At 71.5% G+C, this 56,089-nt stretch carries 57 protein-coding genes (2 of these 57 only partly in view); 17 read left to right on the top strand and 40 right to left on the bottom strand.

Annotated features, from left to right (window positions below; translation table 11 throughout):
* A protein-coding gene (locus ITJ60_RS06335; protein ID WP_111083519.1) for a methylated-DNA--[protein]-cysteine S-methyltransferase crosses the window boundary here: on the bottom strand, positions 1–489 show its 5' portion. It extends 24 nt beyond the left edge of the window; the window shows 489 of its 513 coding nt (coding positions 1–489); it begins with the start codon at positions 487–489; its stop codon lies off the left edge, out of view.
* The gene (locus tag ITJ60_RS06330) at positions 486–2,084 is read right to left on the bottom strand and encodes an AlkA N-terminal domain-containing protein (RefSeq protein WP_323749115.1); all 1,599 of its coding nucleotides are present in this window, start codon (positions 2,082–2,084) and stop codon (positions 486–488) included. Before ITJ60_RS06330 ends, ITJ60_RS06335 begins: the two co-directional genes overlap by 4 nt.
* 333 nt (positions 2,085–2,417) lie before the next feature.
* Between ITJ60_RS06330 and ITJ60_RS06325 the strand changes: the two genes are divergently transcribed.
* Positions 2,418–2,954 carry a molybdenum cofactor biosysynthesis protein gene (locus ITJ60_RS06325; RefSeq protein WP_194647609.1) on the top strand — a complete coding sequence of 179 codons (537 nt, stop codon included), beginning with the start codon at positions 2,418–2,420 and terminating at the stop codon, positions 2,952–2,954.
* Positions 2,955–3,000: 46 nt separating this feature from the next.
* On the opposite strand, the gene ITJ60_RS06320 is transcribed toward ITJ60_RS06325, so the two are convergent.
* The 5 genes from ITJ60_RS06320 to folE all read right to left on the bottom strand — a co-directional run bounded on the left by ITJ60_RS06320 (position 3,001) and on the right by folE (position 6,658).
* Complete coding sequence (locus ITJ60_RS06320; RefSeq protein ID WP_111083520.1) at positions 3,001–3,543, bottom strand: type 1 glutamine amidotransferase domain-containing protein; 543 nt, start codon at positions 3,541–3,543, stop codon at positions 3,001–3,003.
* Between the two features lie 116 nt (positions 3,544–3,659).
* Complete coding sequence (locus tag ITJ60_RS06315) at positions 3,660–4,313, bottom strand: HAD-IA family hydrolase (RefSeq protein WP_194647337.1); 654 nt, start codon at positions 4,311–4,313, stop codon at positions 3,660–3,662.
* 10 nt (positions 4,314–4,323) lie between these two features.
* The gene (locus tag ITJ60_RS06310) at positions 4,324–5,133 is read right to left on the bottom strand and encodes a pyrimidine reductase family protein (protein WP_194647336.1); all 810 of its coding nucleotides are present in this window, start codon (positions 5,131–5,133) and stop codon (positions 4,324–4,326) included.
* Positions 5,130–6,068: a dihydropteroate synthase gene (gene folP, locus ITJ60_RS06305; protein ID WP_194647335.1), complete on the bottom strand. Its 939-nt coding sequence runs from the start codon at positions 6,066–6,068 to the stop codon at positions 5,130–5,132. Before folP ends, ITJ60_RS06310 begins: the two co-directional genes overlap by 4 nt.
* Positions 6,065–6,658, bottom strand: a complete 594-nt coding sequence (folE, locus tag ITJ60_RS06300; RefSeq protein WP_194647608.1) for a GTP cyclohydrolase I — start codon at positions 6,656–6,658, stop codon at positions 6,065–6,067. Before folE ends, folP begins: the two co-directional genes overlap by 4 nt.
* Positions 6,659–6,834: 176 nt before the next feature.
* Between folE and ITJ60_RS06295 the strand changes: the two genes are divergently transcribed.
* Positions 6,835–8,307 (top strand): NCS2 family permease, encoded by a 1,473-nt coding sequence (locus tag ITJ60_RS06295; protein ID WP_123339432.1) that lies wholly within the window; start codon positions 6,835–6,837, stop codon positions 8,305–8,307.
* Positions 8,308–8,452: 145 nt separating this feature from the next.
* Here ITJ60_RS06295 and ITJ60_RS06290 read toward each other — a convergent pair whose 3' ends face one another.
* Complete coding sequence (locus ITJ60_RS06290) at positions 8,453–8,905, bottom strand: hypothetical protein (RefSeq protein ID WP_194647334.1); 453 nt, start codon at positions 8,903–8,905, stop codon at positions 8,453–8,455.
* Between the two features lie 388 nt (positions 8,906–9,293).
* Positions 9,294–9,869: a prevent-host-death protein gene (locus ITJ60_RS06285; RefSeq protein ID WP_194647333.1), complete on the bottom strand. Its 576-nt coding sequence runs from the start codon at positions 9,867–9,869 to the stop codon at positions 9,294–9,296.
* On the opposite strand from ITJ60_RS06285, the gene ITJ60_RS06280 reads away from it, so the two are divergent.
* Entirely contained in the window at positions 9,862–10,122 is a 261-nt protein-coding gene (locus tag ITJ60_RS06280; RefSeq protein ID WP_133937394.1) for a hypothetical protein, read from the top strand. The genes ITJ60_RS06285 and ITJ60_RS06280 overlap by 8 nt on opposite strands.
* 19 nt (positions 10,123–10,141) lie before the next feature.
* Here ITJ60_RS06280 and ITJ60_RS06275 read toward each other — a convergent pair whose 3' ends face one another.
* Both ITJ60_RS06275 and ITJ60_RS06270 read right to left on the bottom strand, forming a co-directional pair.
* Positions 10,142–11,401, bottom strand: coding sequence for an MFS transporter (locus tag ITJ60_RS06275; RefSeq protein WP_194647332.1), 1,260 nt, complete (start codon positions 11,399–11,401; stop codon positions 10,142–10,144).
* Positions 11,398–11,970: an ArsR/SmtB family transcription factor gene (locus tag ITJ60_RS06270; protein WP_123671389.1), complete on the bottom strand. Its 573-nt coding sequence runs from the start codon at positions 11,968–11,970 to the stop codon at positions 11,398–11,400. Before ITJ60_RS06270 ends, ITJ60_RS06275 begins: the two co-directional genes overlap by 4 nt.
* 90 nt (positions 11,971–12,060) lie before the next feature.
* Here ITJ60_RS06270 and ITJ60_RS06265 point away from each other — a divergent pair, with 90 nt between their 5' ends.
* Together ITJ60_RS06265 and ITJ60_RS06260 are read left to right on the top strand one after the other, a co-directional pair.
* The gene (locus tag ITJ60_RS06265) at positions 12,061–12,576 is read left to right on the top strand and encodes a DUF1697 domain-containing protein (protein WP_194647331.1); all 516 of its coding nucleotides are present in this window, start codon (positions 12,061–12,063) and stop codon (positions 12,574–12,576) included.
* Positions 12,573–12,959 carry a VOC family protein gene (locus ITJ60_RS06260; protein WP_194647330.1) on the top strand — a complete coding sequence of 129 codons (387 nt, stop codon included), beginning with the start codon at positions 12,573–12,575 and terminating at the stop codon, positions 12,957–12,959. Before ITJ60_RS06265 ends, ITJ60_RS06260 begins: the two co-directional genes overlap by 4 nt.
* A 39-nt stretch (positions 12,960–12,998) precedes the next feature.
* Here ITJ60_RS06260 and ITJ60_RS06255 read toward each other — a convergent pair whose 3' ends face one another.
* Both ITJ60_RS06255 and ITJ60_RS06250 read right to left on the bottom strand, forming a co-directional pair.
* Positions 12,999–15,509: a glycoside hydrolase family 65 protein gene (locus tag ITJ60_RS06255; RefSeq protein ID WP_194647329.1), complete on the bottom strand. Its 2,511-nt coding sequence runs from the start codon at positions 15,507–15,509 to the stop codon at positions 12,999–13,001.
* 76 nt (positions 15,510–15,585) lie between these two features.
* Positions 15,586–16,353: an HAD family hydrolase gene (locus tag ITJ60_RS06250; RefSeq protein ID WP_194647328.1), complete on the bottom strand. Its 768-nt coding sequence runs from the start codon at positions 16,351–16,353 to the stop codon at positions 15,586–15,588.
* A gap of 145 nt (positions 16,354–16,498) precedes the next feature.
* On the opposite strand from ITJ60_RS06250, the gene ITJ60_RS06245 reads away from it, so the two are divergent.
* The gene (locus ITJ60_RS06245) at positions 16,499–17,854 is read left to right on the top strand and encodes an APC family permease (protein ID WP_194647327.1); all 1,356 of its coding nucleotides are present in this window, start codon (positions 16,499–16,501) and stop codon (positions 17,852–17,854) included.
* A gap of 24 nt (positions 17,855–17,878) precedes the next feature.
* On the opposite strand, the gene ITJ60_RS06240 is transcribed toward ITJ60_RS06245, so the two are convergent.
* From ITJ60_RS06240 to hxlB, 3 genes are all read right to left on the bottom strand, one after another.
* The gene (locus ITJ60_RS06240; RefSeq protein ID WP_194647326.1) at positions 17,879–18,619 is read right to left on the bottom strand and encodes an alpha/beta hydrolase; all 741 of its coding nucleotides are present in this window, start codon (positions 18,617–18,619) and stop codon (positions 17,879–17,881) included.
* A 172-nt stretch (positions 18,620–18,791) separates the two neighbouring features.
* Positions 18,792–19,415, bottom strand: coding sequence for a 3-hexulose-6-phosphate synthase (hxlA, locus tag ITJ60_RS06235; protein ID WP_027466791.1), 624 nt, complete (start codon positions 19,413–19,415; stop codon positions 18,792–18,794).
* A gap of 11 nt (positions 19,416–19,426) precedes the next feature.
* Complete coding sequence (gene hxlB / locus ITJ60_RS06230) at positions 19,427–19,990, bottom strand: 6-phospho-3-hexuloisomerase (protein WP_123339553.1); 564 nt, start codon at positions 19,988–19,990, stop codon at positions 19,427–19,429.
* 111 nt (positions 19,991–20,101) lie between these two features.
* On the opposite strand from hxlB, the gene ITJ60_RS06225 reads away from it, so the two are divergent.
* Positions 20,102–20,947, top strand: a complete 846-nt coding sequence (locus ITJ60_RS06225) for a helix-turn-helix transcriptional regulator (RefSeq protein WP_111083538.1) — start codon at positions 20,102–20,104, stop codon at positions 20,945–20,947.
* On the opposite strand, the gene ITJ60_RS06220 is transcribed toward ITJ60_RS06225, so the two are convergent.
* The 8 genes from ITJ60_RS06220 to ITJ60_RS06185 all read right to left on the bottom strand — a co-directional run bounded on the left by ITJ60_RS06220 (position 20,931) and on the right by ITJ60_RS06185 (position 29,902).
* Positions 20,931–21,632 (bottom strand): response regulator, encoded by a 702-nt coding sequence (locus tag ITJ60_RS06220; RefSeq protein WP_123937009.1) that lies wholly within the window; start codon positions 21,630–21,632, stop codon positions 20,931–20,933. The genes ITJ60_RS06225 and ITJ60_RS06220 overlap by 17 nt on opposite strands.
* Positions 21,629–24,121 carry an ATP-binding protein gene (locus ITJ60_RS06215; protein ID WP_323749114.1) on the bottom strand — a complete coding sequence of 831 codons (2,493 nt, stop codon included), beginning with the start codon at positions 24,119–24,121 and terminating at the stop codon, positions 21,629–21,631. The genes ITJ60_RS06220 and ITJ60_RS06215 overlap by 4 nt, the downstream gene beginning before the upstream one ends.
* 126 nt (positions 24,122–24,247) lie before the next feature.
* Positions 24,248–24,853: a potassium-transporting ATPase subunit KdpC gene (gene kdpC / locus ITJ60_RS06210; protein WP_194647325.1), complete on the bottom strand. Its 606-nt coding sequence runs from the start codon at positions 24,851–24,853 to the stop codon at positions 24,248–24,250.
* Between the two features lie 2 nt (positions 24,854–24,855).
* The gene (kdpB, locus tag ITJ60_RS06205; protein WP_194647324.1) at positions 24,856–26,952 is read right to left on the bottom strand and encodes a potassium-transporting ATPase subunit KdpB; all 2,097 of its coding nucleotides are present in this window, start codon (positions 26,950–26,952) and stop codon (positions 24,856–24,858) included.
* The gene (gene kdpA, locus ITJ60_RS06200) at positions 26,949–28,637 is read right to left on the bottom strand and encodes a potassium-transporting ATPase subunit KdpA (protein WP_194647323.1); all 1,689 of its coding nucleotides are present in this window, start codon (positions 28,635–28,637) and stop codon (positions 26,949–26,951) included. Before kdpA ends, kdpB begins: the two co-directional genes overlap by 4 nt.
* Positions 28,637–28,726 carry a potassium-transporting ATPase subunit F gene (locus ITJ60_RS06195; protein WP_017887940.1) on the bottom strand — a complete coding sequence of 30 codons (90 nt, stop codon included), beginning with the start codon at positions 28,724–28,726 and terminating at the stop codon, positions 28,637–28,639. Before ITJ60_RS06195 ends, kdpA begins: the two co-directional genes overlap by 1 nt.
* On the bottom strand, positions 28,723–28,875 hold the full coding sequence (locus ITJ60_RS06190; protein WP_185040724.1) for a hypothetical protein: 153 nt from the start codon (positions 28,873–28,875) through the stop codon (positions 28,723–28,725). Before ITJ60_RS06190 ends, ITJ60_RS06195 begins: the two co-directional genes overlap by 4 nt.
* A 79-nt stretch (positions 28,876–28,954) precedes the next feature.
* A complete protein-coding gene (locus tag ITJ60_RS06185) occupies positions 28,955–29,902 on the bottom strand; it encodes a helix-turn-helix transcriptional regulator (protein ID WP_194647322.1) in 948 nt (315 codons plus the stop codon).
* A gap of 62 nt (positions 29,903–29,964) precedes the next feature.
* On the opposite strand from ITJ60_RS06185, the gene ITJ60_RS06180 reads away from it, so the two are divergent.
* A complete protein-coding gene (locus ITJ60_RS06180; protein ID WP_194647321.1) occupies positions 29,965–30,384 on the top strand; it encodes a VOC family protein in 420 nt (139 codons plus the stop codon).
* A gap of 19 nt (positions 30,385–30,403) precedes the next feature.
* On the opposite strand, the gene ITJ60_RS06175 is transcribed toward ITJ60_RS06180, so the two are convergent.
* On the bottom strand, positions 30,404–31,234 hold the full coding sequence (locus ITJ60_RS06175; RefSeq protein WP_194647320.1) for a putative RNA methyltransferase: 831 nt from the start codon (positions 31,232–31,234) through the stop codon (positions 30,404–30,406).
* Between the two features lie 35 nt (positions 31,235–31,269).
* Between ITJ60_RS06175 and ITJ60_RS06170 the strand changes: the two genes are divergently transcribed.
* From ITJ60_RS06170 to ITJ60_RS06155, 4 genes are all read left to right on the top strand, one after another.
* Positions 31,270–32,025, top strand: coding sequence for an SDR family NAD(P)-dependent oxidoreductase (locus tag ITJ60_RS06170; protein WP_194647319.1), 756 nt, complete (start codon positions 31,270–31,272; stop codon positions 32,023–32,025).
* Positions 32,026–32,101: 76 nt separating this feature from the next.
* Positions 32,102–33,040: an aldo/keto reductase gene (locus ITJ60_RS06165; protein WP_123339551.1), complete on the top strand. Its 939-nt coding sequence runs from the start codon at positions 32,102–32,104 to the stop codon at positions 33,038–33,040.
* A gap of 22 nt (positions 33,041–33,062) precedes the next feature.
* The gene (locus tag ITJ60_RS06160; RefSeq protein ID WP_194647318.1) at positions 33,063–33,599 is read left to right on the top strand and encodes a GNAT family N-acetyltransferase; all 537 of its coding nucleotides are present in this window, start codon (positions 33,063–33,065) and stop codon (positions 33,597–33,599) included.
* Between the two features lie 117 nt (positions 33,600–33,716).
* Positions 33,717–34,241, top strand: a complete 525-nt coding sequence (locus ITJ60_RS06155) for a hypothetical protein (protein ID WP_194647317.1) — start codon at positions 33,717–33,719, stop codon at positions 34,239–34,241.
* A gap of 118 nt (positions 34,242–34,359) precedes the next feature.
* Here the strand turns inward: ITJ60_RS06155 and ITJ60_RS06150 are convergent, their stop codons facing one another.
* The 13 genes from ITJ60_RS06150 to ITJ60_RS06090 form a co-directional block, all read right to left on the bottom strand.
* On the bottom strand, positions 34,360–34,578 hold the full coding sequence (locus ITJ60_RS06150) for a hypothetical protein (protein WP_194647316.1): 219 nt from the start codon (positions 34,576–34,578) through the stop codon (positions 34,360–34,362).
* A 60-nt stretch (positions 34,579–34,638) separates the two neighbouring features.
* Positions 34,639–37,791 (bottom strand): GH92 family glycosyl hydrolase, encoded by a 3,153-nt coding sequence (locus ITJ60_RS06145; protein WP_323749113.1) that lies wholly within the window; start codon positions 37,789–37,791, stop codon positions 34,639–34,641.
* A gap of 47 nt (positions 37,792–37,838) precedes the next feature.
* The gene (locus tag ITJ60_RS06140) at positions 37,839–39,443 is read right to left on the bottom strand and encodes a serine/threonine-protein kinase (RefSeq protein ID WP_194647315.1); all 1,605 of its coding nucleotides are present in this window, start codon (positions 39,441–39,443) and stop codon (positions 37,839–37,841) included.
* A gap of 57 nt (positions 39,444–39,500) precedes the next feature.
* Positions 39,501–40,301: a phosphatase PAP2 family protein gene (locus tag ITJ60_RS06135; protein WP_194647314.1), complete on the bottom strand. Its 801-nt coding sequence runs from the start codon at positions 40,299–40,301 to the stop codon at positions 39,501–39,503.
* Positions 40,302–40,341: 40 nt separating this feature from the next.
* Complete coding sequence (locus ITJ60_RS06130) at positions 40,342–40,593, bottom strand: hypothetical protein (protein ID WP_131877760.1); 252 nt, start codon at positions 40,591–40,593, stop codon at positions 40,342–40,344.
* A 23-nt stretch (positions 40,594–40,616) separates the two neighbouring features.
* Entirely contained in the window at positions 40,617–42,302 is a 1,686-nt protein-coding gene (locus tag ITJ60_RS06125) for a bifunctional 3'-5' exonuclease/DNA polymerase (RefSeq protein WP_194647313.1), read from the bottom strand.
* 48 nt (positions 42,303–42,350) lie between these two features.
* Complete coding sequence (locus tag ITJ60_RS06120; protein WP_111083557.1) at positions 42,351–42,557, bottom strand: hypothetical protein; 207 nt, start codon at positions 42,555–42,557, stop codon at positions 42,351–42,353.
* Between the two features lie 34 nt (positions 42,558–42,591).
* Complete coding sequence (locus ITJ60_RS19265; protein ID WP_194647312.1) at positions 42,592–43,365, bottom strand: hypothetical protein; 774 nt, start codon at positions 43,363–43,365, stop codon at positions 42,592–42,594.
* Positions 43,362–44,222, bottom strand: a complete 861-nt coding sequence (locus ITJ60_RS06110; protein ID WP_165901014.1) for a carbohydrate ABC transporter permease — start codon at positions 44,220–44,222, stop codon at positions 43,362–43,364. The genes ITJ60_RS19265 and ITJ60_RS06110 overlap by 4 nt, the downstream gene beginning before the upstream one ends.
* On the bottom strand, positions 44,219–45,196 hold the full coding sequence (locus tag ITJ60_RS06105) for a carbohydrate ABC transporter permease (RefSeq protein ID WP_194647311.1): 978 nt from the start codon (positions 45,194–45,196) through the stop codon (positions 44,219–44,221). Before ITJ60_RS06105 ends, ITJ60_RS06110 begins: the two co-directional genes overlap by 4 nt.
* A gap of 11 nt (positions 45,197–45,207) precedes the next feature.
* On the bottom strand, positions 45,208–46,533 hold the full coding sequence (locus ITJ60_RS06100) for an ABC transporter substrate-binding protein (RefSeq protein ID WP_123339407.1): 1,326 nt from the start codon (positions 46,531–46,533) through the stop codon (positions 45,208–45,210).
* A 23-nt stretch (positions 46,534–46,556) separates the two neighbouring features.
* Positions 46,557–47,807 (bottom strand): Gfo/Idh/MocA family protein, encoded by a 1,251-nt coding sequence (locus ITJ60_RS06095; RefSeq protein ID WP_194647310.1) that lies wholly within the window; start codon positions 47,805–47,807, stop codon positions 46,557–46,559.
* Positions 47,808–47,955: 148 nt separating this feature from the next.
* The gene (locus ITJ60_RS06090) at positions 47,956–48,744 is read right to left on the bottom strand and encodes a DeoR/GlpR family DNA-binding transcription regulator (RefSeq protein WP_165901013.1); all 789 of its coding nucleotides are present in this window, start codon (positions 48,742–48,744) and stop codon (positions 47,956–47,958) included.
* A gap of 132 nt (positions 48,745–48,876) precedes the next feature.
* Between ITJ60_RS06090 and ITJ60_RS06085 the strand changes: the two genes are divergently transcribed.
* The 5 genes from ITJ60_RS06085 to ITJ60_RS06065 are packed head-to-tail and all read left to right on the top strand — an operon-like array spanning position 48,877 to position 53,561.
* Positions 48,877–49,755: an SIS domain-containing protein gene (locus tag ITJ60_RS06085; RefSeq protein WP_123293030.1), complete on the top strand. Its 879-nt coding sequence runs from the start codon at positions 48,877–48,879 to the stop codon at positions 49,753–49,755.
* Entirely contained in the window at positions 49,755–50,660 is a 906-nt protein-coding gene (locus tag ITJ60_RS06080; protein WP_123339405.1) for an ROK family protein, read from the top strand. The genes ITJ60_RS06085 and ITJ60_RS06080 overlap by 1 nt, the downstream gene beginning before the upstream one ends.
* Entirely contained in the window at positions 50,657–51,778 is a 1,122-nt protein-coding gene (nagA, locus tag ITJ60_RS06075; protein WP_194647309.1) for an N-acetylglucosamine-6-phosphate deacetylase, read from the top strand. The genes ITJ60_RS06080 and nagA overlap by 4 nt, the downstream gene beginning before the upstream one ends.
* Positions 51,775–52,722, top strand: coding sequence for a 1-phosphofructokinase family hexose kinase (locus ITJ60_RS06070; protein WP_194647308.1), 948 nt, complete (start codon positions 51,775–51,777; stop codon positions 52,720–52,722). Before nagA ends, ITJ60_RS06070 begins: the two co-directional genes overlap by 4 nt.
* Positions 52,719–53,561: a class II fructose-bisphosphate aldolase gene (locus ITJ60_RS06065; RefSeq protein WP_194647307.1), complete on the top strand. Its 843-nt coding sequence runs from the start codon at positions 52,719–52,721 to the stop codon at positions 53,559–53,561. Before ITJ60_RS06070 ends, ITJ60_RS06065 begins: the two co-directional genes overlap by 4 nt.
* On the opposite strand, the gene ITJ60_RS06060 is transcribed toward ITJ60_RS06065, so the two are convergent.
* Complete coding sequence (locus tag ITJ60_RS06060; RefSeq protein ID WP_194647306.1) at positions 53,536–54,978, bottom strand: FAD/NAD(P)-binding protein; 1,443 nt, start codon at positions 54,976–54,978, stop codon at positions 53,536–53,538. The genes ITJ60_RS06065 and ITJ60_RS06060 overlap by 26 nt on opposite strands.
* 352 nt (positions 54,979–55,330) lie before the next feature.
* Positions 55,331–56,089, bottom strand: partial view of an ATP-grasp domain-containing protein gene (locus tag ITJ60_RS06055; RefSeq protein ID WP_194647305.1) — the 3' portion only. Its footprint extends 111 nt past the window's final position; the window shows 759 of its 870 coding nt (coding positions 112–870); its start codon lies off the right edge, out of view; the stop codon is at positions 55,331–55,333.

Below are 56,089 nucleotides of genomic sequence, written 5' to 3'. Positions count from 1 at the left end.
CGATTCCCGTTCGAGCAACGATCGCTTGACGTCGAGCCCCCACGCGAAGCCCCCGAGCGTGCCGTCGGACCGCAGCACCCGGTGGCACGGCACGAACAGGGCGGGAGCGTTCCGTGCGCACACGCTGGCGGCGGCCCGCACGGCGTCCGGACGGCCCATCGCCCCCGCGAACTCGGTGTAGGTCAGGGTCCCGCCGGCGGGGATGCGGCGGAGCTGCCGCCACCCCTCGGTGAACAGGTCGGTGCCGAACTGCCGCACCGGCACCTGCATGGCGTGCTCGACCTCGCCCGAGTAGAAGGCGTCCACGGCGTCGGCGGCGGCAACCGTGCCGTCGACGATGCGACTGGGCCGGTACCGGTCGGCGAGCCGCCCGAGGATCCGGTCGACGGAGTCGGTCCAGCCCGAGGCGAGGACACGGCCCTCGGCGTCCTCGAGCACGGTGAAGGCCCCGTCCGGGGTGTCCAGGGTCTGGATGGTTGCGTCGGTCATCGTTCGTCCTTCCGAGGGTCGTTGTCTGCGTGCCGCGCACGGCCGGTGCCGTGCACCCGTGCACCGGCGGCCGTCGCGATCGCGCGGTCGATGATCGGTCGCCAGCAGTGCATCGTCAGGTAGCTCCGCCAGGGCGCCACCTGCTCCGACCATAGGGAGAGCTCGCGCGCCGTACCGGGCAGTCCGAGTTCCTGTGCACCGTTGCGCACCGCGAGGTCGCTGTGGAGGAACACGTCGGGGTGGTGCCGGACCCGGAGCGCCACGTAGTCGGCGGTCCACGGCCCGATGCCCTTCACCGCCAGCAACCGGGCACGCAGCTCGTCGAGGGACTGTCCGCCGTCGACCACGAGCGACCCGTCGGCGAGCGCCGCGGCGACCCGCAGGATCGTGTCGACGCGGGCGGCCGGACCGCGCAGCACCTCGTGGCCGCGGGCGGCGATGACCTCGGCGGACGGGAACAGCAGGCCCTCCGGCAGGATCGCCGACGGCACGGCAGCACCGAGCGCCGCCACGAGTCGCGTCTGGGCCGTCCGGGCCGCGGCGACGGAGACCTGCTGCCCGATGAGGGTGCGGATCACGATCTCGTGCGCGTCGACGGCACCGGGCAGCCGCAGGCCCGGGACCCGCTGCACGGCCGCAGCGAGCTCGGGCACGGAGCCGAGCACCGCGTCGACGGCGACCGGGTCGGCGTCGAGGTCGAAGTACGACCGGACGCGGGCGACGAGCGTCGGCAGGTCGGACAGGTCGGTGACGCGCACCCGCAGGTCGATCCCGGTGCCGCGACCGGCGGCGGTGGACCCGGCCGTCCCCACGACCGCGGCCGATGCGCTGAACCAGCCCGGGCCTCCCGGCAGGTCGAGCAGCCGCCCGTACGAGGTGACCCGCCCGGATTCGTCGGTGTCCACCTGCTCCAGGCCCGGCAGGGCGTGCAGTGCGTGCCAGTCGAGGAGCCCCTGCGCGTCGAACGGCGGCCGCGCGGGCAGGTGCACGTGCAGTGCGCCGTCGGACGCGGGCCGGAGCGTCCGCCGGGCGCGCAGCTCGGACGGGGTGACGGCGAAGACCTCGCGGACGGTCTCGTTGAACTGGCGGACGCTCGCGAACCCGGCGGCGAAGGCGACATCCGCGATGGGCAGGTCCGACGACGTCAGCAGCGTGCGTGCCGTCTGGGCGCGGTGTGCGCGGCTGAGCGCCTTCGGGCCGGCACCGAGCTCGGCCGTCATGATGCGGTTGAGCTGGCGTTCGGAGTAGCCGACCCGTGCGGCGAGGCCCGGGACGCCGTCGCGCTCGACGACGCCGTCGAGGACGAGGCGCATGGCGCGACCGGCGACGTCCTCGCGCAGGTCCCACTCGGGGCTGCCGGGGGTCGCTTCGGGCAGGCAGCGCTTGCAGGCGCGGAAGCCCGCCAGGTGCGCTGCGGCGCTCGTGCGGTAGAAGGTGACGCCAGCCTCGCGGGGCGTGCGTGCCGGGCAGCTCGGTCGGCAGTAGATGCCGGTGGAGTGCACGGCGGTGACGAACTGGCCGTCGAAGCGTGCGTCGCGCGAGGCGACGACGCGGTAGCGCTCGGCGTGCAGCTGGTCGGTTCCGGAGGTGGTCACTGGCCCAGCCTGACACGCACCACCGACCGCGACTGGCGGAAATCGGACGCCGCGGCGGGGCCCGGGTGGCGGTCAGGCGGCGGTCGGGCGGCGGTCGGGCGGCCCCGAGGTTCCGAAATCTCGGCATGTCGGCGCTCGATGTGCTCGCCCGTGGAACCTCGGCGCCACACCGACGGCGTGTTGTGGAACCTCGGCGCAGCGGCACCGACGACGGCACGGCGTCGACCGGGAGGCCCGGCTAGCGTTGGGCGGGTGACCTCCGGAGACGACGTGGCCGGGTCTGACCACCGGGTCGGCCCCGACGAGCTCGCCGGCCTCGCCGACTCCGCCGACCTGCCGTTCCGGACCGACGTCGAGATCGCGCTGCTGCTCGTGTCGCGCCGCCACCGCTACGAGGGCAGGCCGGCCGACGGTGCCCTGCCGGTCCGGTCGGACGACCCGGACGAGCTGCGCGACCGCATCGAACTGCGTGCGGGACTCGGCATCGTCGGCGACCGCTACTTCGCGGCACGGGCGCACGTGCACGCCTCGGTGACGGTCCTCGGACTCGAGGGCCTCGAAGAGGTCGAACGATCGCTCGGCGTGCCGGTCGACCCCGTGGCGACCCGGCGGAACGTGTTCCTGCGGGGCGCCGACGTCGAGGCACTCCGAGGCGAGCCGTTCTTGCTGCAGAGTCCCGGCAGCGATGCCGTGCTGTTCCGCGGGTACCGGTCGGCGAACCCGTGCGCCTGGATGGACCACGAGGTGGCGCCGGGGGCGTTCCGGGCGATGCGTGGACGGGGCGGCGTGCGGTGCGACCCCGAGTCCGACGGCGTGCTCACCCTCGGACCCGCGGTGCTCCGGACGACCCGCCCCGTCGCACTGGGCTGACGGCAGCGCCGCCAGCGGCAGGGCCGCCAGCGGCGGCGCACCGTGCTCACGCGGTCAGCGCGCTCTCGATCGCGTCGACGAAGGCCGGCAGGTCGTCGGGGTTCCGCGAGGTGATGATGCCGCCGTCGACCTGGACCTCCTGGTCGACCCACTCGGCGCCGGCGTTCCGGACGTCGGTCTGCAGCGACGGGAACGAGGTGATCGTCCGTCCGCGCAGCACACCGGCCTCGATGAGGGTCCACGGGCCGTGGCAGATCGCCGCGACGGGCTTGTTCGCCTCGACGAAGGCCGTCACCAGGGAGACCGCCGAGTTGTCCTGTCGCAGGGTGTCGGCGTTGATGGTGCCGCCGGGGACCACGAGTGCGTCGTACCCGGTCACGTTGACACCGGCGATGGTGGTGTCGGGGTCGAGGGACTTGCCGGGGTCCTTGTCGCCGACGAGGGTCGCGATCGAACCGGAGTCCTGCGCCGCCACGGTCACCGTCGCGCCGCGCTCGCGGAGCTGGTCGACGGGCACGACGATCTCGTCCTGCTCCACGCCGTAGTTCGTCGCGATGACGAGGACCTTCTTGCCGTCCAGGGTTGCCATGGTCGCTCCTTCCGCGGCACGGTGGTTCCGGGCCGCACGTGCGGCCCGGTGGTCCCGGCCGCACACCCGAGGGTCGTCGGGGAGCGCTGAGCGTGCCCGCAGGACGCACCGGGTCCTCAGCCGCGGATGCGGAAAGCGGACCCTTCGGCCTCGACGGTGATGCCGTCGTACCCCGACACCCGGTAGAGCCCGGCCGTGACGTCCGACTCGTGCGGGCCGACGACGACCGTGGTAGCTCCCGAGGCGATGGCCGACTCGAGACCGGCGGGGGCGTCCTCGAACGCGACGCAATCGGTTGCCGCGACACCGAGCAGCGCAGCACCGCGCAGGTACCCGTCGGGGTGCGGCTTGCCGTGCTCGACGTCCTCGGACGGCACGAACGCCGTCGGCATGGTCAGGCCCGCTGCCGCCATCCGGCCGGCGGCCAGGTCGCGCGGTGCACTCGTCACGAGGGCCACCGGCACCCCCGCCCCGAGGAGCCGGTCGACGAAGGCCGCGGCGCCGGGGATCTCGAAGATGCCCTCGCTGCTCGCGCTCTCCTCGGCGACCAGTGCGGCGGCGATGCGGAGCTGTTCGTCGCGGTCGAGGTCGGGCAGGAAGTGCTCGATCGTGCTGATCGCCTGACGGCCGTGCGAGAAGGCCAGGATCTCGGCGGGCTCGATGCCGCGGTCCTGACCGAAGCGGGTCCAGGTGGCCTCGACCACCGCGGTCGAGTCGACGAGCGTCCCGTCCATGTCGAAGAGGACCCCGGACGCCACGATGTCGATCACGCGCCCGACCCTAGCCGACGCGGTCGACCGGCACCGAGACGCGGGCGGTCGGCTCCGAGACGCGGGCGGACGGCTCCGCCCGGACGTACCGGGTCAGCAGCACGTCACCCGCACCGCGGAGCACGTGCGCGGGGCGCATCCGCCGCAGCTCCGGGGAACCGCCGCGGGCGATCCGGGGCCCGGTGCCGCCCTCGAGCGACGGGTCGATCGTCAGGGTCAGCTCGTCGACGGCGTCCGATGCGATGAGCGACCCGAGGAACGACGGGCCGCCCTCGCAGTGGATCGTGCCGAGCCCCCGCGCCACCAGTGCGTCGCGGACGAGCGACACGTCGACCGAGTCGGGGTCGGTGTCGGCACTGCAGGGCACGACGTCGGCGACGGACGACAGCGCGACCCCGGCGTCCGACGCCGCCGCAGCCGCGGAGGTCAGGACGACCGCCCGGACCGGGGCCTCGGTGAACACCCGGGATCCGGCGTCCAGCGACAGTGACCGCGACACGATCGCGAACACCGGGTGGTCGGGCATGCCGTGCGCCCGGCGCCAGGCCACGTCGGCGTCGTGCAGGACCATCGGCCCGTAGCCCTCGTCCCGCACGGTGCCCGCGGCGACGAGCACGACGTCGGCCACCCGGCGGAGCAGGTCGAACACGCGCAGGTCGTCCGGGCCGCCGAGCGCCCCGGAGACCCCGGCGGCCGAGGCGGACCCGTCGAGCGTCGCCACGAAGTTCACCCGCAGCCACGGCGCCGACGCACCCGCGGTGTACAGGTCGATGAGGTCGTCGTCGGACAGGTCCGCGATCGACGGGGGCAGGAGGTTCACGTGTTGTGCCGCGCTTCCACCGGGGCTCGCCAGCCGAGCGTCGCCTCGACCATGCGCATCGCGTCGACGCTCTCGGCGACGTCGTGCATCCGGACGATCCGCGCCCCGAGCATCGCGCTCACGGTCGCGACGGCGAGCGACCCCGCCAGGCGTTCGCCGCGCGGGCGTCCGAGCGATTCCCCCACGAAGTCCTTGTTGGACACCGCCGCGAGCACCGGGTAGCCGAGCGCCACGACCTCGGGCAGGCGCCGGGTCACCTCGAGCGTGTGCACGGTGTTCTTGTTGAGGTCGTGGCCCGGGTCGACGACGATCCGCGACTCCGGGATCCCCGCGGCGAGCGCCCGGTCGACGCGCTCCCGCAGGAACCCGACGACGGACGCGGTGACGTCGTCGTACTGCGGCGGCGCTGCGAGGGGCCGTCGGGGTTCGGCGAGCGAGTGCGTGATGACGATCGTCGCCTCGGAGTCCGCGACGACGGCCGCCATCCGGGGATCGGACAGGCCGGTGGTGTCGTTGACCACGCTCGCGCCAGCTGCGATCGCCGCTGCGGCGACCTCGGGGCGGAACGTGTCGACGCTGATGGTGACGTCGGACTCCTGGGCGAGCTGCTCGACGACGGGGACGACGCGGTCGACCTCGTCCGCAGCGGGCAGTTCGGGCCCCGGAGCGAACTTCACGCCGCCGATGTCGACCCAGTCGGCACCCTGTTCGGCAGCCCGGACGGCGGCGGCGACGGCGCGGTCGAGCTCGAAGGTGGCACCGCGGTCGTGGAACGAGTCGGGCGTGCGGTTCACGATCGCCATCACGGCGATGCGGTGGTCGAAGTCGAACGAGCGGCGTCCGATCGTGCGGACCGGGTCGCGCAGGTCGGGCACCACCCAGCCGGGTGCGGTCGATCCTGCCTGGAGGCCCGTGGCGGCCCCCTCAGACGTCATGCGTCCGCCTCGGTGTCCGTCACACGCCCCGCACCGATGAGCGCGATCGCCTCGGCCCGGCCCGCGGCGTCGGCCAGCGAACCGTTCGCCGCGACCGTGACGGTCGTCGAGCCGGTCTGGCGCTCCCCACGGGTCGTCACGCACTGGTGCTGCGCGTCGAGGACCACGAGGACCCCCTCGGCGCCGAGCCCCTCGGCGATCGTCGCGGCGACCTGCTCGCCCAGTCGTTCCTGCAGCTGCGGACGCGAGGCCACGGCATCGAGCACACGCGAGAGGGTGCCGAGCCCGATCAGCCGGTCGCCCGGCGCGTAGGCCAGGTGCGCGACCCCGAGGAACGGCAGCAGGTGGTGCTCGCAGACGGACCGGAACTTCACGTCGCGGACGATGACGAGTCGGCCGCGTTCACCGTCCTCGGCGTGCACGGTGCCGTCGCGGGCGATGGCCACGGCGTCCGTGCCGATGCCGGCGAAGAACTCGGCGTATGAGTCGGCGACCCGAGCGGGTGTGCGTTCGAGTTCGGGGCGGTCGGGATCCTCGCCGATGCCGAGCAGGAGTTCGCGCACCGCGGCCTCGACGCGGGCACGGTCCATGCGTGACGTCACCGGTCCATCCAACACCAGCCATGGCCGGAGAACGCGAGCCGGCGCACGGCGTGACGTCCCCCGATCACGCGGGTCGGGCCTCCCGGTCGAACATCGGCGCACCCTGCGCGCCCTGTGAGGATCCTGTGACATGCCGGAAACCCAGCAGGCTTTAAACTTGCTCGGTGAGCGCCCCGCAGACCGACACCCCACCCCGGAACCGCTTCGCGACCGGCCTCGATCGATACTTCTCCATCACGAAGCGCGGATCCACGATCCCGCGCGAGGTGCGGGGCGGACTCGTCTCGTTCGTGACGATGGCGTACATCGTCATCCTCAACCCGCTGATCCTCGGTGGGTTCAGCGCCGACCAGGCCGCCAAGGACGTCTCCGGCGGCTGGCTCGAGAACGCGCAGGTCGCCGCCGCGACCGGCCTCGTCGCCGGCCTGATGACCATCGCCATGGGCGTCATCGCGAACCTGCCGTTCGGCATCGCCGCGGGCCTCGGGATCAACTCGTTCCTGGCCGTCAGCGTCGTGCAGCAGGTCACCTGGGCCGAGGCGATGGGACTCGTCGTCATCAACGGCGTGATCATCGTGGTCCTGGCGTTGACGGGGATCCGGACGATGATCTTCACCGCCGTCCCGGCGCAGCTGAAGGCAGCGATCACCGTCGGCATCGGTCTGTTCATCGCCTTCATCGGCCTCGTCGACTCGGGCTTCGTGCGATCGTCCGGGCTCGCGTCGCCGCCCCTGCAGCTCGGTGAGGACGGCTCCGTCGGCGCCCTGCCGACCATCGTGTTCCTGATCGGCCTCGTCATCATCGGCACGCTCATGGCCCGCAAGGTCAAGGGCGCGCTGCTCATCGGGATCGTCGCGACGACGATCATCGCGATCATCCTGCAGGCGATCTTCCAGGTGCCGACCTCGGTCGACTCGAAGACCGGCTGGAACCTCAACGCCCCCGGCCTGCCGAGTGCGCTCTTCGCGTTCCCCGACCTCTCGCTCGTCGGCCACGCCGACCTGTTCGGCGCGTTCAGCCGCATCGGGCCGTTGGCGGCGTCGATGCTCGTCTTCACGCTCGTGTTCACGAACTTCTTCGACGCGATGGGCACCATGACCGGCCTGGCGAAGGCCGCCGGCGTCGCGAAGCCCGACGGCACGTTCCCCCGCCTGAAGTCGGCGCTCGTCGTCGAGGGCGTCGGCGCGATCGCCGGCGGTGGCGCCTCGGTGTCGTCGAACACCGTCTTCATCGACTCCGCCGCCGGCATCGGCGAAGGCGCGCGCACCGGCATGGCATCGGTCGTCACCGGCCTGCTGTTCCTGGCGTCGATGTTCCTCACCCCGCTCACGCAGGTCGTCCCGCTCGAGGTCGCCGCCGCCGGACTCGTCGTCGTCGGCGCCCTGATGGTCGCGCAGGTGGCGGACATCTCGTGGACGGACTTCGGGTCGGCGCTGCCGGCGTTCCTGACGATCGTCGTCATGCCGCTCACCTACTCGATCGCGAACGGCATCGGCGTGGGCTTCATCAGCTGGGTGCTCATCAAGCTGCTGTCCGGCCGGGGTCGCGAGGTGTCGTGGCTGCTCTACGTCGTCGCCGCGGGCTTCCTGCTGTACTTCGCGCGGGGGCCGCTCGAGGCGCTGCTCGGCGTCGGCTGAGGCCTGGCGCTGGGCAGGGGCTGGTCTGCAAGAGCGCCAGTTCCTGTGGGGCCGTCCGAGGGTGGTCCACGAAAGCGACAGTTGTCCGCGAAACATCCGCGGAGAACCGTCGCTTTCGCGTTCGGGCCGGTCGGGAGGCCCGTGCTCAGTCCGGCAGGTCGATCGGCGTCGCCTCGTGGTGGCGTCGACCGCCCGTCCGCCGGTCCTCCTTCATGCCCGCCTCGAACAGGTGGCGGCGCCCCTGCACGAGCTCGTCCCGCGCAGTACGCTCCAGCTCCTTCGCGAGCGCGTAGTACCCGTCGTCGTAGTCCTCGACGACCTGGAACGTCCAGCGGCCGGCGATGACGTTGCGGCCCACGAGCTCCGTGTCGATGCGGTCGGCCAGTTCGGTGTGGCCCGCCTTCCGGAGCTGCTCGACGGCTTCGCCGAGGTTCAGGTCGGCGGTGCCCGTCAGGCGGTGGAAGCCGTAGAGCAGGCCGCGGGCGTGCTCGATGACCTCGACCGCGGCCGACAGTGTGCCGAGCGCCTCGACCGTGGCGTCGGAGACCCCCTCGGGGACCTGGTGCTGTCCGTCGGGGCCCTCATCGTCGTTCGTCATGCACCCCGTCTACACGAGGGCGTCCGAGGTCAGGCGCAGTCACTTCGTCTGGTTGGGATGACGCGTGTGGACGTCTGTGATGCAGACGACTCGATCCGCCTCGTCCACCGTGAACCAGATCCGCGCTCCCCGCTTCAGTTCGAGTTGCCGACGTGTCCATTCGCGACCCGAGTGCCGGACGACGCCGAGCGCACCGCGGAGCGCATGGCAGGCCAGGTCTTCGGACAAGGGATCGCTGGTCAACCGCTCCCAGGCCGACACGACTGCGTTCCGCTGTGTCGCCAGGACGTCTCGCCAGCCGTGTTCTGCCGAGCGCGTGCCCAGGACGACCGTGAACTCCGTCGTCCGTACCGGCCGGGGGACACCAGTGCCGCGACTGACCACGGCTTCACGGCGCGTCGAGGACGATCGGGTGCTCGAGGAGTTCTGGGTCGCCGGTGCTCCAGCCCGCCGCGATCGCCTCGGCACTGCTGCGCCACGCCTGCATCTCGACGAGCAAGGCCCGCGGCTGCCTGAGCGAGAAGGATCCACGTGCCACATCGACGATCTCGCGTGCGAATCGCTGCTGGTCGTCTCGACTCAGCAGCTTGATCCACGGGTACGGGATGGCGAGTCGATCATGGAGTGGCAGCCCCTCGTTGACGGTCACTGCAGCGATCAACTGCGCAGCGATCTCGAGGACCGCGTCGTCGTCGTCCGAGCGCTCCTTCGTCGTGAGCACGAGCGCTTTTCCATCGCGCCGCGTGACCTCGAGCGGTTCTTCCTCGGCTGCGGCGAACACGTCTTTCGAATGGCGTGAGAGGTCAGACGACTGGACGGCACGACGTGAGCGAGGAGGAGCGGTCAAGGTCATGGAGTCATCGTATTCAGAACGCATTCTGAACACAAATCGCAGTTGCTCGCGGTTCGATTGCGACTTAGCATTCGAACACACGTTCGAACGAGGAGACCTGATGATGATCACGGAGACAGCCGCCACGGTGTGGTGGGCCGAGGGCGCACCGAGCCGGCTGGTCTGGGGCGGGCGCCGTTGGCGGGTGAGCGACACCCCGACCCGTCTGACCGTGACGCGGGCCGAGCTGCCGACCGCCATCACCCACGCCCCCGAGCGCACGGTCGGCTGGCGGTTCCAGGCCACGGCCGACGACGGGGACACGCTGGTGGTCGACATCGTGCCCGAGGGCAGCGGCTGGGGCGTCGCGCGGACGTGGACGTGAGCGCCGCCCCGGGTGCGGACTACGTCGTCACGCGCTCGACCGGCGCCCGCTCCGGAGCCGGTCGCTCCATGAGACGCCAGGCACCACCCGTCAGCGGCGCGAGCGTCACGACGGTGTAGAGCACGACGACCGCCCCGAACGTCGCCTGCACACCGACACCCTCGGCCGCGAACCCGGCGAGCAGTCCGCCGAGCGGGATCCCCGCCCACGACCCAGCTCCGAGCAGCCCGAACACCCGAGCGCGCATGTGCTCCGGGATGCGCTCGAGCTCGACGGCACCGAGGATCGGGTTGAGTGACCCGGCGGCGAGGCCCGACACCGCCGAAGCCGCGAGCATCCACGGCAGCCCGAGGCCGAGCGCCGGCACCAGGAGCGAGGGCCCACCCGCGAGCACGAAGCACACGACGAACGTGATCCGGCGAGGTACGCGGTGTGCGACGTACCCGAAGGCCACCGACCCGAGGAACGCCGCACCCCCGAAGGTCCCGGTCACGAAGCCCAGCGCCTGCGCCCCGCCGAGGGTGTCGGCGGCGTAGAGCGGGAGCAACGTCGTCGACCGGGCCGCGTCGAGCAGGTTCGTGATCAGCACGAGGGCGATCACGAGCCGGAAGAACGGATCGCGGACGCAGAACCGGAACCCTTCGGCGATGTCCCGCCAGTACCCGTTGGTCGGAGCCGCGTCAGCGCTCACGGCCGTTGCGCCGTCGCCCGCTGGCCGGACCAGCACCGCAGCGAGCAGGGCTGCGGTGCCGAACGCCACCGCGGTGCAGACGAGTGCGGCCATCGGCCCCGCGGCGGCGACGAGCACCCCGCCGAGCGGTGCACCGATGAGCACCGAGAGTCGCTGGGACGCTTCGAAGTGACCGACCGCGCGCTCCAGCGGGACGCCGGCCGATCGTGCGAGTCCCGGGAGCAGGACCCGACGTGCGGACTCCCCGGGCAGGTCGAAGAGGCCGCTCACGAAGACGAGTGACAGGAGCGCCCAGAACGGCAGACCCACGGTCCAGGCGAGCACCGGCATCGCCAGCAGGGTCGCACCGCTGACGAGGTCCGACGCCACACTCGAACGGACGAACCCGACCCGTTCGACGAGCGCCCCGCCGAAGGGGCCGCCGAGGACGATGGGCACCGTCGCGGCGAAGGCGGCGATCCCGACGTCCGTCGCCGATCCGCCCCGGGCCAGCACGGCGAAGGGCACGGCCACGGTCGTGACGACGTTGCCGGTCCGCGAGACGACCTGGACCGCGAGCAGTGCACGCAACCGTGCCCGGGCGTTCACGGTCGCCCCATCCGGTAGCTCTGTGTGACGGCGATGACGCGCTCCGACCCGTCGCCCGGAGTGTGCGCGTCACTCACGGCCGTCCATCGCTCGACGACGGCACGCAGTTCGGCGCCGAGGCCGGTGAGTTCCTCGGCGGTCAGCCGCAGCACCTCGTCGGAACTGGTCGACGCCGCGACCCACTCACGGCCGAGCACCGGCGCCTGGTCGATGAACCGCCCGTACTCGGCCGCGTACGCATCGGCGACGGTGTGGTCGAGTGCCGTCGTGGCGAGCATGCGTTCCGGGTCGTCGAACGCATCGGCGAGGTCCCACGACGTGTGGTCCGCAGTCGCCCGCCACCACCGCTCCCGCCGGTCCGAACCGAGCTCCGGCGCCGGCTCGATGAAGTCCGCGTCTGCCAGCCGCTTGCAGTGGTAGCTGATCGTGCCGGGCGCCTCGTCGATCTCGTCGCCGAGCATCGCCGCGGTCTGCGGTCCACCGGAGCGCAGGAGCCCGACGATCCGCAGTCGGGTCGGGTGAGCGAGGGCGCGCATGTGGGCGGCGTCGTCGAGTCTGCGCACGGTCATGCCCTGACGATAGATGCACAATAACTCTTGCGCAATGCTTCTTGTGCAGTTGATCGACCGGGGCCGCCGCCACCGCGCTACGGTTCCGGCATGGCGAAGTGGATCGCGCTGCTGCGCGGAGTGAACGTCAACGGCATCACGATCAAGAACGCCGACCTCGCGGAGCTGCTCCGCGGACTCGGCTTCGAGGACGTCCGCACGGTGCTCGCATCCGGCAACGTGGTGTTCGGCACGGACGCCGATGGGCGCACCCTGAAGGCCACGATCGAACAGGCGCTCCGCCAGCGCTTCGGCTACGACGCGTGGATCGTGCTCGTCCCGCACGACGACCTCGAAGGCATCGTCGAACGGTTCCCGTTCGACCGGGCCGACGATCGGCACGACTACGTGGTGTTCGGCTCCGACGACGACGCCCTCGACGCGCTGCTCGCCGACCTCACGCTCGACGCCGCCGTGGAGCAGGTCGCCCGGGGTGACGGGGTCGTGTACTGGTCGTGCCCGAAGGGGTCGAGCACGGACACCGTGTTCGCGAAGCGGGCCGGGGCAGCACGCTTCAAGCGCACGACCACGACGCGCAACACGAACACGCTCCGGAAGCTCCTGTGACCCGAGGCGCCCTGCACCACGTCGAGCTCCGCACCGCCCGTCTCGACACGGCGAGCAGCGCGTGGGGTTGGCTGCTCGGCGAGCTCGGCTACACGCCGTTCCAGGCGTGGTCGGAGGGCCGGAGCTGGCGGCTCGGCAGCGTCTACGTCGTGCTCGAGACCGCACCGCTCGACGGCATGCACGACCGTCGACGCCCCGGACTGAGCCACCTCGCGTTCCACGCCGGCGATGCGGAGCAGGTCGAGCAGCTGTGGGCGGACGCGCCGACGCACGGCTGGACCCGCCTGTACGAGGACCGGCACCCGTTCGCCGGCGGACCGGACCACCGAGCGGCCTTCCTGGAGGACGCCGAACGCTTCAAGGTCGAGCTCGTCGCGAGCTGACCGGTCGAGCGGGGCCCTTCCGGCCGCCGGACCGGCGTCCTACGCGGTCGTCTCGTCCACGTCGAAGTCACGCTGGAGCGAGATCGTCGGGATCGACGCCGTGATCACGGAGCCGTCCGCACGGAGCGTGCCCTGGATGTCGCTCGTGGTCGGCGCGTGCCCGGACATCCGCGGCCCCTGGTGCGGCAACGGAACAACGGTCGGCTCGCCGGCCTCGATGTCCCACTGCTGGTTGTGCACCCAGGCGGTGAAGCCCGTGCCGGTCTCGACCGTGAACGTCATGCTGTCCTGGCCGAGGTCGACGCGGACCCGCGACCCGCGCACGGTCAGACGGTAGGTCAGCGAGTCCCAGTGCCGCGGCAGTCGCGGGTTGAACGTCATCCGGCCGCCGTGGTCGCGCATGCCGCCGAACCCGTTGACGAGCGCACCCCAGATACCGCCGGTCGACGCGATGTGCACGCCGTCCGAGGTGTTGCCGTGCAGGTCGGCCAGGTCGACGTAGAGCGCCGTCTGGAAGTACTGGTCGGCGAGGTCGTGGTACCCGACCTCGGCCGCCATGATCGACTGCACGACCGCCGACAGCGTCGAGTCGCCCGTGGTGAGCGCGTCGTAGTAGTCGAAGTCGCGGCGCTTCTCGGCCGCGGTGAACTCGTGCCCCTGCAGGAACAGCGCGAGCACGACGTCGGCCTGCTTGAGCACCTGGAACCGGTAGATGACCAGCGGGTGGTAGTGCAGCAGCAGCGGGCGCTTGGACTCGGGGGTGTTCTCGAGGTCCCAGAGTTCCTTGTCGAGGAACTGGGCGTCCTGCGGGTGGATGCCACGGTGCGGGTCGAAGGGGATCTCCATCGACTCGGCGGCGTGCTCCCACTCGACGAGCTCGTCGGGGCGCAGACCGGTGCGTCGGACCATCCGGTCGTACTCCTCGACGTCGTCGGCCGCGAGTTCGCGGCACGCGTTCACCGCGAACCACAGGTTCGCCCGCGCCATGACGTTCGTGTAGAGGTTGTCGTCGACGACGGTCGTGTACTCGTCGGGCCCGGTGACGCCGTCGATGTGGAACTTCTTGTCGCCGTTGGAGCGCCAGAAGCCGAGGTCGGCCCACAGTCGAGCGGTCTCGACGAGCACGTCGATCGCCCCGCGCTTCAGGAACTCGGTGTCACCGGAGGCCCGCACGTACTGCATCAGGGCATGGGCGATGTCGGCGTCGATGTGGTACTGCGCGGTGCCGGCGGCGTAGTACGCGCTCGACTCCTCACCGTTGATCGTGCGCCACGGGAACAGGGCACCCCGCTGGTTCAGCTCGCGAGCCCGCGAGCGTGCGGCGTCGAGCATGTTGTAGCGGAACCGCAGCGCGTTCCGGGCGACGATCGGCGCCGTGTACGACAGGAACGGCAGGACGTAGATCTCCATGTCCCAGAAGTAGTGCCCGCCGTAGCCGGAGCCGGTGACGCCCTTGGCGGCGATGCCGTGCCCGTCGGTGCGGGCCGTGGCCTGCGCGAGCATGAACAGGTTCCACCGGACGGCCTGCTGGATCTCCGGCTGCCCGGCGATCTCGACGTCGCTCCGGGCCCAGTAGTCGTCGAGCCAGACGCGCTGCTTCTCGAACGTCTCGTCGATGTTCTCGGCGTGCGCCCGGTCGAGCGTGCGGTCGCAGCGGTCGGCGAGTTCGCGCACCGGGACACCGCGGGAGGTGTGGTAGACCACGTGCTTGACGAGTCGGATCGGCTGCCCGGCACGCGCCTGGACGCGGTAGACGTGCTTGGCCAGGTCGTCGTCGATCGACGACGACTCGTCCCAGCTGTTCTCGGTCTCGAGGTGGTGCTCCACACCGACGCAGATGGTCATGCCGGAGCTCGACGCCTGGTACCCGAGCAGGGAGCGGGCACCGGTGCTGCGCTTGAGCTTCGGTTCGAGCACCCGGTCGGTGAAGGCCTCGGCCTTGCGGGGGTCGAAGGCGTTCGCTGCGGCGCGCATCCCCGCGTGGTACTCGTCCTGCACGTCCTGGCGGTTCAGGATCTGGCTGGACAGCAGGATCGAGGCGTCCGCGTCGAGCACGGTGACCTCGTAGTCGATCACGGCGAGGTGCCGATCGGTGAACGACACCAGGCGGCGGGACCGGATCAGCACGCGCTTGCCGGACGGCGTCGACCACTCGGTCTCGCGGAACAGGTAGCCGCCGCGGAACTCGAGGCGCCGCGTGTGGTGGAGGATGTCCGCCTCGGCCAGCACGAGGGGTTCGTCGTCGACGTAGAGCCGGATCACCTTCGCGTCGGGCGCGTTGATGATCGTCTGACCGGTCTTGGCGAACCCGAAGGCGTCCTCGGCGTGCCGGATCGGCCAGGTCTCGTGGAAGCCGTTGATGTAGGTGCCGTACTGCACACCGCCACGGCCCTCGTCGAGGTTGCCACGCAGGCCGAGGTACCCGTTGCCGACGGCGAAGTTCGTCTCGGCGACGCCCTGCTGGTCGGGGGTGTACTCGGTCTCGACGAGTGCCCACTCGTCGATCGGGTACCGGACGCGGTCGAGCGGGTCCGAGGTGATGGGGTTCATGGTGCTCCGTGGGAAGGGAGGGTGGCGTGGGGACGTCGGTTCGACCGGGAGGCGCGGCTCGCCTCCGGCGCGCTGGCTACGTCGTGCTGGTGGTCGCGTGGGGAAGGTCCGCGACCAGGTCTGCGAGGTCCGTCACGACGACGTCGGCACCGTGTTCACGCAGCGCGTCGGCGCCCGCTCCGCGGTCGACCCCGACGACGAGCCCGAAGGCCCCGTTCCGGCCGGCTTCGACACCACTGGTGGCGTCCTCGACCACGACGCACTCGGCAGCGGTCAGCCCGAAGCGCCCTGCGGCGTCCAGGTACGTGTCGGGCGCGGGCTTGCCGGCCAGTCCGTCCTGGCGGGCGACGAGCCCGTCGACCACGACCGTGAACCGGTCGAGGATGCCGGCGGTCCGCAGCACCGAGACGGCGTTCGCGGAACTCGAGACGACCGCGACGTGGAAGCCGGCGTCGATCGCGGCGGTGAGGAACCGGAGCGAGCCGGGGTACGGCTCGACGCCGTGTTCGTCCAGCTCAGCGGTGAACTCGGCGTTCTTCCGGTTGCCGAGACCGCACACGGTGTCGTCGTCCGGGCCGTCGTCCGGGGTGCCCTCCGGCAGGTCGATGCCCCGCGACCCGAGGAGCGACCGCACGCCGTCGTACCGCGGCTTGCCGTCGATGTACGCGAAGTAGTCGGCCTGCGTGTACGGCGCGACCCCGTGCGCTTCGAGGTACGGCGTGAAGAGCCGGCTCCAGGCGCGCATGTGCACGTCGGCGGTGGGGGTGAGGACACCGTCCAGGTCGAACAGGAGCGCTCGCGTGTCCGCGAGTCGCGCGGGTGTGCGCCGGGTCGGCGTCGTCATCTGCAGCCCTTCAGGGAACGGGGTTCGTGGACGTTGCTCTCGTCGAGTCTAGGACCGCTCCAGGACGGGTGTTCACTCGCGGCCGGCGGCCTGTGAACTCCCTGAGCCGGCGGTCGACACGCTGGTCCGGACGGAAGGCTCCACCATGACCAGCGACACCGCGGCGCCCCAGCACGACGGCGCCGGATCCAAGCTCAAGCAGGCCATCACCGGGCCGCTCCTGTACCTCTTCATCCTCGGCGACGTCCTCGGCGCCGGGATCTACGCGCTGATGGGCACCCTGTCGAAGGACGTCGGCGGCGCACTCTGGGCACCGCTCCTGCTCGCGCTGCTGCTGGCCCTCCTCACCGCGGGCTCGTACGCGGAACTCGTGACGAAGTACCCGAAGGCCGGCGGCGCCGCGGTGTTCGCCGAGCGTGCCTACAAGACGCCCATCGTGTCGTTCCTGGTCGGGTTCAGCATGCTCGCGGCCGGTGTCACGAGCGCCGCGGGCCTGTCGCTCGCGTTCGCCGGCGACTACCTCGGCACGTTCGTGGACCTGCCGCCCGTCCCGACCGCGATCGTGTTCCTCGCGCTGATCGCCTGCCTGAACGCCCGCGGCATCTCGGACTCGCTGAAGAGCAACGTCGTGATGACCGTCATCGAGGTGTCCGGGCTCGTGATCGTCATCGTGGTCGTCGCCGTGATGCTCGGCGGCGGAGGCGGCGACGTCTCCCGCATCGGCGCGTTCCCGGCCGAGGCGAACCCGGCGCTCGCGACCCTGAGCGCGGCGATCGTCGCCTACTACTCGTTCGTCGGGTTCGAGACCTCGGCGAACGTCGCGGAGGAGGTCCGCGAGCCGAGCCGGGTCTACCCGAAGGCCCTGTTCGGTGCCCTCGCCACCGCAGGCGTCGTCTACGTCCTCGTCGGTCTCGCCAGCTCGATCGCGTTGCCGGCGTCCGAACTGTCGGACTCGACCGGGCCGCTCCTGGCCGTGGTGTCGGCCAGCGGAGTCCCGATCCCGGACTGGGTCTTCAGCCTCATCGCCCTGGTCGCCGTCGCGAACGGCGCCCTGCTCACCATGATCATGTCGAGCCGGGTGACCTACGGCATGGCGGAGCAGCGACTGTTGCCCGCGCTGCTGGCGAAGGTGCTGCCGAACCGGAAGACGCCGTGGACCGCCATCATGGCGACCACCGTCGTCGCGATGCTCCTCACCCTGGTCGGCGACGTGGGTGTCCTGGCCGAGACCGTCGTGCTCCTGCTGCTCTTCGTGTTCATCAGCACGAACGTCGCCGTGCTGGTGCTGCGCCGCGACCGCGTCGACCACGACCACTTCCGCGTGTGGACGTTCGTCCCCGTGCTCGGCGTCGCGTCGTGCGTGCTGCTGCTGACGCAGCAGAGCGGGCAGGTCTGGCTCTACGCGACGATCCTGCTCGCCGTCGGCGTGGTGCTGTACTTCGTCGCCCGGGTCACCGGGCGACGCTCTGGACGCGACCACGAGGCGGGCGTCATCCGCTGACGCGGCGCACCACGGGCCTCCCGGTCAGCGCAGGCCGGAAGCCGGCGGCAGGTCGCGCGCCCACTCCTCGATCGCCGAGGAGATCTGCTCGCGGGCGGCTTCGCGGCTGATGGTCGCCGTGCGGTCGCCCGGCTGGTCCCCGTAGGCGCCGAAGTCGGCGTGGTTCGAACCCTTGACCTCGGTCATCGTCGCGGTCGACGGCAGCAGGTGCCGGGCCGCGTCGACCTTGTCGGGCGTCGAGAGCCCGTCACGCGACCCCGAGACGCTCAGCACGTCGATGTACGACGTGCTGATGTCGTTCGCGCAGTAGCTGCCGAGCAGCAGCAGGCCGTCCGCGTCCTGCGCGAGCTGGCAGGCGCGCACCCCGCCCAGCGAGTGCCCGCCGACTGCCCACGTCGCGACGTCCGGCGCGTGCGCCTCGAAGGTCGAGAGCGGCCGGGTGTCGAAGAACGCGAGGTTCAGCGTCGGCTTCGTGATGACGACCGTCGTGCCGTTCGCGACCACCTGCCGGAAGGTCGCCATGTACGCGTACGGATCGACCTTCGCACCCGGGATGAACACGATGCCCTTGCCGTCGGCCTGCCCCGTGGGCGTCATCACCACGGAGTCACCGGCGTCCTGGACCGACACACGGTCGTCGCGCCAGACCTGCAGCGCAGCGCTCCGGGTGCCCTGCATGACGATGTGCGCCCAGACGAGGAACACCACCACGACCACCAGCAGCACGGCGACGATCCACGCGGTCCATCGCAGTACTCGGTTCATGCGACCACCGTACGGCGCATCAGCACCTCGTTCCGACCGTCGGGCAGGGGATCGCCCGGTTCGTCGAGCGCGGACGGAGGTCACTCGGTGAGCAGAAAAGGTCGGGTGCGGGATGCGCACTCGACCGTTTCTGCTCACCATCGCGACGCGGACGCCGCGGGCGCCGCGGACGCTACTTGATCGCGGCGCGGATCTCCGCGGCTGCTGCGCCGACGTCCGACGCGCTGTAGATCGCGCTGCCGGCGACGGCGATGCGGGCACCGGCCTCCTGCACCGAGGCGACGGACGACGCGTTCACGCCACCGGCGATCGAGAACGGCACGCCCGACTCCTTGCCGGCGTCGAGCAGGGTCGAGAACGTGAAGCCCTCTTCCGCCTGCTCGTCGAGTCCGGCGTGGACCTCGACGAACTCGGCACCGAGCGCGACGACCTCGCGGGCACGAGCGGCCTTGTCGGAGACGCCGATCAGGTCGACGACGATGCCCTTGCCGTGCTTCTTCGCGGCCTTGACGGCGCCGACGATGGTCGAGTCACCAGCGACACCGAGGACGGTGACCAGGTCGGCTCCGGCCGAGAACGCGATGTCGGCCTCGAGCTCGCCGGCGTCCATCGTCTTGAGGTCGGCGAAGACGATCTTGTCCGGGTGGGCTTCCTTGATCGCGGTGACGGCGGACAGGCCGGCGCTCTTGATCAGGGGCGTGCCGAGCTCGAGGACGTCGACGTGCGGCGCGGCCGCGGCGGCGAGTTCGAGGGCGGCTTCGGTGGTCAGGGTGTCCATGGCGAACTGGAGCTGCATGTGGATGCCTTTCATTCGAGGTTTGCGTGTCGGGGCCAGAGGTCGTCGGCGGACTGCCCGCCGCGGGACCAGAGCGTGTGGAACAGCGCGTCGCCGACCAGGGCGACGGCCTGCTCGAAGAGGCTGCCGGCGTACTGCGCCGAGGCCGTGCCCGAGCGGTCGGTCTTCGTCGCTGCCGGCAGCACGAGGGTGACGTCGGCGACCTCGGACAACGGGGAGTCGTCGGTGGTCGACAGGGCGACGACGGACGCGCCGACATCGTGCGCGGTGCGGGCCGCCTGCACGATGCCGGTGGTCGTGCCGGAACCGCTCGCGACGAGGAGCACGTCCCCGGGCCGGATCGCGGGCGTGGTGACCTCACCGACGACGTGGACGTCGCGGCCGAGGTGCATGAGCCGCATCGCGGTCATGCGCAGTGCGAGTCCGGAACGGCCGGCACCGTGCACGAAGACGCGGTGGGAGCGGTCGATCAGGTCGAGGGCGCGCTCGGCCGACGCGTCGTCGACGTTCGCGGCGAGGTCGGTGACCTCGCGCACGATCACGTCGAACGCTGCGGGGACGGTGGGTTCTGCCATGTGCACGAGCATGCCGTCACGCGGGCCGCCGCACCGCTACCCGCGTCGGCAGGCCTCCCACCCGATCGGGTGGCCCCGTCCGCACGGGTGGGACAGGTAGGTTCGGCTCCCATGGACGCCATCGCACCCGACCGGGAGGCCCGTGGCGAGCCCGCCAGTCGGCTCGCCGCCTCGGAGCACGCACGGACCGTCGCCGAGCAGGCGGACCGTCAGGCGCTCACCCTCGAGTCCGTGCTCGCCGTGCTCCGGTCACCACGGGTGTCGGACGCCGCCGCGCGGGCCGAGGCCGTCGAGATCGCGTCGGCCGCACTCGTCGACCTGCGCACCGAGACCGACCACCAGCGCAGCACCCTGCTCGAGCCGGTCACCGGGGCGTTCTCGCGCCTCCGAGCCGACCTGCGCCCGCTCGTCCGGTTCGGCGACCTCGACGTGCAGTTCGTCGAGCCGCCCACCACCGGACGCGCGCTGCCCGGCGACGTCGCCCACGCGGCCCGCGCCATCGTCCGGACCGCCGTCCTCGCGCTTGTCGACGGTGGTGCGGCCAAGCGGGTCCGCATCCAGTGGGACTGCGACGGCCGGAACCTGCTCATGCAGCTCCGTGACGACGGGTCCGGCACCCTCGACGTGCACGACGACGCCATGCGGCCGATCGCAGAACGGGTCGTCACTCTCGACGGCCGCGTCCAGGTGTCGAGCACGCCGGACTGGGGCTCGGTCCTCGACATCTCGCTGCCCCTCGACCCCTCGCCGACCGAGGTGGACTCGGTCGCGGACGACGACCTCACCCCGCGGGAGCGGGACGTGCTGCGGCTGCTCGCGACGGGTGTCGGCAACCGCGAGATCGCCGAGGGCCTGGGCATCAGCGTCAACACCGTGAAGTACCACGTGGCGAACCTGCTCCGGAAACACGGGGCCCGCACCCGTGCCGAGCTCGCCGCCTTCAGTTCCCGGGCGTGACCCCGGAGGGGCTGAAGCGGTAGCCCATGCCGGACTCGGTGACCAGGTACCGCGGGGTCGCCGAGTCGGGCTCGAGCTTCCGCCGCAGCTGCGCCATGTACAGCCGCAGGTACCCGGAGTCGTTGCCGTGCGACGGCCCCCACACCTCGGTCAGGAGCATCTCGCGGGTCATCAGCCGGTCGGGGTTCGTGACGAGCACCTCGAGCAGGCGCCACTCGGTCGGGGTCAGCCGGATCGCGGGACCGCTGGCCGGGGTGACCTGCTTCGCGACGAGGTCCACGACGAGGTCGCCGATCCGGATCGTCGGCGCGCTGTCGACGCCGGCCGGGGCACGGCGTCGTCCGAGGGCCCGCAGCCGCGCCAGCAGCTCGTCCATCTGGAACGGCTTCGTCACGTAGTCGTCCGCGCCGGCGTCGAGTGCGTCGACCTTGTCGGACGAGTCGGTCCGTCCGGACAGCACGAGCACCGGCACCTGCGACCACCCCCGGATGCCCTCGAGCACCCCGATGCCGTCGAGCCGGGGCATGCCCAGGTCGAGCAGCACCAGGTCGGGCCGTTCGGTGATGACGGCGTCGATCGCCGCACGGCCGTCCTTCGCCGTCACGACCTCGTACCCGCGGGCGGCGAGCGTGACGGAGAGCGCTCGGACGAGTTGCGCGTCGTCGTCGGCGATCAGCACCTTCACCGGAGCTCCACTCCCACGTGCCCGGCGATCGGCAGCCGCACCACGACGGTGAGCCCACCGCCCGGGGTGTCGTCGACCTCGATCGTGCCGCCCATGCCCTCGGTGAAGCCCCGCGCGAGTGCGAGACCGAGCCCGAGGCCCGTCTCGTTGTCGGTGTCGCCGAGCCGCTGGAACGGCTGGAAGACCTCGTCGACCCGGTCCGACGGGATCCCCGGACCGTGGTCGGCGATCCGGAGCTCGACCCCGCCGCCGAAGGCGCTCGCCGCGACGCGCACACGGGTGCCGTCGGGTGCGTAGCGGACGGCGTTCGCGAGCAGGTTCACGACGACCCGCTGCAGCAGGACCGGGTCGGCGAGGACCGGGGGCAGGTCCGCCGGCAGGTCGAGGTCGACGTCGTCGGGCCCGAGCTCGAGCTCGTCGAGCGCGGGGGCGACCACCGTGTCGAGGGCCAGCGGCCCGGACGCGACCGCGAGCACACCCGCCTGCACACGACTGACGTCCAACAGGTCCGCCAACAGCACCGCCAGCTGACCGAGGCTCTCGTCGGCGGTCGCGAGCAGTGCCTCCCGGTCGGCCCGTGACAGGTCGACGTCCAACGCACGCAACGACTGGACGGCGGCCGAGGCGGCCGCGATCGGCCGACGCACGTCGTGGCCGACGGCCGCGAGGATCGCGCTGCGGACGCGGTCCGCCGCGGCGATCCGCTCCGCGTCCAGCGCAGTGCGTGTCAACGAGCGGTGTTCGACCGCGGCGTCGAGCTGCTGCTCGACGACACGCAGCAGCCGGCGCTGGGTCGGGTCGTCCGGAGCGCCCGCGAACTCGAGCACGGCGCCGGACGGGAGGCTCGTGGCCGCGTCCGGCGTCTCGCCGAACGTCCCCGACGTGGCGGGTTCCTCGTTCCCCTGCCGGATCCGGACGCCGGCGAACCCGAAGGCCTCGCGGGTGCGGTCGAGCAGGGCCTGCAGGGCGTCGTCGCCGCGGAGGACGCTGCCGGCGATCCCCATCAGCAGGCCGGACTCCGCCGCGGCGCGACGGGCAGCACGCGAACGCCTGGCGGACCGGTCGACCACGAAGCTGACGAGCACGGCGCTGATCACGTACATGACCAGGGCGAAGAGGTGCCACGGCTGCTGCACCGTGACCATGTGCAGGGGTTGGACGAAGAAGAAGTCGAGGCTCAGTCCGGACAGCACCGCCGTGAACACCGCCGGCCACATCCCGCCGACGAGCGCCACGACGAGCACCAGCAACTGGTACGCCAGGACGTCCACGGTGATGGCGTCGGGGTCGCTGCCGATCGACAGGACCCAGGTGAGCAGGGGCCCGACCAGGACCGAGAGCACGAACGCGGCGAGGACCCGTCCACGCGACAGACTGCCGCCGAGCTTCGGCAGGGCGAAGCCACCACCGGCGCGCTCGTGCGTGACGACGTGCACGTCGATGTCGCCGGACTCACGGATCACGGTGTTGCCGATGCCCGGGCCGGTCAGGGCCGCGGCGAGCCGACTGCGACGGCTGACGCCGATGACGATCTGGGTCGCATCGATCGACCGCGCGAACCGCACGAGGGTCGACGGCACGTCGTCGCCGACCACCTGGTGGTACGTCCCGCCGAGCTGTTCGAGCAGGGTGCGCTGGGCACCGAGCGCCCCCGGGTGCCGCTCGCGCAGGCCGTCGTTCGTCGTCACGTGCACGGCCGCGAGTTCGCCCCCGGCACTGCGGGCAGCGATGCGGGCCCCGCGGCGCAGCAGGGTCTCGCCCTCGGGCCCGCCGGTCAGGGCGACGAGCACGCGCTCCCGGGTCTCCCACCGGTGCTCGATGCCGTGCTCGGCGCGGTAGGCCTTGAGCGCGTCGTCGACCTCGTCTGCCAGCCAGAGCAGCGCGATCTCGCGCAACGCCGTCAGGTTCCCGAGCCGGAAGTAGTTCGACAGGGCCGCATCGATCCGGGCGGCCGGGTACACGAGTCCGTCGGAGAGCCGCTCCCGCAGCGCAGCCGGCGCCAGGTCGACGACCTCGATCTGGTCGGCCGCGCGCACCACGGCGTCGGGGACGGTCTCGCGCTGCACGGTGCCCGTGATCTCGCGGACCACGTCCCCGAGGGACTGCATGTGCTGCACGTTGACCGTCGAGATGACGTCGATGCCAGCGGTTCGCAGCGCTTCGACATCCTGCCAGCGCTTCTCGTTCGCACTGCCGGGAGCGTTCGTGTGTGCGAGTTCGTCGACGAGGGCGACCTCGGGTGCCCGGGCGATGACGGCGTCGAGATCGAGGTCGTCCAGGTCGACACCGCGGTGCGAGACGGTGCGGCGGGGCACGACCTCGAGCCCGTTCACCAGGGCGGCGGTGGCGGCGCGTTCGTGCGTCTCGACCACGGCGACGACGACGTCCCGGCCCTCGTCGAGCAGCCGGCGGCCCTCCTCGAGCATGGTGAACGTCTTACCGACGCCCGGTGCGGCACCGAGCAGCACCCGTAGCTTGCCGCGCTTCACGTGCTCATCCTCTCGCGTCGAGTTCCGCAGCGGGTGCGAAGCCAGGCGCAGGGCGGGATCGCGCCCCCGTGTGGTCATCGCGCCCCAGTGAGTCGGGGCGCGATGACCACCGCGGGGTGCGATCGATCACGAGGACGCCTTCGCCAGCGCGAGGTTCAGGGCCAGCACGTTCACGACGGGCTCGCCGAGGAACCCGAGCTGGCGCGACTCGGTGTGCTCGGTCACGAGCGTCCGCACATCGTCGACCGACAGGCCCCGCGCGGACGCCACCCGCTGCACCTGCTGGAGTGCGTACTCAGGGCTGATGTCCGGGTCGAGGCCCGAGCCCGACGCCGTCACGGCGTCGGCCGGCACCTCGGACACGGACACGCCGTCGGCCTTCGCGACCTCCTGCTGCCGCTCCTTCACGGCCTTGAGCAGGTCCGGGTTGTTCGGGCCGAGGTTCGAGCCACTGGACGCGTTCGCGTCGTAGCCGTCCTCGCCAGCTGCGGAGGGCCGCGACTGGAACCAGCGATCAGCCTGCTTGCCGGAGAACGACTGCCCGATGATCGAGGACCCCACGACGGCGCCGGACGAGTCGGTGACCTCCGAGCCGTTGGCCTGCTCGTGGAACACCCCCTGCCCGACGCCCCAGACGGCGAGCGGGTAGCCGACGCCGAGCACGACGGTGGCGAGCAGGGTGAGGCGGATCGCCACACCAGCGGAACGGACGGTGGAACGTGCAGATGCCATGACTAGAACCCCGGGATGAGACCGACCACGAGGTCGATCAGTTTGATGCCGATGAAGGGGACGATCACGCCGCCGAGCCCGTAGACGAGCAGGTTGCGGCCGAGGATCGACGACGCTGCGGCAGCGCGGTACTTGACGCCGCGCAGGGACAGCGGGATGAGCGCCACGATGACGAGCGCGTTGAAGACGACGGCCGACAGGATCGCGGACGACGGGCTGTGCAGCCCCATGATGTTCAGGGCCGCGAGCCCGGGGAACGCCGCCTGGAACATCGCCGGGATGATCGCGAAGTACTTCGCGACGTCGTTGGCGATCGAGAAGGTGGTCAGGGCCCCGCGGGTGATGAGCAACTGCTTGCCGATGCGGACGACGTCGATGAGCTTGGTCGGGTCGGAGTCGAGGTCGACCATGTTGCCCGCCTCCTTCGCCGCCGTCGTGCCGGTGTTCATCGCGACGCCGACGTCGGCCTGCGCCAGGGCCGGGGCGTCGTTGGTGCCGTCGCCGGTCATCGCGACGAGGTTGCCGCCCTCCTGCTCGCGCTTGATGTACGCGAGCTTGTCCTCCGGGGTGGCCTCGGCCAGGAAGTCGTCGACGCCGGCCTCGTGCGCGATCGCGGCCGCGGTCCGGGGGTTGTCGCCGGTGATCATCACCGTGCGGATGCCCATCGATCGGAGCTCGGCGAACCGTGACGCCATGCCGTCCTTGACGACGTCCTTCAGGTGCACGACGCCGAGCAACGTGACCGCGCCGTCCGAGGAGCGGCGACCGACGACGAGCGGGGTGCCGCCCTGGTCGGAGATCTCCGCGACGGTGGAGTCGATCGCGGCAACCAAACCTGCGTCGGGGGTGTCTGCCCAGGCCAGTACGGCCGCAGCGGCGCCCTTCCGGATCTGCGACCCGTCCGGCAGGTCGAGCCCCGACATGCGCGTCTGCGCCGTGAACGGCACCTCGACGGCGCCGTCCGGCAGCGCCGGCGTCACCCCGGCGTCAGCAGCGAGCGACACGATCGAACGACCTTCGGGCGTCGAGTCCGCAGCACTCGACAGGGCTGCTGCCGCCATCAGCGAGGCCTCGCTCACGCCCGGCACCGGCACCACCCGTGACGCCCGGCGGTTGCCGTACGTGATGGTGCCGGTCTTGTCGAGCAGCAGGGTCGTGATGTCACCGGCGGCCTCGACCGCGCGGCCCGACATCGCGAGCACGTTGTGCTGCACGAGCCGGTCCATGCCGGCGATGCCGATCGCGGAGAGCAGGGCCCCGATGGTGGTCGGGATGAGGCAGACGAGCAGGGCGATCAGGACGGGGACGCTGACCGTCGCTCCGACGAGCCCCGCGATGGGCTGCATCGTCAGGCAGACGATCACGAAGACGATCGACAGCGAGGCGAGCAGGATGTTCAGTGCGATCTCGTTCGGCGTCTTCTGCCGGGCTGCACCCTCGACGAGGCGGATCATCCGGTCGATGAACGTCTCACCAGGCGTCGAGGTGATGCGCACGATGATCCGGTCGGACAGCACCCGGGTGCCGCCGGTGACCGCACTGCGGTCGCCGCCGGACTCGCGGATGACGGGCGCGGACTCACCCGTGACGGCCGACTCGTCGACGGACGCGATGCCGTCGATGACGTCACCGTCGCCTGGGATGACCTCGCCCGCGACGACCACGACCACGTCGCCCTTGGCCAGGTCGACCGAGGCGATCTCCTCGGTCGCGTTGCCGACGGCTGCAGCGTCGGCCGGGTCGTAGCCGAGCACCCGGCGGGCGCTCGTGGTCGAGCGGGTCTTCCGCAGCGTGTCGGCCTGCGCCTTGCCCCGCCCCTCGGCCACCGACTCCGCCAGGTTCGCGAAGACGACGGTCAACCAGAGCCACACCGCGATGGCGATGGTGAACGCGGACGGCTCGACGACGGCAGCGACCGTCGTCAGCGCTGCGCCGACCTCGACGATGAACATGACGGGGTTCCGCCACATCAGTCGCGGATCGAGCTTGCGCAGCGCGCCCGGGAGGCCCGCCACCAGTTGACGGGGTCCGAATGCGGACGAGCGGGTGGCCGGCTCCGGGGCGGTGGTCGCCTCGTGCTCGGAGGTCACGGATGTCATGACAGTCCTTCTGCGAGCGGGCCCAGTGCGAGCACCGGGAAGTAGGTGAGTGCGGTGACGATGACAGCGACGCCGCCGAGCAGCCCGATGAACAGCGGGCGGTGGGTGGGCAGCGTGCCGGCGGTCTCCGGCACCCGGTCCTGGGCGGCGAGCGACCCGGCGAGCGCCAGGACGAACACCATCGGGACGAAGCGGCCGAGCAGCATCACGACGCCGAGCGCGGAGTTCATCCACGTGGTGTTCGCGGTGAGTCCGCCGAAGGCCGAGCCGTTGTTGTTCGCACCCGAGGTGAAGGCGTAGAGCAGCTCGGACAGCCCGTGGTTGCCGGGGTTGAAGATCGACGTGCCGAGCACCTGTTCGCGGACACCGGGGATCACGAGCGAGAGTCCGGTCGCGAGGAGCACGAGGGTCGGCGTGACCAGGATGTACAGCGCCGCGAAGGTCATCTCCTTGGCGCGGATCTTCTTGCCGAGGTACTCCGGCGTCCGGCCGACGAGCAGGCCACCGATGAACACCGTGATGACGGCGAGCACGAGCATGCCGTACAGGCCGGAGCCGACGCCGCCGGGGGTGACCTCGCCGAGCATCATGTTCAGCATCGCCATCATCCCGCCGATCGGCGTGAAGCTGTCGAACATGCCGTTCACCGCACCGGTCGAGGTCGCGGTCGACGTCGTGCCGAACAGGGTGGTGCCGAGGATCCCGAACCGGGTCTCCTTGCCCTCCATCGCGGCGCCGGCTGCGTGCGTGGCGAGTCCGCCGCCACCGAGCTCGGCGATCGACATCACCGACAGGGACACGAGGAAGATCGCGCCCATCACGGCGAGGATCGCGTAGCCCTGGCGGTCGTCACCGACCATCCGGCCGAAGGTGCGCGGCAGCGAGAACGGGATGACGAGCATCAGGAAGACCTCGACCAGGTTCGTCCACGCCTGCGGGTTCTCGAACGGGTGCGCCGAGTTGACGTTGAAGTAGCCGCCGCCGTTCGTGCCGAGTTCCTTGATCGCCTCCTGCGACGCCACGAACCCGTCGGGCAGGTGCTGCGTGCCGCCGACCAGCGTGGTGACGTCGGTGCCGCTCCCCCACGACTGGATGACGCCGCCGGCGACGAGCACGATCGCGAAGACGAACGCGCCGGGCAGCAGCAGTCGACCGACGCCGCGGACGACGTCGACCCACACGTTGCCGAGCGTGCCGGACTTGCGCCGGGCGAACCCGCGGACCAGCGCCACGGCGACGGCGAGCCCGACGGCTGCGGACAGGAAGTTCTGCACCGCGAGGCCGGCCATCTGCACGCTGTACCCGACGGTGGCCTCGGGTGAGTACGACTGCCAGTTCGTGTTCGCGACGAACGACGCCGCGGTGTTGAACGCGAGCGACGGGCCCACGGCGGGCAGCCCGAGGTCGCCGGGCAGCACGACCTGGATGCGCTGCAGCAGGTAGACGAGCAGGAGGCCGACGACGCTGAAGAGCAGCACGCCGCGCAGGTACACGGGCCACGACTGCTCGGCGTCCGGGTCGACCCCGATCAGCCGGTAGACCCCGCGCTCGATCCGGTTGTGCCGGACGGGTGTGAAGACCTTCGCCATCCAGTCGCCGAGGGGACGGTAGGCGACGACGAGCAGCAGGACGAGCGTGGCGACCTGGACGATCCCCGCCCAGACGTCCGCGGTGCCCGCGCCCATCAGAACCGCTCCGGACGCACGAGCGCCCAGACGAGGTACACGACTGCGGCGATGCCGAGGACGGCGGCCGCGATGGTGATGCCGATCACAGCCGTTCCACCCCCTTGGCGATCAGTGCCACCACGCCGAACACGGCGAGGACACCGGCGACGACGAACACGTCGAACACGAGGGACTCCAGAAGGTCTGCGGTGTCCGCGCCGGGCGACGCGGACGGCACCACGTGTGGTGCCGTCACCGATGCTGGGTCCTGCGCCGGGCCTCCAGGCCGCTCCTAACGGTTTCCTCACGCCGCCCCGGCGGACGCATGCGCCCCGCTAACGCGCGCTCGCCGCCCTGAGCCGCGTCGCCAGCGCACCGACGGCGACGCGGAGGTCCTCGGGACCCTCGACCACGAAGTCGACCGCGAACCCCGCGAACGCTCCGGCGAGCCCCGACCAGGACCACGAGCCGAGCGTCACGCGGCTCCGTTCGTCGGACAGGGGTTCGACGACGGCGTCCTCGGGCAGGTAGGGCGTGATCGTCCGTGCGTCGGCGGCCGTCACGGTGACCGAACCGACGCACGGCCACACGTCGGCCTGCGCCGATCCCTTGAACCGCGCCGACACGAAGGCCGCGGGGTCGCCACCGGGCACGGGCCGCGGGGTGAAGGGCACCCGTGTGCGCATCCGCGGGGTGATCCGGTCGACACGGTGGGTGCGCCAGTCGTCGCGGTCGAGGTCCCAGTCGAGCAGGTACCAGCGGCCGTTCCGGGCGACGACGGCGTGCGGTTCCACCCGGTGCAGGGTCTCGTCCTCGCCGTACCCGAAGCGGAAGACCTCGCGCAGGTGGACGGCCTCGCTCACCGCGACGAGCACGTCCGGGTCGGTGCGGGTCCGCCCGGACGTCGAGACCGCCTGCACCGCGTCGATGCGCGACCGGAGCCGCGCGGGCATGACCTGCCGGACCGTCGCCAGTGCTCGGGCAGCCGACTCGGCAATGTCCGCGCCCGACGCGGGCGCGACGGCGAGCGCCAGGGCGATCGCCACGGCCTGGTCGTCGTCGAACAGCAGGGGCGGCAGGTCCGAGCCCGCTGCGAGCCGGTACCCGCCGGCGGGCCCGCGCAGTGCCTCGACCCGGTACCCGAGCTCGCGGAGCCGGTCGACGTCGCGGCGGACCGTGCGAGGGCTGACCTCGAGGCGTCCGGCGAGCTCGTCGCCCGGCCAGTCACGGTGCACCTGCAGCAGTGACAGCAGCGCGAGCATGCGCGAGGAAGGTCCGGCCATGTCGATCATTCTCGCCGGAGAAGCGGACACGATCTGACCGCATTGACCGCCATCCTCGTTCCATGACGATCACGACGACTCCCCACCTCAACTTCGACGGCAACGCCCGCGAGGCCCTCGACTTCTACGCGGCAGCGCTCGGCACCGAACCGCAGTCCATGAGCTACGGCGCGATGGGCGCCACCGACGAGCCCGCCTGGGCCGACCGCGTCGTCTGGGGGCAGGTGCAGACCGCCAGCGGCATCCGTGTGATGGCCTTCGACGTGTGGCCCGGCCAGCCCTACGACCAGGGCACGAACGCCTTCTACGTGTACCTGAGCGGCACGGATGCGGACGAGATCACCGCAGCGTGGGAGGGGCTGTCCGAGGGCGCGGAGATCCGGCAGCCGTTCGGCCCGGCGGCGTGGTCCCCGCTCGCCGGCCAGCTGCGCGACAAGTTCGGGGTGATCTGGGCGCTCGACGTCGCCCCGGCTCAGGAGTAGTCGGTCGCGGTGGCCGCGGTCAGCGCGTCGGCGACCACGTCGACACCGTGACCGCGGCCGTCACCGTCGCCGGGGCGAACACCGCGTCCGGTGCGACGTGGTGATGACTCGGCCCCATGTGCACGACGTCGTGGACGTCCTCGGCGGAGAGGTCCATCGTCCAGGTCAGGTGCTCGGAGGACCGCAGGACGAACGACGGCGTGAGCGAGTCGTGCAGCCGCCGCTCCTTCTCCGGGTCGACGGAGATCGTCGCCTCGGCCAGCTCAGCCAGGTGGCCGGTGCGCGGGATCACGACGACCAGCACGCCGTCGGGGTGCAGGACGCGGGCGTACTCGGTCTGGTTGCGCGGTGCGAAGACGTCGAGGACGACGGCGGCAGCGTGGTCGACGACCGGGAGGCGCTCGGTCACGTCCCCGACGACGGCTCCGGCACGTTCGTGGACGCGGGCCGCCCGTCGGATCGCGATGGCCGACAGGTCCAACGCGACCCCGAGCCTCCCGTCCGCACCGTCCGGAACGTGCGCTGCGTCCAGCGCATGCGCCAGGTACGTTCCCGGACCGGACCCGACGTCGAGCACGATGCCGGGGGCCGTCGCCTCGGCGACGGCGTCAGCGAGCGCCCGCTCGACGGGCGCGTAGTGCCCGCGCCCCAGGAACCGCAGCCGGGCGTCGACCATCTCCGGGGTGTCCGCGGTGAGTGCACGGCGCTTCGCGGGCAGGAGCGTCAGGTGGCCCTGCTTCGCCTCGTCGAACCGGTGTCCGTTCGAGCAGCCGACCTGGCCGCCGTCGACGCGGCCGAGGGGCTCGGCGCACACGGGGCAGGCGAGCATCGGCAGCAGGTCGTCACGCACCGGCCCAGCGTACGGGGCCTCGCTAGCCTGGCCGGATGTCGCTGCAGCAGCTCTTCGGCCTCGACGGACGCACCGCCCTGGTGACGGGAGGCAGTTCCGGCATCGGACGCGCCATCGCCACCGCACTCGCCGACGCGGGTGCGCACGTGCTCGTCGCTGCTCGGACACGGTCAACCATCGACGCGACGGTCGACGACGTCCGCGCCGCTGGAGGATCGGCCGACGGCATCGTCGCGGACCTGTCCTCGCGTGCCGGGGCACACGCCCTCGCCGACGCGGCGGGCGACGTCGACGTCCTCGTGAACTCCGCGGGGATCAACCTCCGGCCGCCGATGGCCGACCTCGACGAGGACACCTGGGACGCCACGATGGCCGTGAACCTCGACGCCCCGTTCGTCCTGGGGCAGCGTCTCGCGCCCGGCATGGCAGCACGTGGCCACGGCCGGATCATCAGCATCAGCTCGCAGCAGGCGCACCGTCCGTTCGCCGCGAGTGGCGCGTACGGGGTCTCCAAGGCCGGCCTGGAGGCACTGGCCCGGTCCCAAGCGGAGGCCTGGTCCGCGCAGGGGGTCACCTCCAACGTCCTCATCCCCGGTTTCGTGCGCACCCCGCTCAACGAGCGGCTCGGTTCCGACCCGGCCGCGGTGTCAGCGCTCGCGGCGCGGACGCTGGTCGGCCGGAACGGACTCGCGTCGGACTTCGCTGCCGCTGCCGTGTTCCTCGCCGGCCCTGGTTCGGCGTACGTCACGGGGCAGTCCATCGCGGTGGACGGCGGGTTCTCCGTGCACTGAGCGGGTGCCCGATGCGCCGGCCTGGGGTACTGGCAGGGCCTGCCTGCACCGGGGACCGGCTGGCAGGATCGTGGGCGTGAAGACACTGGAGTTGCCACAGACGGACCTCACCGCATCCGACGTCGTCGTCGGCTTGATGCGGATCAACGACATGAGCGACGAGGACATCCGCGCGCTCTACAGCGCCTCGCGTGACGCGGGCGTGAACATGTTCGACCACGCCGCGGTGTACGGCGAGTGGCACGGCTGCGAGGAGCGGTTCGGCGCGGCCGTCACGCTGTCGCCCGCGGAGCGCGCCGAGATCGTGCTGCAGACCAAGGTCGGCATCCGACCGACGCCGAAGGGCGCGTACTTCGACTTCTCGTACGAGCACATCCTCGAGTCCGTGCACGAATCGCTCGCCGCGCTGCAGACCGAGTACGTCGACGTCCTGCTCCTGCACCGCCCCGACGCCCTGGTCGAGCCGGAAGAGGTCGCGAAGGCCTTCGACGAGCTGCACGCCGCAGGCAAGGTGCACCACTTCGGGGTCTCGAACCACACCCCCGGCCAGGTCGACCTGCTCAAGAAGCACGTTCGCCAGCCGCTCGCGTTCAACCAGGTGCAGCTGAGCATCACCCACGCCAACGTCATCGCGCAGGGCCTCACGGCGAACATGGGGGGCCTCGACCAGTCGATCTCCCGCGACAACGACATCCTCAACTACTCGCGGATCAACGACATCACGCTGCAGGCCTGGTCGCCGTTCCAGAAGGGGTTCTTCGACGGCGTCTTCCTCGGCGACCGCGAACAGTACGCCGACCTCAACGACGCCCTCGAGGAGATCGCCGCCGCGCACGGGGTCACCCCGACCGGCATCGCCGTCGCCTGGATCACCCGGCACCCCGCGCACTTCCAGGTCGTCCTCGGCACGACGAACCCGCAGCGTGTCCGCGACTCGGCGGCCGGCTCGGACGTCGAGCTGTCGCGTGAGGAGTGGTACCGGATCTTCACCGCTGCTGGGCACACCGTTCCGTGAGTCCGTCGGGCAGGGTGGAGTCGTGCTCCACGACCTCACCCTGCCCGTCCGCCTGTCCGCCCGCGCCGGTTCGGTGGTGGTGCGGAACGCGGCCGACGGCGACCTCGACGCCCTGATGGCGCTGTTGTCCGACGACCCGATCAGTGCCGCCCGCGGCGATGTCGCCGCCCCGGAGGACCGCCCGCAGTACGCCGCGGCCCTTCGATCGATCACCGAGGACCCGACGAACGCGCTGCTGGTCGCCGAGGACGAGTCCGGTCGGCTCGTCGGCACGCTGCAGCTCACCCGTATCCCGGGCATGGCCCGCCGCGGTTCGACGCGGTTGCTGGTCGAGGCCGTCCGCGTGAGCAGCGCACTCCGCTCCGGCGGCATCGGCAGCGCGCTGATGCGCTGGGTGACCGACGTCGCAGCGCCGGACCTCGGGACCCCGCTCGTGCAGCTCACCTCGGACGCCGCCCGCACGGACGCGCACCGGTTCTACGAGCGCCTCGGATTCACCGCGTCCCACGTCGGCTTCAAGTGCCGCGTCCCTGGCGTCGGCGCAGACCGGCAAGCGTGAACCGCACGTCTCCCCAGCGGCGGCGAGGCGGCCCGATCCACTGAAACATCAGTGGCAGACTCGTCCCATGCCGGAGCCCGCCAGTTCTCTCGGTGGCCGGTCCACCGACTCGAGTCGATGACGTCGCTCGTCGTCGACGAATCGAAGACGAAGGGCTACCTCATGGTCGCCGTTGTCGTTGCCCCAGGTGAGCAGACGACGCTCCGCCGGAAGATACGAGCCCTCGTACTGCCCGGTCAACGACGACTCCACTTCACCAGTGAGAGCGATTCTCGACGGCGTCACGTCCTGTCGACCCTGGACCAGATCGGAGTGCGCGCACACCTCGTCCGTTCCGACCTGAAGCACGAGCCGAGCGACCGTGAAGCGTGCCTGCGTGAGCTCGTTGCGCTCGCGGCGAGCGCCGGACACGAGCGGATCGTACTCGAGCGAGACGTGTCGATCGAGCGCGCTGACAAGAAGGTCCTCTACGACGCCGTTCATGCACACGGGGTGCGGGATGCGCTCACGTACGCACACGAGACCGCGCACCACGAGCCGCTTCTGTGGGCGGCCGACGCGATCGCTTGGAGCCAGGCCAAGGGTGGCGATTGGCGCCGGCGCTCTCAACCCATGATCGTGTCTGCAGCAATCAGACCGTAGAAAGCGCAAAGCTCGGCTCACCGACCGTCCGGAAGGCTGCCGAGCTCACTTCGCGCCGCTACTGCAACGCGCCCTCCGATGGTACAACGATCGGCCCGGCGGCCGATACCCCAGGATTTCAGTCGGCGGAGGCCGGGCCCCCCGAGGACGGGACGCGCACGTCGACCGGGGACACTGCGGCGGGGTCAGCGGAGGCGCCACCGACGACGTCGAAGGAGATCCCGAGCATCGCCGGGTCCTCGTCGAGCTCCAGCCCGTCCTCGCGGACCTGGTCCTCCGGGATTGCACGGCCACCAGACGGGTCCCACGAGTTCGCGATCGACATGACGACGAGCATGCCGGGCGACCTTGAGTGCCGCCTCTGAACCGCCGCAGAAGACCCGATCAGCGGTCGAGGTCAGGCACCGTCCGCCGCGATCAGCTCGAGCTGGGTCAACCCGACGTCGGTACCCGCCGTGAACACGAACGACGAGCCGCCGCCGATGATCCGGAACACCCGGGTCTGCCCGGCCCACGTGAACTCGGCCCCGTCGACGGCCGTGACCGTCTCGCCGAGGGACACCTGCCACGAGTAGGACCCCGGCGATGCCACCGTCACGGTGTACAACGAGGCGGCGGGGCACGACACGTCGAAGGACACCGACTCCCCCGCGGCGAGCGCCGTGACGGTGCGGCCGGTGTCGTCGGTGAGCGCCGAGGCTCCGACGGGCAGCAGGTCGACCGGGGCGTCCCGGTAGCCGTGGACCTCGGAGGCCGAGACCGGGCGGGTGTCCGACGCCCAGCCCTGCGGTTCGGACGACAGCGTGAAGACGATGTGCGACGCCGACACCACCACGTGGTGCGGGATGCTGACCGAGGTCCAGGGCGAGCCGTCGACCGTCACCGACGCGACGTACGCCCCTGCGGAACCGTCGGCGACCTCGATGACGGTCTCCGCGCCTCCCGGCTGCCGCAGCACCGTCCTGCGGACCGACGGCGGCACGAGCACGTAGGTGCCCGTGGACGGCGCCAGCGGGTACAGGCCGATCGTCGCGAAGACGTACCAGGCGCTCATCTCGCCGTTGTCCTCGTCGCCGGGGTAGCCCTGGCCGAGATCGGAGCCGACGAACAGCCGCTCGAGCGACTCGCGGACGATCCGGTGCGCGTCGTCGTGCCGACCGGTGAACATCGGGAAGAACGGGATGTGGTGCGCCGGCTGGTTGGACAGGCCGAGCATGCCCATCCGGACGTCGCGGGCCTCGGTCATCTCGTGGATGGGGAAGCCGTACGCGCCGGAGCGGATGGTCGCGCCGGTCTCGGGTGTCGCGAAGAACGCGTCGAGCGCGGCGTCGAACCGCGCCGGGCCGCCGTGCAGGTCCACGATGCCGGCGCCGTCGTGGGGTGCGGTGAAGGCAGTACCCCACGCGTTCGTCTCGGTGTAGTCGTCGCCCCAGTCGCGCGGGTCGAACTCGGTGCCGACCCGCCACGAGCCGTCGGGGTCGCGGCCGATGAAGAAGCCCCGCTCGGAGTCGAACACGTGCCGGTACTGCAGCGATCGCCGGGCGAACCACTCCGCCTCGGCCTCGTACCGGGACAGGTCGGCGGGCGTGCCCGCCCGCGACGCGAGCAGCCCCGCCATCACCGCGAGTCCCCAGTCGTTGATGGCGGCGTCGAGGGTCCAGGACATCCCCTCGGACGTCGCGGTGTCGACGTGGCCGCGGAAGGCTCCCGGGAGGCTCCCCTTCCGTCCGACGCGCTCGTCACGCGGCGGGACGGTCGCGTTCCGCACGGCGCTCCGGTACGCCTCGGCGAGGTCGAACCCGCTGATGCCCTTCACCGCGAGGTCGGCGAAGACGGTGTCGCTCGTGGTGCCCGTCATGCAGTCCTCGGCGCCGGGGGCGCTCCAGCGCGGCGTCCACCCGCCGTCGTGGAAGTGCTCGACGAAGCCCTGCGCGAGCTCGCCGGCGGTCTCCGGGGTGAGGAGTCCGAGGAGCGGCCAGGCGGTGCGGTAGGTGTCCCAGAACCCGTTCGTGGTGGTGAACGGCCCCTCGACGACCTCCGGCCCGGTCTCGTCGCGGATCGGGTCGGCGAGGACGGCTCCGTACGGGGAGCGGTGGTGCGGCGACCCGGTCAGGGCGGTCTCGCCGGCACGGTTCGGGTAGAGGAACAGCCGGTAGAGGCCGGAGTACAGGCTCACCAGCTGGTCCGGGGTGGCTCCGTCGAACGACAGGGTCGCGAGCTTCTCCGTCCAGAGCGCCTCGGCGCGGGTGCCCATGGCGTCGAAGGGGCCGGCGGCGTCGAGGTTCGCGCGGGCGTCCTCGATGGAGACGGTGGAGATGCCGAGCAGGACGTCGACGACAGCGGTGCCGTCCACGGCCAGCCAGCCGCGCAGCTCGTGCTCGCCGATGCTGGTGTGGTCCGCGGTCACGTGCGGGATCCGGACGTGCACGTGGTGTGGCGGGGTGCCGGGGCGGTCGTCGAGCAGGGCCTCCACCACGGCGGTGCCGTCGGTGACGGTCACGGAGACATCGGAGACCCACCCGTGGTGATCGAGCACGATGCTGCGGGTACCGGTGAACCGGAAGCCGAGGGCGGACTCCCCCGCGGTCATCTCGGCCGTCACACCCTGGTCGAGGGCGACCCGGTATCGGTGCGGACCGTCGATCTCGTCGTCGTGGTCGAAGCCGAGCGCGCGGGCGGCCCGGTCGACGTCGGGGGTGTCGAGTGGCGACGGCATGACCTGGAACACCCCGCGGTCCCCCATCCACGGCGACGGGATGTGGCTCGTCGCGAAGGCCTGGATCGCCGGTCGGACCCGGCCGTCGGCGTCGGTGCGGGAGTGCTCCTGGTAGGCGTACGGCCAGCGGTTGCTCGACGCGTCGGTCATCGGCAGGCCGAAGACCCCGCCGTGCGGGATGCCGACGAGCGGCGCGTTGTTGCCGCGGGAGAACCGGGACGACGCCTGCGTGCCGCGGGTCGTTCGGACGTGGTCGAGCGGTGTGACCGGTGCCGGGCGTGCCGGGGCGATCCGGACGTCGTCGAGCCAGCCGCGCAGGGCTGGACGCTCCCCGTCGGCGTCCGACGACTGCGTGTCGGAGCCGAGCCGGGCCTCCAGTCGGTCGACGACGAGCCCCGCGAACGGCGTGAGGTCCACCGCGCGACGGTTCCACTGGTCGACCCACTGCTTGCGGGCCGCGTCCTGCGCCTCGGGCGTGAGCGGGTCGCCGTACTGGTCGCGAGCCTGTCCGCCACGCACGGCCTGGTGCTCGCTCAGTCGTGTGCCGTCGGTGAAGACCACGTCGACGGCGAAGGCCGTGGCATCCCAGAAGTGCGGCAGGTCCGCCTCGGTGGGCTCGGTGGCGCCCTGCGGCAGCGTGCGTTCGGGGAACCAGACCCACGACAGTTCGTCGCCGGGTGCGACCACTCGGCCTCCGGAGCCGGGGACGAGCGCCACGACGGCGCCGTCCCCCGCTGGTCGTTCGACCAGCCACCCCTCCGACGATCCGAAGCCGACACCGTTCCGCGCCGCGACGGCCGTCGTCGGCCCACCGCTCCGTTGCAGTTCTCGCACGGGTCCAGCGTATTTGGTCCAGCGTCTGGACGAAAACGCTCGGCGTGTCAGCCCTTGTTCTGCCCGGGGGCGTTCTCGGACTTGCCGGGCGCGGAGTCGACCGCGGTGTCCGCCGCGCCGGTGCCGTCCTGGGGTTGCTGCACCGGGTTGGACGCCGGGCTGCTCGGCTCGGGACCGACCGGCGGGTCCTGCGTCGGTTGTGCCGGTTCGCTCGGTTCCTCGCTCGGCTGCTCAGCAGGCTCGGACGGTTGCTCGGCCGGTTCGGAGGGCTGCTGCTCGGCCGGTTCGCTCGGCTGCTGCTGCTCGTCGCTCGGCTGTTGGTCCTCGCTTGGCTCCTGCTCGGGCGGTGCGGTCGAGGTCGAGTCCGTCGGTGCGGGCGTGCTGTCGCCGTCCCCGTTCAGGGCGAAGACCGCGACACCGATGCCGACGAGCACCAGGATCACCACGACGATCGCCGTGATGATCGGTCCCTTCCGCCGCTTCTCGCGCTGCGCCGGGTCGTCGCCGGTGCCCGGGCGGACGGGCGGGGCCGCGGGTGGCACCCCTCCGCCGGCGCCGGTCGGGCCGCCGGCGCCGCGCTGGGCACCGAGGACGGTGGTCGACACGTCGTCCGCGACGTTCGGCTGCTGGGCGTCCATCACACGGGTCGCGTCGTCCGCACCCGGCTGTCCACCCGGACGGGAGGCGCTACTCGCCGGCATCACGCGGGTCGCGTCGTCCGCGTGCGCGGCCATCGGAGCCGTGGCTGCGGCGGCGGCACCGGCCGCGGCAGCACCGGCCGCCGCACCGCCTGCGGCCGCCGTGAGTGTTCCGGGCCCGCCGGGCAGGAGCTGTGTCGCGGTGGAGGGCTCGTCGCGGCCCAGGGCGCGCAGTCGTTCGGCTGCCTCGGCCGCGCTCGGGCGCTCGGACGGGTCCTGCGCGGTCATCACGTGCAGGAGCGTGCGCCAGGCCGTCGGCAGGTGCTGGTCGATCTCCGGGCTGCGGGTCAGCCGCGCGGTCGCGGACTCGATCGCGCTGCCCGGGAACGGCGTCTTGCCGGTCATGCACTCGAGCAGCACCAGCCCGAGCGCGTAGACGTCGGCCTTGCCGGTGATCTCCTGCGCGAGGACCTGCTCCGGCGCCAGGTACGCAGCCGTCCCCATCACGGTGCCGGTGCCGGTCACGCGCGAGGCGTCACGGAGCAGGGCGATGCCGAAGTCGGCGAGCTTGACGTGGGTGCCGTCGCGTTCGAGCAGCACGTTGGCGGGCTTCACGTCGCGGTGGACGATGCCCTGCGCGTGCACGGCGCTCAGCCCGTCGGCCACCTGCGAGCCGACACGGGCCGCGGTCGTGGGGTCGAGCGGTCCCTCGCGCAGTCGGGTGGCGAGGTCGCTGCCGGGGACGAGCTCCATGACGAGGTACGAGTCCCCGTCCTCGTCGTCGAGGGCGGCGTCGTACAGGGTGACGAGGGTCGGGCTGCGCAGTGTCGCGAGGGTCTGGATCTCCGACTCGGCTCGGGCGCGCTCGCCGTGGTCGACCGGTCCGATGCGGAACACCTTGACGGCGACCTCGCGGCCGAGCTGCTCGTCGACCGCCCGGTACACGGACGCCATGCCACCGTGTCCGAGCGTGCCCGTGACGCGGTACCTGCCGCCGAAGACCCGTTCTTCCATGCGGGGCAACCTACCGGTAGCGGCTGACGGGGCTCTGCCGCCGGTCCCTGATCCGGGTCAGGCCGGGGTGGGCTCGGCACCGTGGCGGAGCGCCGTCAGGTACAGCCGGTGCGCCGTGATCACGAGGGCGAGCCAGGCGAGCCCCAGCGCCCACGCCGCCAGAACGTCGGTGAGCCAGTGGTGCCCGAGGAACACCCTCGAGGCCCCGACCGACAGCACGAACAGGGTGCCGACGACGATCGTCCACACCCGCGTGACGACCCGCGACTGTCGCAGGAGCAACAGGTACACGATCGTCCCCACGATCACCGTCGCGTTGAGGGTGTGGCCGGACGGGAACGACGGCGAGTGCTCGTACGGCGGCACCGCGTCGGAGAGCGGCGGACGCGCTCGACCGATGAGGTCCTTGCCCGCGATCGTCATGAGCAGCGAGCCGCCACTCGCCGCGACGAGCAGCACCAACGGGGTCCACGCCCGACGCTGGATGGTGAACCCGACCAGGAACCCGAGGGCGACGATGGGCATGCCGATCGTGCCCGCGATGTCGGTCCACCACGTGACCAGGCGATCCCCCACGGGCGACCGGAGGGTGAGTGCCCAGTCGAGCACCGGACGGTCGAGCACCGCGACGTCGTCGGCTTCGCGGACGGCGTCGTAGACCTCGGAGGCGAGCCAGGTCGCAACGACGGCGATGCCGATCCCGACGGCCAGCGTGAGCAGCAGGAGCGGCATCGCGCCGTACCGGTGGCCGAGGGTGGTCCACCCCTGCGCGGTCGCCCGGCCCGCGCGGGTGCGCCAGCGGGTGAGGTCGACCTCGCCGACGGTGCGGTCGGCGGCGGCCCCGCGTTCGGTGTCCATCCGTCCACCCTGCCCGAAGCGCCCGGGAACCGCCGAGCGACTACTGCCTGCTCGCCCGGCGAGACCGCTGGAGGATGACGAGCCCTATGGTCACACCGACCGCGGTCATGAACGGGGTCATGAACCACGCGATGACGATCGGGACGGCCCGCTCCGCCGGCGCCTCGACGTGGAGCATCAACGACAGGGCGACGATCGGCAACGCGATCGTGGCCACCCAACAGACCACCACCAGCACCGTGAGCAGTACGGCGGCGCCCCGGTGGTCTGACCTTCGGTACGGAGTCGTCACGACACCATGCAACCAGGTACCGGTCAGTCCTTCGCCTCGGAGTACGCCCCCACCACCGCGACCGACAGCGGGAACGTCACCGGGAAGTCCTGGAACAACAGCCGACCGGCGTCGACCGCGGCTTCACCGATCTGCGTCGCCACCCACTCGGCGTGCTCCTCCGGCGCGTGCACCACGATCTCGTCGTGCACGAAGAACACCAGGTGCGGGCCGTCCGTCACGGCCCCGGGGAACCGCGCGGTGAGCCGGGAGCGCAACGACCCCATCCACGCGAGCGCCCACTCGGCCGCGGTCCCCTGCACCACGAAGTTCCGGGTGAACCGCCCCCAGCTCCGCGCCCGGGACTCGACGGCACGCTGCATCGCCGGGGTCCCCTCGACCGTGTAGGCCTGGTTCCTGGCCTCGAACCACGACGACTCCGGCACGGGTGACGTCCGACCGAGCAACGTCGTGACGGGTTCGCCCCGCTCCCCCGCCCGCGCGGCGCGTTCGACCAGGTCGAGCGCACGCGGGAACGCCCGCACCAGGCGCGGGACGAGCCGGCCGCCCTCGCCCTGGGTGGCGCCGTACATCGCGCCCAGCATGGCCACCTTCGCCTGCTGCCGGGTCTCGACCGCGCCCGAGGCCACGACGCCGTCGTACAGATCGCGTCCGTCGCCCGCGGCGGCCATCGCGCGGTCACCGGCCATCGCGGCGAGCACGCGTGGCTCCAGCTGCGCAGCGTCGGCCACGACGAGCTTCCAGCCCGGGTCGGCGACGACCGCCCCGCGGATGCCCTTCGGCAGCTGCATCGCTCCCCCGCCGTCGGCCGCCCAGCGTCCGGTGACGACGCCGCCGACCACGTACTTCGGGTGGAACCGCCCGTCGCGCACCCAGTCGTCGAGCCACGTCCAGCCGTTCGCCGTCAGGAGCCGCGCGAGTCGCTTGTACTCGAGCAGCGGTTCGATGACGGGGTGCTCGATCTCCTGCAGCTCCCACTTGCGGGTGCTCGTCACCATGAGCCCCGCACGGCGCAGCGAGCGCAGGACGTCGGCCGGCGAGTCCGGGTTGAGCGTCGGGTCGTCGAGGCGCTCGCGCACGACGGCGGCGATCTCCTCGAGCCGGCGCGGCCGCACGCCGTACGGGACGCGCGGCCCGAGCGTCTCCTCGAGCAGGCGCTCGTGCACGTCGGCACGCCACGGCAGCCCCGCGTGCAGCATCTCCGCCGCGACGAGGGCTCCGGCGGACTCCGCCGTCGTCAGCAGGCGGAGGGCGCCGGGCGAGGCCGACCCCGCGACCGCGGCGAGCTCTGCCCGGAACTCGGCGACCGGGTCGACGTCGTCGTCCGGCACCGACGCGGTGAACAGGGCGTCGTCGAAGAGCTGGGCCTGCGTCGGCCGGACGACCCGGGCCTCCGCCACCGGCGCGTCGAGCGCGTCCGCCGGTGCGGCCGCGAGTGCGGAACCGCGCGCGGCCAACGCCGCGCGGAGGATCCGTCGGCACAACCGCAGGTCGACGCAGCGCCCCACGCGTCCGCCGGCGGCGAGCACGGCCGGGTACCAGCGTGCGGTGTCGTCCCACACCCAGCGCACGCTCGGTGCGTCGTGCGCCGCGACGAAGGCCGGGAGGCCCGACTCGTCGACGCGCATCGGCTCACCGTCAGCGGTCCCCGAGTCGGTCAGGGGCGTCGCGAGGACGCCGCCGTCGACACGGCGGAGGACGAGGTGCACGGAACGATCATGCCGTGCCCCACCGTCACCGGCTGACGGGGCGGCCGTTCAGGCGCGCTTCGGACCGCCGGGGCGCACGGCTGCGGTGTCGGCGACGTCGATGCGGACGTCGCCGTCCTCGGCACGGGACACCTCGACCCGGGGGTCGGCGTCGTGGGCGTCGGACCCGGACATGCGCCGGAAGGTGTCCTGGCGTCGTTCCTCGAACGTCATGTCCACGCCGTCGTCGAGGTGGTCGTGGTCGGGCTTCGTCATGCGCTGCACGGTACGCGCTGCCTGCTGCGCGCGATCAGACGACGGGTGCGGTGCCGGTCCGTTCGGTCCAGTGCGCGCCCGCCGCCCACCGGTCGAGCACCGCCCGGGGCAGGCGACCGGACGCGTCCGAGGCGCGCGCCGTGGCCAGCGGCACGCCGAACACGAACTTCGCCACGCTCTCGTCCCCCTCGGCGGCGTCGTGTGGGCCGGGCGGCGCGAGCCGGAACCGTCGCGCGAAGCGCACCAGGTTCGCATCGGGACCGAGCACCGTGGCCAGACCGGGATCGAGGATCCACGAGCGGCACTGCCACCGACCGGCGGCGAGCGCCGGTGCGAGGGCTCGCAGGACCTCCGGCGCGCGGGAGAACGACCGGTCGCAGGCGTCCGGATCGAGCGGTCCGGTCTCCGGGACGTGGACGCCCCAGGCCGGCTGACCGTCCGGCAGGTGGTCGCCGAGTTCGTACTGGAGGCGCCCCACGGCCACCACGCGACCGGTCGCCACCGCGACGAGCCAGTCCACCCCCGTGCCACGCAGGCCGTACCGGTCGAGTTTCCGACCGACGTCGGCGACGGACGCCTCCGCCAGGCTGCGCGGGAGTCCCCGCGCCTCGAGCGCCGCGGCGTTGCCGGGCACGGACGCGCGGAACGCGGCGATCAGCAGGGCGTCCCGCTGGGCGGGCTCCGCGTCGGCGACGGTGGCGGCCAGTGCGGCCGCCACCGTGGCGGAGTCGTCCGGCGACCCCACGGCGGCGGCGAGGACCGCGACGGACGCAGGACGGGCCTCCTGGCCGGGGGTGTCGGCGGTCACTTCAGACCGGACGAGGCGAGCCCGTCCATCACCCGCCGCTGCAGGACGATGAACATGATGAGCACCGGGGCCATGGCCATCAGGCTCGCGGCCATGAGCACCGGGTAGTCGATCGTCCGGTCGCTCGACAGCGTCGCGAGTCCTGCGGCGAGGGGCATGTCCTCGGCACGGGTCGAGACGACGAGCGGCCAGAGCAGCTCGTTCCACGACCACAGCACCGTCGTGATCGCGAGCACGCTGATCGAGGGACGCGCGAGCGGCAGCATGATCCGCCAGAAGGTCTGGAACGGGTTCGCGCCGTCCATGCGCGCAGCCTCTTCGAGCTCCGGCGGCATGTTCAGGAACGCCGTCCGCATCAGGAAGGTGCCGAACGCGCTGAACAGGCCCGGCGCGACGATCCCCATCAGGGTGTCGAGCCATCCGAGCCCCTGCACGATCTGGTACTGCGAGATCAGGTAGACCTGCGACGGCACGAGCAGGATCGACAACACGATCGCGAGCAGGATCGCCCGGCCGCGGAACCGCATGCGGGCGAAGGCGTAGCCGGCGAGCGTGCAGAGCACGATCTGCGCGAGGGTGCGGATGATCGTGACGTACACGGACGTGCCGAGCTGGCTGAGGAACGGCAGACGCTCGAACACCTGCGCGTAGTTCTGCCACTGCAGCTCCCCCGGCCAGAACGTCGGCGTGACGGACTGCACCTGGGCGTTCGTGGACAGCGACATGATGATCTGCCACACGAACGGGAACGCCATCGCGAAGCCGCCGACGCCGAGGACGACGTGGATCCACCAGTGACTGCCGCCGCGACGACCGGGCCGGCGTGCTGCCCGTGGCGGTGTGACGGTTGCGGTCATGCCTGCACCCACTTCCGTTGGACGCGGAACTGCACGAGCGTGACGATGCCGATGAGCAGGAAGATCACCATCGCGATCGCGGCCGCGAAGCCCTTGTCGTTGTCGATGAACCCGGCGCTGTAGAAGTAGAAGACGAGCGACATCGTCTTCGGGATCACCGGGTTGGTGCTGCCGAGGATGGCGTAGAGCAGGTCGAACAGCTGGAAGCTCGAGATCGTCGTGACGATGACCACGAAGAAGATGCTCGGGCTGAGCAGCGGGACCGTGACGGAGCGGAACTGCCGCCAGCGGCTCGCGCCGTCGAGTTCGGCGGCCTCGTACAGCTCCGGTGGGATGTCCTTGAGGCCGGCGCCGAGGATGATCATCGAGAATCCGAGGGACGACCACAGGCCGACGAAGCTCACCGCGACGAGCGCGAACCCGGGCGTCGAGATCCAGTACGGACCGTCGATGCCGAACAGTCCGATGAACCAGTTCACGATGCCGTAGTCGCCGTTGAACATGATGCGCCAGACGAGGGCGATCGCGGCCGGCATGGCGACGTAGGGCAGGAAGAAGAGCACCCGGTAGAACTGCGCGAACCGCAGGCCCGGGGTGTTCAGCAGGCTGGCGAGCCACACCGCGAGCGGGATGCCGGCCAGCACGATGACCGTGTAGACGATCGTGTTGAGCAGCGACTGGTACAGCTGCGGGTCACCGGCGAGCCGGACGTAGTTCGCGACGCCGCTGAACGTCGCACCGCCGAACACGCCCCAGCTGGTGAACGAGTACCAGAACGTCTGGATGATCGGCCAGATGTAGAACGTGCCGACGCCGATGAGCAGCGGCAGGACGAACAGCCACGGCCACCAGCCGTCGGTCCGTCGGGGTGCGCGCTTGCCGCCGGCCGTCGGGCCGGGGGCGCCCCGCCCGGACGAACGCGTCGTCCGGGCGGGGGTGGAGGCGGCCTGCGGCCGCTCGGTGTTGATCGTCATCGGCTCGGGACTCACTGTTCCTTGGCGAGGGCGGCGTCCATCTTCTGCGCGAGCTGCTTCGCGACGTCGTCGACCGGGGTCGACCCGTCGAAGGCGTTCGGCAGGAGGTTGGTCTCGAGGGTGTTCCACGCGGCGGTGTTCTTCGACACCGGCAGGGGCTTGGCGTAGTCGACGGCGTCGAGGAACACCTGCAGGTCGGCGTCCGGCATCGTCTTCGTGAAGGCGGACTGCGTGCCCTCGTAGGCGGGGATGACGGCGCCCATGTCGCCCTGCTGCTGCTGGGCGGTCTTGCCGGCGAGGTAGACCTGGAGCGCCTGCGCCGCGGCCTTGTTCTTGCTCGCCTCGGACACGACGTTCGAGACACCGTGGATGACGGTCGCCTGCTCCTTGCCCTTCGGCAGGGGGTACACGACGATGTCCTTCTCCATCGCGGTGCCGGTCAGGGCCGAGCGGAACCAGCTGCCGCCCTGGTACATCGCGAGCTTGCCCGACGTGAACCACTGGTCGGCGGTGGTGTCGGTGAGCTGCTTCATCGACGGCGAAGCGCCCGAGTCGATCAGGTCCGTCCAGAACTGCAGGCCCGCTTCCGAGGCCTTCGAGGCGTACTCGGACTTCGTGCCGTCCGCGTTCACGACCGATCCCCCGGCCTGGAAGATCGTGTCGTAGTAGGTCGTCTGGCCGTCCATGCCGCCGGCCGCGCCGTACGCGCCGTCGGCCTTGAGCTTCTCGCTGAGCTCGGCGCCGGTCTTCTGGAAGTCGTCCCAGGTCCAGTCCTTCGACGGCAGGTCCATGCCGGCCTTCTCGAACAGGGCCTTGTTGACCCAGACGCCGATGGTGTCGAAGTCCTTCGGCACGCCGTACTGGGTGTCGTCGTACGTGTACAGGTCGTTCAGCGCGCTCGAGTACTTCGCGGGGTCGATGTCGCCGGCCTTGACCTCGCCGGTGATCGGCGCGAGCTTGCCGTTGGCCGCGTACAGCTGGAAGTTGGGGCCGTTCATCCAGAACAGGTCGGGAAGCGTGTTGCTCGAACCCTGGGTCTGCAGCTTCGTCCAGTAGTTGGCGAACGGCGTGACGTCGACGCTGACCTTGATGTCCGGGTACTCCTCGTTGAAGCCCTTGAGGTTGGCCTTGATCGCCTTGACCTGGTTCTCGTCCCAGACGGCGTACGTCAGGTTCGCCTTGGTGTCCTTCGCAGCGGCGGTGTAGTCGCCGCCGGAGCTCGACGCCCCGGAGGACGTGGAGCACCCGGCGAGGAGTGCGGCCGCGCCGAGGGCGGCGACGGCGCCGACGAGGATCCGGCGGACGCCGGTTCCTCGGGCGGGGATGTGTGCGGTCATCGGGAGGTCCTTTCGCACGGCCGTCAGGAACCGACGGTCTGGGCGGGGTGGGTGGGGTGCGGAGCGGGTCGTGTGGAGGGTGTGACGGGCCGGCTGAAGTGCGCGATCGTCTCGGCCGGCAGCGGCGGGACGTCGATGGGGACGGAACCGGTGCGCAGCGAACGGGTCGCGAGGGCACCGGCGGCGACCGCGGCGCGCGCCGCGATCGGGGACAGCTCCGTCGGTTCGCCGAGGGCGACGGACCGCAGGAACTCGGTCATGGTGATCAGGTCGGCGTCGGCGTGGCCGTCCTCGACGCCGTCGATCGGGTACTCGCGGTCCCCCGCGGTGTCCCAGCCGCGACGGTGCGTCCAGACCTTCACGACGCCACCGCCGGTGTCGCCGATGTTCTCGAGGCGACCCTCGGTGCCGATGACGGTGTAGTTCCGCCAGTAGTCCGGGGTGAAGTGGCACTGCTCGTAGCTGGCCTGCACGCCGTTGTCGAGCGTCATCATCACCATCGAGACGTCCTCGACGTCGACGACCGGGTTCAGTCCCGTCTGGGCGAGCGGCGGCCAGTTGTCGTGGGAGAACCAGTCCCCCATCAGCTCGCCGCTGCGGTCCCGTCGGTCGGTGACGTCGCCGTAGACCGACAGCGCCCCCATGCCCACGACGCGACTGGTGTCCCCGCCGCCGAGCGCGTGGATGACGTCCAGGTCGTGGCTGGCCTTCTGCAGGAGCAGGGAGTTGACGTTCGCACGGTCGGCGTGCCAGTCCTTGAAGTAGTAGTCCCCGCCGTTGCCGACGAAGTGGCGGCACCAGACGGCCTTGACCTCGCCGATCTCGCCGCGGTCGACGATCTCGCGCATCAGGCGGACGACGGCCGCGTGGCGGAAGTTGTGGCCGACGTAGAGCGGGGTGCCCGTCTCGGCGGCGGTGTTGAGCACCGCGTCGGCGTCCTCGACCGTGATGGCGAGGGGCTTCTCGAGGTAGACGGCGATGCCCGCGCGGAGCAGGTCGATCGCGATCTCGGCGTGCGTCCAGTCCGGCGTGGTCACGATCGCAGCGTCGACCTGGCCGGTGAGGTCCCGGTGGTGCTCGACCACCAGCGCATCGGAGTACTCGGCCCGCCCGCGCTCGCGGCCCGCTGCGGTGACGTCCGCCACGGCGACGACCTGCGCCCGCAGTGACGGGTCCGCGGCGACCGCCTCGGCGACGTGCCGTGCGATCGCGGACCGCTGGCCCATCCCGATCACCGCGACGCGGAGGATCCCGTTGTCAACGCCCATGCTCATCTCGCTCCCTTGCGTGATTGTGACGCCCATGATGCCGAATCGATCATGAATGCACAATAGGCGCTCACGGATCGCTCATGGGTCCACGGCGGGAGGGTTTTACACGATCGAAACGTCGCGCCCGCGATCCGGGCGGTCGTCCGTCGGCTCAGTCGGCGACGACGAGCTCCACGCCGGCGCTGGCGAGGTCGGCTGCGAAGGCCGGCGGGACGGGCTGGTCGGTGACCAGGACGTCGATGCGGTCCAGGGGACAGATCCTGGCGAACGTCGACCGCTCGATCTTGGTCGAGTCGGCGACCACGATGACCCGTCGGCCGACCGAGGCGAAGTGCCGGCTGACCTCGGCCTCGCCCTCGTGCATGGTCGTGGCGCCGTACTGCCCGGTGAGCCCGTCCACCCCGAGGACCACGAGGTCGAGTGCGAACTCGTCGAGGGTGTCGCGGACGAGCGGGCCGACGAGCTCGTACGACTGCCGCCGCGCCACCCCGCCCGTGACCACGATCTTGACGTTGGCGCGGACGGACAGCTCGTACCCGACGTTGAGCGCGTTCGTCACGATGGTGATCCCGAACTCGCCGTCGGCACGGATGAACCGCTCGCTCTTGCCGAGTTCCCGCGCAACCTCGGTCGTGGTGGTCCCACCGTTCAGCCCGACGGTCTCGCCCGGCTGCACCAGTCGCGCGGCGGCACGGGCGATGGCGGTCTTCGCCTCGGCCTGGCGCGCGATCTTGTACTGCAGGGGCAGTTCGTAGCCGGCCCCGAGCGCCGCTGCTCCGCCGTGCGTGCGCGTGACGAGCCGCTGGTCGGCGAGCGTCGTGAGGTCGCGTCGGGCCGTGGCGGCCGAGATCCCCAGCAGCTCGCCGATCTCGGCGATCGACACGTTGCCGCGTTCGCTCACCAGTTCGAGCAGGGCGTTCAGCCGCTGTTGGGGGGTCATGACGGCCATCCTACGGTGCCATCACGACTGCTCGGTGATCGGAATTGACGCTTTGGTCTTCCATCGCGCACGATCGCTCGCTACGCTTCCTGATCATCGATCACCCGGATCGAACCGGACCGGAAGGCTCCCATGACCGACACCTTCGTGAGCGCCGAACTGGCCTCCCAGCCGGAGACCTGGCGCGCCGCCGCCGCACTCCTGCCGACCTTCTCGGACGCGCTCCCCCAGCCCGGTGAACGCGTCGCCGTCATCGGCTGCGGTACGAGCTGGTTCATCGCGATGAGCTACGCCGTCGCCCGTGAGCAGGCCGGCCTCGGGGTCACCGACGCCTTCGCCGGCTCCGAGTACCCCGCGTCGCGCGAGTACGACCGTGTGCTCACCATCAGCCGCTCAGGTACCACGACCGAGATCGTCGACCTGCTGCAGGCCCTGCCGTCGCAGCGCACCGTCCTGATCACGGCCGTCGCGGACAGTCCCGCCGCGGCCGTCGCCGACGACGTGGTCGCACTGCCCTTCGCCGACGAGCGTTCCGTCGTGCAGACGCGGTTCGCCACCACGGCGCTCGCCCTGCTGCGCGCGTCGATCGGCGACGACGTCGAGGCCCTCGCCGCCCAGGCCGAGATCGCGCTGACCCTGCCGATCGACGACCTGCTCGACGCCGAGCAGGTCTCCTTCGTGGGCCGCGGTGCCGCCGTCGGCCTGACGTTCGAAGCCGCACTCAAGACGCGGGAGGCCGCGCAGTTCTGGGCCGAGTCCTACCCGGCGATGGACTACCGGCACGGGCCGATCGCCATCGCGCAGCCCGGCCGACTCGTCTGGTCGCTCGGTGCCGCTCCACAGGGGCTGGCCGACGAGGTCGCCGCCACCGGTGCGCGCTTCGTGCAGCACGACCTCGACCCGATCGCCGGCCTCGTCGTCGTGCACCGGTTCGCCGTCGCCCTGGCCGAGGGCCGTGGGCTGGACCCGGACAACCCCCGTTCGCTGACGCGGTCGGTCATCCTCACCTGATGGCTGGCGCAGGCGCGGTGCTCGGGGTCGACGTCGGCGGCACGGGCACCAAGGCCCGACTGACCGACGCCGACGGACTCGTCCTGGACGAGACCCGGGTCCCGACGCCGCGCGACGATCCGTCGGGGCTCCGACTGGCCGTGGCCGTCGCCGACCTCGCAGTGCGGGCACTCGACCGCGGTCGGCTCGACGCCGTCGGGCTCGTCACGCCGGGTGTCGTCGACGAAGCCGCCGGCACCGTCGTCCTCGCGGTGAACCTCGGCTGGCGGGACGTGCCGGTCCGCGACCTCGTGCGGGCCGAGCTCGTCCGACGCGGTGTCGACGTCCCGATCGCCTTCGGCCACGACGTCCGCGCCGGTGCCCTCGCCGAGACCCACACCGGTGACACGGCACTGTCCCGCGGATCGGTGGCGTTCGTACCCGTCGGTACCGGCCTGGCCAGCGCGCTGGTCGTCGACGGCCAGGTCGTGTCCGGGGGCGGATGGGCGGGGGAGATCGGCCAGGTCCTGATCCCGTCCGGACCGCACGCGGGGCGCCGGGTCGAGGAGATCGCATCGGCCGGGGGAGTCGCACGCCGCTCCGGGTCGGCATCGGCGCACGCAGCCATGCTCCGGGTGCGCGACGGCGACCCCGTGGCGACCGCCGTCTGGGACGACTGCATCGCCGTGCTCGCGGACGCCCTCGCCTGGACGACCGCGGTCGCCGGCTGCCACACCGTCATCGTCGGCGGGGGACTCGCCCAGTCCGGACCGCTGCTGTTCGGGCCGCTCCGCACGGCGGTGGCCGAGCGGCTCGTCGGGGTCCGCGCACCGGAGATCCTGCCGGCCACCCACGGCGACGCCGCCGGAGCCATCGGCGCGGGCCTGCTCGCACGGCGGGTGCTCGAGAACGGGGTGCTGCTGTGACCACGCTCGTCCGCGCGCCACGCATCGTGACCGCCGCCCACGACCTGCACGACGGGTGGCTCGTCCTCGGCGACGATGCCACCGTTCTCGCGGTCGGTGCCGGCACACCGCCGCGCGCGGACTCCGCGGTCACCGTCGAGGGCACCCTCGTGCCGGGCTTCGTCGACCTGCACGCCCACGGCGCACTCGGCCACGACTTCGCGACGTGTTCCGCAGCGGACGCCCGAGTCGCCGCCGCGCACCACCGGTCACGGGGGACCACGACGCTCGTCGCCTCGATCGCGACCGGGCGTCCCGACGACACCGTCGCAGCCCTCGCGCGCCTACGACCGCTCACCTCGGACGGCACACTGGCGGGCCTGCACCTCGAAGGGCCGTGGTTGTCCCCGGCCCGCCGCGGAGCCCACCGGGTGGACCTGCTCCACGCCCCGGACCCGCTCGAGGTCGACGCGTACCTGACTGCCGCCGACGGCGCGCTGCGGGTCGTGACACTCGCCCCCGAGCTCCCCGGCGCCCTCGGCACCGTGGCGCGGTTCGTCGCCGCCGGGGTCGTCGTGGCGATCGGGCACACCGACGCCACCGCCGAGCAGACCCGCCGCGCGATCGACGCCGGTGCCACGCTCGTCACGCACCTGTTCAACGGCATGCCGCCGCTGCACCACCGCACACCGGGGCCGGTCGGGGTCGCCCTCACCGACGACCGCGTGCTGCTCGAGTGCATCGTCGACGGACACCACCTCGACCCCACGACGATCGGGCTCGTCCAGCGCAGCGCACCGGGCCGCCTGGTGCTCGTGTCCGATGCGATGTCGGCGACGGGCTGCCCCGACGGCGACCACACCATCGCCGGGTCCGCGGTCTCGGTCCGCGGTGGGGTCGCCGTGCTCGCCGACGGGTCGTCGTTGGCGGGCAGCACGATCACCGTCGCCGACGCGGTCCGAGGGCTGCTGACGAGCGGCGTCGCGGCGCCCGAGGTCGTCGCGGCATCGGCCACACGTGCGGCTCGGCTGCTCGGTCGACCGGCGCCGCTCACGGTCGGCGCACCCGCCGACCTCCTCGTCCTCGACCCCGACACCGGTGCGGTGCGGAACCCCCTGCGGACGGCGGTGGCCTCGTGATCGTCGTCGTCACCCCGAACCCGGCCGTCGACGTCACGTACCGGGTCGCCGAACAGCGCATCGGCGAGACCCAGCGGGTCCTCGACGTCGCACGGCATCCGGGTGGCAAGGGCCTGAACGTCGGTCGGGTCCTGGCGGCGACGGGTGTCGCGGCGCACGCCGTCCTGCCCCTCGGGGAGGCACCCGGCCGCTGGGTGTCGGACGCGCTCGACGACCTCGGCCTCGACCACACCGACGTCGTGGTGTCCGGCACGACCCGCACGACCGTCACCGTGGTCGACGACGTCGCCCACCCGACGATGTTCGGCGAGCCCGGACCGGTACTCACCGGCACCGAGTGGGACGCCGTCGCCGCAGCGGTCGACGGACTGCTCGGTCGCGCCGACGCCACCGCCCTCGTCGTGTCCGGTTCGCTGCCCGGCGGTGCCGCACCCGACGTCGTCGCGAGCTGGGTCGCCACGGCCCACGAGCACGGCGTCCTGAGCGTGGTGGACTGCTCCGGTGCCGCACTGCTGGCGGCGGCGAGCGCGGGTGCCACCGTCTGCAAGCCCAACCGCGAAGAGCTGCTCGAGGCCACCGGCGCCGCGGACGAGCGCGCCGCCGCCCTCCGGCTGCTGGAACGCGGCGCCGGCGTCGTCGTGGTCTCCCGCGGAGCGCACGGCATCGCCGCCCACACCACGGACCACGTGCTCGAGGTCCCAGCGGTGCCCGGCGTCTCGGGCAACCCGACCGGGGCGGGCGACGCTGCGACCGCCGGTCTGGTCGGGGCGCTGATCGACGCCGGGACCGGTGTTCCCTTCGCCGACGACACCCTGCTCCGAGCACTCCGGTCCGCCGCTGCCCACGGCGCCGCCGCCGTCCTGCGCCCGGTGGCGGGCGAGGTCGACCCCGCCGACGTCCACCGCTTCCTGACCCACCCCGACCGAACGAGGACCCCAGCATGATCACCGACCTCGCCCTGACGGGCCTGCTCGACACCGCCCGCACGGCACACCGCGGCGTCGGCGCGTTCAACGTCGTCCTCCTCGAGCACGCCGAGGCCATCGTCACCGGGGCCGAGCGGGCCGGGCTTCCCGTCATCCTGCAGATCAGCGAGAACTGCGTCCGGTACCACGGCGGTCTCGCACCGATCACGACCGCGACCCAGGCGATCGCCCGGGCCGCCGACGTCGACGTCCTGGTCCACCTCGACCACATCGAGGACCCTGACCTCGTCGCCGCGGGCATCGACCTGGGCGTGGACTCCGTCATGTACGACGGCTCGCACCTGGACTTCGCGGCGAACGTCGCCGCCACCCGTGCCCTCGCGGTCCGGTGTCACGCCGCCGGCGTCGCCATCGAGGCCGAACTCGGCGAGGTGGGCGGCAAGGACGGCGTGCACGCTCCGGGTGTCCGCACCGACCCCACCGATGCCGCCGCGTTCGTGGCCGACACCGGGGTCGACGCCCTGGCCGTCGCCGTCGGGACCTCGCACGCGATGCAGACCCGCGAGGCCTCGGTCGACCGCGACCTGGTGGAACGTCTGCGTGACGCGGTGCCGGTCCCGCTGGTCCTGCACGGTTCGTCCGGGCTGTCCGACGACGAACTGCGCGGCGCGGTCCGGGCTGGCATGACGAAGATCAACATCTCGACGCACCTGAACGGCCTGTTCACCCGGGCGCTGCGCACGGTGCTCGACGAGCGGCCCGACCTGGTCGACCCCCGGAAGTACGTGTCGGCCGGGCGTGAGGCGATCTCCGCCGAGACCGCTCGTCTGCTCAGCCTGCTGGCGGGTCGCAAGTGATGCCGTCGCGATGCGGTGAGCGGCCCGCGGCCGAGTGCGCTTGCAAGACCGATGTCCGCATGTAGTTGACGACTGGGAACCTGCTCCCCGTCTGATCGCCGATGACCCGGAACGGAAACGCCGTGCTCCGGCAGGGGAACTGCACGTTCAGGTCCGCATCGATGCCGATCGCGCCGCCAGCTGATCTGTCGAGTCGCGCGACCCCGTCACCCGTCATGCGCCAAGGATGCCGCTCGGACCCGGCCGCGCAGACCACTGCTGAGAAGTGACGCGGCTGCCCGACCGTCCAGCGGACTCGCCAGCCGCCTGCCTTCCGCTCGACCTGGTCGGGAAGCTCACGGACGTCGAGCCTCGAATCGTCGTGTGCGGACAGCAACGCCCAGGCATTCTCGATCGGGATCGCCGAGACGTGCCGCTTCATCCACTCAGCACTCACCGAGGACAGCGCCCGCATGTGGTTGCCCGGTAGACGTGACCACACACGGTTCGCCAAGTCGATGTACTCGCCGACGCTCTCCTGCCAAGGAATTCGCCCCTCGAACGCGAGCGCAGTCTCATCGGCGAGCCTGGAGACGGCGCCGACGGCATCGGAGACCTGGGTCCGCAGCGGCATGCCCCGATCCCGTCCAGCCTGGTCGAGATGGGACGAGTAGCCGTCCCAGAACGAACTGGGATCCGCCGAGAGACGGGTGAACTCATCGAGACCGATCGGATGGGTGGGGACACGTCTGAGCGATGTCCGAACCGACGGGAGCACCGCGGTCGGACTGACCATCACGACCGACCCACCCCGCTGCAGGATGGTCTTCGCCGCGTCCACCGCCGTCAGGTTGGTCCCGAGCACGAGGACCCTGGCGCCCGGATCATGACGGAGGAACTCGTCGAACCGTTCGTCGTAGGGCGACTGGAAGAACGACGCTTCCCCGCTGAGCCGAGCCCAAGCCGGCGGGACTCGGGGCGCCCCGACACCTGCACAGAGGACGACCTCGTCGACCCGGCAGGACGCGCCGTCGTCCAGCGCGACGAGCGCGCGGCCGCCTTCCGTGCGGATCGCCGTCACCCGCGCTTGGACATGATCCACCGATCGCCCCTCGGCGGTGCCGCACGCGATCGCGCCGAGGAGCCGGTCAGCCACGTACCGGCGGAACTGCCGTCGCGGAACGAACACCTCGTCTGCGGGTGGGGATCCGTCGCGGGACAGCCAGCCTTCGAAGTCGGCCGGATCGTCAGCGCGCAGCGACATGACCCCTACCGACGTGTTGCAGAGGTGCCAGGACGCCTCCGACGCGAATGCAATTCCGTGACCCACAGGATTCGGGTCGAAGAGCGTGATCCGGTCGACATCACGTCGTCCGAGGTTGGCGATGAGGGCGGCGGCACCGCTCGCACCCGCGCCGACGATTCCCAGGTGGGTCATCGCGCACCGTGAGGAAGTCCGAGGAGGTCGAAGTACGCATCGGCACGTTCCAACGAACGTGAGCGGTCGAGATCGTGTTGGACCTGAGCAGGTGAGGAGTGGCTGAAGAACAGGAGCCCCGCGGCTGCCGTCGTCACCCTGTTCGCCGCGCTGAACACGGATCCGACCGCCGGCTGGCCGTAGACGCCGACGAACGACGGTGCGTCTTCGATCTCATCCCACCGGACGCCCGCAAGCCGACCTGCTCGGGTGGGCTCCGGCATGTGCCATCCGACGCAGTGGTCGGGGCGTCCGGCTGCGACGGCTGCGGCGGCCGCGGCCGGTCCGTCGGCGATCACCGCGGCGAGGACCGTCACCTGGCTGAACCCTCGCCCGGGGAGGTAGACGTCGGCCGGATCGTCGGCCCCATCGAGCGGCCGTTGTACTCGATGAGTGTCCAGAGGCCTCCTTCGAGCCTCAGCTCCGTGTGGGAAGCCCCGAACCGGACGCCGAGGACGTCGAGGAGTTCGTGCACGTACTGTTCGGCGGACTCGAAGACCGGACCGGCGTGCTCGATGGTCTTCGCGCTGTAGATGTGCGGCCTGCTATCCGCCTCGTCGATGCCGTACCGGAACATCTCCGTCGTGGTGTGCTCGCCACCGACACTGACGACGTTGACGAAGTACTGGGTGCCGTGGATGCGCTCCTGCACCATCGCCTCGGTGTTCCGCGCTCCGAACATGTCGGATTCTCCGAGCACGCTGTCGACAGCGGCCTCGACCTCGTCTGCATCGCGGCAGATGAAGCACGAGTCGCTCCCAGCGCTGCCGACCGGCTTGACGATCACGTCCACCTGCCCCGCCGATTCGATCTGCGCGACGAGTCGAGCCGCCGCGGCTCTCGAGGTCACGACGGACGTTCGAGGGGCGCGGAGACCTGCGGAGTCGGCGAGCTCGACCATGCCGACCTTGTTCCGGCGGTGCCAGAGGAACTCTGGCCGGTTGCACGGCAACCGCAGGTGATCGGCGATCCAGTCGGCGGCTGTGACCCCTGACTCGCTGCCGGCGATGACCCAGTCGAACTGCCCCGCCTGTGCGAAGTCGAGCAACGAGGGCTCCGGCGACGGCCGTTG

The sequence above is a fragment of the Curtobacterium sp. VKM Ac-2884 genome, from assembly GCF_015350945.1.
Taxonomy (GTDB): domain Bacteria; phylum Actinomycetota; class Actinomycetes; order Actinomycetales; family Microbacteriaceae; genus Curtobacterium.
This window is presented reverse-complemented; position numbering and strand designations above follow the sequence as displayed.

Coding starts and splice junctions, on each gene's coding strand:
- ITJ60_RS06320 (WP_111083520.1), bottom strand. CDS start 3,543: ATGGCAACCCTGGACGGCAAGAAGGTCCTCGTCATCGCGACGAACTAC.
- folP (WP_194647335.1), bottom strand. CDS start 6,068: ATGACGTCTGAGGGGGCCGCCACGGGCCTCCAGGCAGGATCGACCGCA.
- folE (WP_194647608.1), bottom strand. CDS start 6,658: ATGGACCGTGCCCGCGTCGAGGCCGCGGTGCGCGAACTCCTGCTCGGC.
- ITJ60_RS06290 (WP_194647334.1), bottom strand. CDS start 8,905: ATGACGAACGACGATGAGGGCCCCGACGGACAGCACCAGGTCCCCGAG.
- ITJ60_RS06280 (WP_133937394.1), top strand. CDS start 9,862: ATGATCACGGAGACAGCCGCCACGGTGTGGTGGGCCGAGGGCGCACCG.
- ITJ60_RS06270 (WP_123671389.1), bottom strand. CDS start 11,970: ATGACCGTGCGCAGACTCGACGACGCCGCCCACATGCGCGCCCTCGCT.
- ITJ60_RS06265 (WP_194647331.1), top strand. CDS start 12,061: ATGGCGAAGTGGATCGCGCTGCTGCGCGGAGTGAACGTCAACGGCATC.
- ITJ60_RS06255 (WP_194647329.1), bottom strand. CDS start 15,509: ATGAACCCCATCACCTCGGACCCGCTCGACCGCGTCCGGTACCCGATC.
- ITJ60_RS06250 (WP_194647328.1), bottom strand. CDS start 16,353: ATGACGACGCCGACCCGGCGCACACCCGCGCGACTCGCGGACACGCGA.
- ITJ60_RS06245 (WP_194647327.1), top strand. CDS start 16,499: ATGACCAGCGACACCGCGGCGCCCCAGCACGACGGCGCCGGATCCAAG.
- ITJ60_RS06240 (WP_194647326.1), bottom strand. CDS start 18,619: ATGAACCGAGTACTGCGATGGACCGCGTGGATCGTCGCCGTGCTGCTG.
- hxlA (WP_027466791.1), bottom strand. CDS start 19,415: ATGCAGCTCCAGTTCGCCATGGACACCCTGACCACCGAAGCCGCCCTC.
- hxlB (WP_123339553.1), bottom strand. CDS start 19,990: ATGGCAGAACCCACCGTCCCCGCAGCGTTCGACGTGATCGTGCGCGAG.
- ITJ60_RS06225 (WP_111083538.1), top strand. CDS start 20,102: ATGGACGCCATCGCACCCGACCGGGAGGCCCGTGGCGAGCCCGCCAGT.
- kdpC (WP_194647325.1), bottom strand. CDS start 24,853: ATGGCATCTGCACGTTCCACCGTCCGTTCCGCTGGTGTGGCGATCCGC.
- kdpB (WP_194647324.1), bottom strand. CDS start 26,952: ATGACATCCGTGACCTCCGAGCACGAGGCGACCACCGCCCCGGAGCCG.
- kdpA (WP_194647323.1), bottom strand. CDS start 28,637: ATGGGCGCGGGCACCGCGGACGTCTGGGCGGGGATCGTCCAGGTCGCC.
- ITJ60_RS06185 (WP_194647322.1), bottom strand. CDS start 29,902: ATGGCCGGACCTTCCTCGCGCATGCTCGCGCTGCTGTCACTGCTGCAG.
- ITJ60_RS06180 (WP_194647321.1), top strand. CDS start 29,965: ATGACGATCACGACGACTCCCCACCTCAACTTCGACGGCAACGCCCGC.
- ITJ60_RS06170 (WP_194647319.1), top strand. CDS start 31,270: ATGTCGCTGCAGCAGCTCTTCGGCCTCGACGGACGCACCGCCCTGGTG.
- ITJ60_RS06155 (WP_194647317.1), top strand. CDS start 33,717: ATGACGTCGCTCGTCGTCGACGAATCGAAGACGAAGGGCTACCTCATG.
- ITJ60_RS06150 (WP_194647316.1), bottom strand. CDS start 34,578: ATGCTCGTCGTCATGTCGATCGCGAACTCGTGGGACCCGTCTGGTGGC.
- ITJ60_RS06140 (WP_194647315.1), bottom strand. CDS start 39,443: ATGGAAGAACGGGTCTTCGGCGGCAGGTACCGCGTCACGGGCACGCTC.
- ITJ60_RS06135 (WP_194647314.1), bottom strand. CDS start 40,301: ATGGACACCGAACGCGGGGCCGCCGCCGACCGCACCGTCGGCGAGGTC.
- ITJ60_RS06120 (WP_111083557.1), bottom strand. CDS start 42,557: ATGACGAAGCCCGACCACGACCACCTCGACGACGGCGTGGACATGACG.
- ITJ60_RS06110 (WP_165901014.1), bottom strand. CDS start 44,222: ATGACCGCAACCGTCACACCGCCACGGGCAGCACGCCGGCCCGGTCGT.
- ITJ60_RS06105 (WP_194647311.1), bottom strand. CDS start 45,196: ATGACGATCAACACCGAGCGGCCGCAGGCCGCCTCCACCCCCGCCCGG.
- ITJ60_RS06100 (WP_123339407.1), bottom strand. CDS start 46,533: ATGACCGCACACATCCCCGCCCGAGGAACCGGCGTCCGCCGGATCCTC.
- ITJ60_RS06095 (WP_194647310.1), bottom strand. CDS start 47,807: ATGAGCATGGGCGTTGACAACGGGATCCTCCGCGTCGCGGTGATCGGG.
- ITJ60_RS06090 (WP_165901013.1), bottom strand. CDS start 48,744: ATGACCCCCCAACAGCGGCTGAACGCCCTGCTCGAACTGGTGAGCGAA.
- ITJ60_RS06085 (WP_123293030.1), top strand. CDS start 48,877: ATGACCGACACCTTCGTGAGCGCCGAACTGGCCTCCCAGCCGGAGACC.
- ITJ60_RS06080 (WP_123339405.1), top strand. CDS start 49,755: ATGGCTGGCGCAGGCGCGGTGCTCGGGGTCGACGTCGGCGGCACGGGC.
- ITJ60_RS06065 (WP_194647307.1), top strand. CDS start 52,719: ATGATCACCGACCTCGCCCTGACGGGCCTGCTCGACACCGCCCGCACG.
- ITJ60_RS06060 (WP_194647306.1), bottom strand. CDS start 54,978: ATGACCCACCTGGGAATCGTCGGCGCGGGTGCGAGCGGTGCCGCCGCC.